The organism is Mycobacterium sp. IS-1742, assembly GCF_001500125.1.
Classification (GTDB): Bacteria; Actinomycetota; Actinomycetes; order Mycobacteriales; family Mycobacteriaceae; genus Mycobacterium.
Genome location: NZ_LQIV01000014.1, coordinates 57672 through 102277, shown reverse-complemented (window position 1 = coordinate 102277; position 44606 = coordinate 57672). Strand labels below are relative to the sequence as shown.

Sequence of the window (44606 nt, the reverse complement as noted above, 5' to 3'; positions counted from 1 at the left end):
GGGGGGCGGCGCGACCGGCCGTGCGGGCGGGGGCGGCGAGGGTGCGGCCTCCACCGGCGGCGGCGCGGCTGCTGCCTGCTGGACCACCGGCGCGGCCTCCACCGGCGGCGGGGCGACCGGCGGCGCAACCGGCGGCGCGACAGGGGGCGCAGCAACCGGCGGAGACGGCGCCGCAACGGGAGCGGGCGGCACAGCCGGCGGCGCAGCCGGAGCGGGAACCGCGACAGCGGGTACCGGTGGAACCGGGGGCAGCGCCGCCGGCGGCGCGGCCGCCATGGGCACTGCGGGCGCCGGGGGTACGGGTACCGGGGCGGCGGCGCCCGCGGATTCGACGACGACGGCCGCGAGCGCGTCCGACACCGGAGGGGCGGTGGCCGTCTCCACCGGAGGAGCCGCCATCTCCACCACCGGGGCCGCCTCGGCCACCGGCGCGGCCTGCGCGGGCGGTGCGGTCTGTTCTGCCACGGCCGTCGCTGCGCCGGCGAATGACTCCTCGAGGTCCGGCGGCGAGGCGGCCAACTGCTGCACCATCTCCAGACACGGCACCCCCGGGCTGGGCTGAGCCGTCACCGGGGCCGCGGCGACGTGGCCGGCCGACATCAGCCCGGCGACGGCCAGCACTCCGGTAGCAAAGCGATTCGCGTTCCGCGACAAGGGATCCCCGACCTCTGAGAAGTGATCTTGAGGAAGAACCTAGTGAACGCACGAATCTTCGGGAACGTAGATTCTGGGCGGTTACCGAACCGATGCGAACGAGTGGCGTTCCGGTGACCGAACCGACTGGTTCACGATCTCTCCGGCGTGGCGAACCGGCCGGCGATCCCGTCGATCAGCCGGTCGCAGACCGCGTACATCTCCTCCCGCGCCTGGTCGGCGTCCGCGGCCCGGGAGATGTACAACGCGGCCTCGTCGAGAGCGCCGAGCACCATGTGGGCGGTGGGCCGCACCGGCTGCGCGGGTATCGCGCCGTCGGCGACGGCCTCCGACAGCAGCGCCTCGATCACTCCGAGGCCGTACCGGGCGCCGATCTCCCGCCACCGTTGCCACCCGAGCACCGCCGGCGCATTGACCAGGGCGATCTGATGGATGTCGGGCGCGGCGCACCGCTCGAGAAAGAGCCGGGCGCCCGCCCGCATCGCCGCCAACTGGTCCGAGGGTTCGTGCGTCGCGATGTGGCCGGCGATCTCCGCCATCAGCTCCTGCTCGACCTCTTCGTAGACCGCCTCGAACAACGCGGACTTGTCGGCGAACTGGTGGTACAGCGCGCCTCGCGTCACACCGGCCGCCTCGACGATCGCCTGGGTGGAGACGTCGGCGAACGGCTGCTGCGAGAACAGCCGCCGGCCCGCCGCGATGAGCCGCGACCGGGTCTGCGCGGTCCGCTGCGCCTGCGTGCGGCGGGTGGGCCGGGCGTCCGAGGCTTCGCCGTTGACTTTCATACAGTCTGCACGTAACTTTCATACCAGGTGTTCGTAAATGTCACGATGAAGGGTAACCGACATGCCCACCCTCACCTTGCCGACCGCAACCATCGAGTACCGCGTCACCGGTCCGGAGGACTCCGCGTTCCCGCCGGTGGTGTTCGTCCACGGCGCACTCGTCGACCACCGGCTGTGGGATCCTGTCGCGGAGATCCTGGCGGACAAGGGTTTCCGGTGTGTGCTTCCCGATTGGCCGCTCGGATCGCACCGCATTCCCGTCGAATCCGAACTGTCGCCGGCGAGTGTGGCCGCGATGGTCCGCGACCTCGTCACCGCGCTGGGACTGCGCGATGTCACGCTGGTGGGCAACGACACCGGCGGCGCGATCTGCCAGCTGGTGGTCGATGCCTACCCGGACGTGGTCGGCCGGCTCGTGCTCACGAACTGCGATGCGTTCGACAAGTTCCCGCCGTTCCCGTTCAACGTCGTCTTCGCGGTGCTGCGCGGGCAGGTGTCGATCAAGGTGCTGACCGAACTGATGCGCGTCCGCGCGCTGCGTCATTCCCCCTTCGGCTACGGGCTGCTCAGCCGGCCGCATCCGGAACTCACCGCGTCGTGGCTGGAGCCTTGTAGGACGAACGCGGGTGTCCGGGCGAATCTCGCCACCCTGTTGAGGCACGTCGCCGCAACGGATCTGACCGAGGTGGCGGCTCGCCTGCCCCGGTTCCACAAGCCGGTGCGGCTGGTCTGGGGTATGCGCGACCGCTGCTTCACTCCCGCGCTGGGCCGACGACTGGCCGCGCAGTTCCCCGACGCGACGATGGTCGAGGCGGCCGACGCGAGGACGTTCGTGGCCCTCGACGCGCCGCATGCGGTGGCCGATGCCGTGACCGTGCTGTCGACGCGCGCGGACGCCCCGTAGCCGGACTTGCGTGACGTGGTGGCGGCCCGAGACCCGAAAACCCGCCACGGCGTTGCGCAAACGCACGAAGCGGCCCGTGTATCCGGGAGCGCGCTACCATTTGCGCGTGCAGGATCGGGGAGAGTGGCGAGGGTGACTCCGCGCAATCGCCGCTCGGACGCGTTCGCCAATGTCCACCGCATCGTCGCCGCCGCCCGCGAGGTGTTCGGCCGCGACGGTGACAACGCCACGCTGAGCCAGGTGGCCGAAGCCGCCGGCGTCGCGAATGCCACCCTCTACCGCCACTTTCCGAACCGCAGGGCCCTGGCCGCCGCGGTCTACGAGGACATCGTCGTCACCGACATCACCCCCGCGATTCTCGCGCTCGGCCGCGATGCCCCGCGGGCGGCGTTCATCGACGCACTCGCCCATCTCGAGGAGGTCATGTTCCGTCAGCGTCCGCTGCTGACCTCGATCGGCGACCTCGCGGACCTCACCGCGCAGTTGTTCACCCGCGACCGCGAGCAGTTCGACGACATGATCATGCAGGCCCAGGCGACGGGTGCGCTGCGGCCCGACCTCACCCCCGACGACGTGGCGACGTTCGTGGCGATGGTGACCACGGCCTCGGTCGCGATGAACCAGCCCCGCCCGGCGCGGCGGCGCTACCTCAGCCTGATGTTCGACGCGCTCAATCCCGCTGCCACCGAACCACTTCCACCGGTGGCCACGAAGCGCCGCGAACAGCGCCAGCCCACCCGCTGACTCAGGCGAACCGCTCGCGCAACCGGCGCAGCGTCGCCTCGATGCCCGTCGCGTTGCGCTTCGCGAAACCCGTCCGCTCGTAGTAGCCGATCCGGTCCTTGAGCGCACCCGTGTCGCGGAAGTCGAAGGTCTCGGTCACCCGCGTCCGCGTCGGCGCGATCTCCTCGAACTCGAACCGCCAGTGATGGCCGAACGGATGCCGCCACTCGACCAGCCGATCCGGATTGAGGGCGGTCACGGTGCTGGTGATCCGGTACGGCAGTCCGAACATCCGCATCTTCGTCGAGAACCGGGATCCGGCAACGAGTTTCGCGGGGCCATCGATGTTGTCGCCCACCGTGCCCGACCCGTCGAACTCGTGGTGTCGCCGAGGATCGGCGACCAACGCGAACACCTCGGCGACCGCGGCGTCGACCTCGACGGACCTGCTGACCTGACCCGGCCCGTTGTCCACCACGGAAACAGTCATGACACCGCCTTCGCGCTCAGCAGTTCGAGACTGCGGTCCCACAGCCGTTCGGCCGCCCCGGCGTCGTCGGCGATCTTGTTCGCCTTGGCCACCTTGTGCTTGTAGTAGTACTGCCCGGATTCCCAGTCCGCGCCCGGCGTCGCCGACGCCAGCCACACCAGTTCGTCGCTGCCCTGTTCGGTCCCGATCAGCGCCACGTGCCGCAGCGGGCTGCGGTAGAGCAGTCCGAACAGCGGATTGTTCACCTCGGCGCTGAAGTTCGACGCGACCGGCCCGGGATGGAATGCCGCCGTGGAGATTCCGGCCCCGTGGTACCGGCGGTGCAGTTCCTTCGTGAACAGGATGTTCGCCAGCTTCGACGAGCCGTAGGCGATCGACCCGTGCTGATCCTGCACCGCGTCGAGATCGTCGAAGTCGACCCGGGCGAACTTGTTGGCCATGCTCGAGGTGTTGAGCACCGAGGCGCGGCACTCCACGAGCCGGTCGAGCAGCAGCGTGGTGAGCAGCAGCGGGGCGAGGTGGTTGACCTGGAAGGTCTTCTCGAAGCCGTCGACGGTGGTCTCGCGGCTGTTCATCATCCCGCCGGCGTTGTTGGCCAGCACGTCGATCCGCGGGTACGCCTCGAGCAGCCGGTGCGCGAGGTCGCGTACCTGCGCGAGATCGGCGAAGTCGGCGACGTGCGAATCCACGCCCAGCGCGCCGGCCACGGCCGCGGTCTTCTGCGGGGAGCGCCCGACCACCACGACGTTCTCGCCGCTGCGGCTCAGGCGTTTCGCCGCGGCGGCGCCCACACCGTCACTGGCCCCGGTGATGACGATCGTTCTTCCGGCCACGGGCCTGCCCCTCTCGTCGACTCCACGAGGGTAACCCGCCCCGATAATCCCTTCCGAGGCCCGCTGCCGGCGCTACGGTCGTCCCATGGCCGTGAAACGCGTTCTGTGCTTCGGTGACTCGCTGACCTGGGGGTGGGTCCCGGTCGAGGACGGGGTGCCCACCGAACGCTATCCGCGCGACGTGCGCTGGACCGGTGTGCTCGCCGACGACCTGGGCGCCGACTACACCGTGATCGAGGAGGGGCTCAGCGCCCGCACCACCACGGCCGACGATCCCAGCGATCCGCGCCTCAACGGCGCGGCCTACCTGCCGGCCTGTCTGGCCAGCCACCTGCCGCTCGACCTGGTCATCCTCATGCTCGGCACCAACGACACGAAGGCCTACCTCCACCGCGAACCGCTGGACATCGCCATGGGGATGGGCATCCTGGTCAACCAGGTGCTCACGGCCGCGGGCGGCGTGGGCACCGTGTACCCCGCGCCGCGCACCCTCGTCGTCTCCCCACCACCGCTGGCGGCGATCCCGCATCCGTGGTTCGACCTGATCTTCGCGGGAGGACAGGAGAAGACCGATGCACTGGCGACCGCCTATTCGGCGCTGGCCTCGCACATGAAGGTCGACTTCTTCGACGCCGGCTCGGCCATCAGCACCGACGGGGTCGACGGCATCCACTTCACCGAGCAGAACAACCGGGACCTCGGGGTGGCGCTGGCCGCGAAGGTGCGCACGCTACTGGGGTAGCGCGCGCACCTTGTCGTCAGACGCTGCCGACCGGCTCGGGGGCCCTCGGCGGGGGCCCGGAACCCGGCGACGGCCACGGCGACGGCACCGGCGTGTTGCGCACCTGCTGCGGCCACCAGAACCACTTGCCCAGCAGCGCCGCGATCGACGGCGTCATGAAGGCGCGGATGACCAGGGTGTCGAACAGCAGGCCGAGGCCGATGGTGGTGCCCACCTGGGCGATCACCGTCAGTTCACTGACCGCCATCGAGATCATCGTGAACGCGAACACCAGACCCGCCGCGGTCACCACCGAACCACTGCCACCCATCGCCCGGATGATGCCGGTCCGCAGGCCGGCGTGGATCTCCTCTTTGAGTCGGGAGACCAGCAGCAGGTTGTAGTCCGCACCGACCGCCAGCAGGATGATGACCGACATCGCCATCACCATCCAGTGCAGTTCGATCCCGATGATGTGCTGCCAGATGAGCACCGACAGACCGAACGACGCACCCAGTGACAACACCACCGTGCCGACGATCACCGCCGACGCGACCACGCTGCGGGTGATGATCAGCATGATGATGAAAATCAGTGCGAGCGAGGCGATCGCGGCGATCAGCAGGTCGTAGGTGTTGCCGTCGTTCATATCCTTGAACATCGCGGCGCTGCCACCGAGGTAGATCGTCGACCCCTCCAGCGGGGTGCCCTTGATGGCCTCCTTGGCCGCGGTCTCGATCTTGTCGATCTTGGCGATGCCCTCGGGGGTCAGCGGGTCGCCGTCATGGCTGATGATGAAGCGCACCGACTTGCCGTCCGGCGAGATGAACTGCTCCATACCGCGTTTGAAGTCGGCGTTGTCGAAGACCTCGGGCGGCAGGTAGAACGAGTCGTCGTTCATCGACGCGTCGAACGCCTCACCCATGACGGTCGTGTCGCCCTGCATCTCGGCCGCCTGATCCTGCATTCCCTTCTGCGTGGAATACATGTTCAGCATCATGACCTTCATGGTCTTCATCGTCTGGATCATCTTCGGCATCAGCGCGACCATCTGCGGCATCAGCGCATCGAGACGTTCCATGTCGGGGATGATCGCCCGGATGTCGTCGGTCATCACGTTGATGCCGTCGAGGGTGTCGAACACCGAGCGCATCGCGAAGCAGACCGGGATGTTGTAGCAGTGCGGTTCCCAGTAGAAGTAGTTGCGGATCGGCCGGAAGAAGTCGTCGAAATTGGCGATGTGGTCGCGCAATTCGGCCACGTCGACCGTCATGTCCTTCATCTTGGCGACCATGCTGTGGGTGACGTCGGCCATCTGCACGGTGATGCCCTGCATCGTCTCCATGTTGTCGATGGTCGTCTGCATGTCCTCGGCCTGTTTGAGCATCTGGGCCGTGAGGTCCTCGTTGTACTTCTCGGTGAGCTTCTGCTGGGTGCCCTGCATACCGATCAGGAACGGGATCGACGTATTCGAGATGGGCTTGCCGTCCGGACGGGTGATGGACTGCACCCGGGAGATGCCCTCGACACCGAAGATCGCCTTGGAGATCTTGTTGATCACCAGGAAGTCCGCGGAGTTCCGCAGATCGTGGTCGCTCTCGACCATCAACAGCTCCGGGTTCATCCGGGCGTTGGAGAAGTGCCGGTCCGCCGCCGCGTAGCCCTCGTTGGCCGGCAGGTCGGCGGGCAGGTAGTTGCGGTCGTTGTAGTTCGTCCGGTAGCCCGGCAGCGTGAGCAGCCCGATCAGCGACAGCGCGATGGTGGCGATCAGGATCGGTCCGGGCCAGCGCACGGTCGCGGCGCCGATCTTGCGCCAACCGCGCACGCGCATCGCACGTTTGGGCTCGAGCAGCCCGAACTTGCTCGCGACGGTGATCACGGCGGAACCCAGCGTCAGCGACGTGAGTACCACGACGACCATACCGATCGCCAGCGGGACGCCCAGGGTCTGGAAGTACGGCAGCCGGGTGAAGCTGAGGCAGAACGTGGCGCCGGCGATCGTCAGACCCGACCCGACCACGACGTGCGCGGTGCCGTGGAACATCGTGTAGAACGCGGTCTCCTTGTCCTCGCCGAGACCGCGGGCTTCCTGGTATCGGCCGATCAGGAAGATCGCGTAGTCGGTGGCCGCCGCGATCGCCAGCGTCACAAGGAGGTTCGTGGCGAACGTCGAGAGCCCGATGATCTCGTGGTAGCCGAGGAACGACACCACCCCGCGGGCGGCCGCCAGCGACAGCACCACGGTGATGAGCATCAGGATCACCGTGACGATCGACCGGTACACGAGCAGCAGCATCACGATGATCACCGTGAACGTGACCGCCTCGATCAGGCGCATACTGCGGTCGCCTGCGATGTGCTGATCGGCGGCCAGAGCCGCGGGACCGGTCACGAAGGCCTTGACGCCCGGCGGCGGCTCGAGGCTTCCGACGATGCTCTGGACCGCTTCCACCGATTCGTTGGCCAGCGCCTCGCCCTGGTTACCGGCCAGCTTCACCTGGACGTAGGCGGCCTTGCCGTCGTTGCTCTGCGATCCCGAGGCGGTCATCGGATCGCTCCAGAAGTCCTGCACCGACTGGACGTGCTTGGTGTCGGCTTCCAGGCGGTCGATCATCTGGTCGTAGAACGCGTGCGCCTCGTCCCCGAGCGGCTCCTGGCCTTCGAGCACGATCATGACGTTGCTGTCGGAGTCGCCCTCTTCGAAGACCTCGCCGACCCGCTGCATCGAGATCATCGCCGGGGCGTCGTGCGGGCTCATCGACACCGCGCGCATCTGCCCGACCTCTTCGAGCTGGGGCACGATCACGTTGAGAACCGCGATGATCGCGATCCAGCCGAGGATGATCGGCACGGCCAGCGTGCGGATCATTCGCGGGAGCAACGGCCGGCGATGGGGCTTCGCCGGCGGGAACGCCTCGGTGGGCGCGCCGGTCGTGGGCGCGCTCATGCGGACTTCACGAAGCAGTAGGTCAGCGCGTTCACGCCGGTTGCGGTCCTCTCGTCTTTCACCTCGTCGTCGACGATGATTCGACAGGTGATGGAATCGCCGTCGCCCTGGGCGACGATGTTGGGCGCGGCGGAGGCCTCCGTCGTCTGGAGGGTCAGCGCCCACGGAATGGCTGTGCTGTCGAGCCGCTGCGGTTTGGCGTCGAGGTCGAGGTAGTTGATGTTGGCGTAGCTGCCGCTACCGGTGATCTCGTACCGGACCACCTTGGGGTCGAACGGTTCGGGATCGTCGGCGAACACCCTGGGCGTGACCGTGATGCCATCCGATCCGAAGAAGCCCCGGATGCGGTGCACGGTGAATCCCGCAATCAGCACCACGACCACGATGAGCAGTGGTATCCACGCCTTCTTGGCGACACTCAACATTGTGTTATTTCCCCGACAGTCGGTGGCTCGTCGTCACGCTCGACCGGCCACACGGAACATGGTCTCGCCACTCGGCGCGGCGGTATCCTCTCGCAGAGGAGCGACGGATGCGACACCGCGACCCGTTTCCCGTGCCCACGATGACGCGGTCGAGACCCCGTCTGTGCAGCTCATCGCCACTGTGGGCACGTTTGCTCCTCCTTGACTCCGCTAAAAACTTAGCCAGTATAAACAGGAACCTTAGTGTATTTAAATGCCTCTCGCAGCAGCCCCTCACCAGCGGAGACGGCGATCACGACGGCGCACTGAGAGTGACCTGGGTCACAGCCTGCTGTGACGCTTAGCCTGGCTAGCTGTACGATCCCGGGGCATGAAGGCATCCAGGCTCGCCGCGGCCGTCGCCGCCTCGATCACCCTGGCCGTGTCCGCGGCGGGACCCGCCCGCGCGGAGCCCGAGCCGTCACCGCCGCCCGCCCCGCCGGCACCCGCGTCGGCGATCGACAAGGACGGCACCTACAAGGTCGGCGTCGACATCATGCCGGGCACCTACACCTCGAGCGGTCCCGCCGCCGATTCGGCGTGCTACTGGAAACGGGTCGGCACCGACGGCACGCTGCTCGACAACGCGCTGACCAAGAAGTCGGCATCGGTGCGTATCGAACCGACCGACGCGAGCTTCACCACCAACGACTGCCAGAATTGGCAGCTCAGCGCGTGCGGGACCGCGTGCCCGCCGCCACCACCGGGGCCGGGTCCGCTCGAGATGCTGGGCCAGCTCGGTGGACTGTTCGGCCCGGGCCGGGCCAAGGGCCCGACGCCCTGACCCTGTCGCGACGCCGCCTCCTCAGGCGGCGAGCATGAACGACAGGAAGAACCCACCCGCCGTCGCGAACGCGTTGAGGGGCCGGCCGTGCTCGAACGCCTCCGGCATCAGCGTGTCGGCCAGCGAGGCGAGCACGGCCCCGCCCGCGAACGCCAGCGCCACCGCCAGCACGTCCTCGCTGAGCGTCCCTGCCGTGGCCCGCCCGAGCACGACGGCGACGGCCAGCAGGACCGCACACGTCAGCCACGTGAGAATCACTGTGCGACCGGACATCCCGGAATTGCGCATCGCCACCGCGCCGACGAGGGATTCGGGCAGGTTCGAGAAGAAGATGGCGGCCAGCAGGGACAGCGAAGCGCCGCCCACCAGGGACACGCCGAGCGCCACGTTCTCCGGGACACCGTCGAGTGTCACGGCGGCCAGCAGCGCGAGACCGACCCCGCGCCGTGCGCCCGATGACGCGACCTCACGCGCGTCGGGGCCCGCGTGCCCACTCACGTAGCGGTCCAAAAGCGTGTCGGCCGTGACGAAAGCCGCTGCGCCGGCGAGCAATCCGAGCCCGGCGTGCCATCCGCCCGCCATCGCGAACGCTTCTTCGAACAGTTCGAAGGTCAGAGCCGAGATCAGCGCGCCGCTGGCGAAGGCGAGCAGTACGCCGGTCACCCGCTTCGGCGGGCTCCACCGCGCCCCGGCCGCGGCGCCGAACACCAGCGCGCTCGATGCCGCCATGCCGAAGTAGACCGCGGTCAACACGGCGGCAGGGGCCTAGGTGGTGGCCGGCACGACCTGCGCCGGAGCGATCTCCTGGCGTTGGCGTTCACGCGCCTGGGCGCTGAAGCACAGGATGCTGGCTCCGAAGCTCACGATCGCGATCGCACCGGCGATCGCCGCGACCGCCAGATCCGACATACCGACACTGGCAAGGCACACCGCGAGCGCGATCACCGCGGTGAAGTTCAGGAACAACGCGGTGGTGGCAATCGCCTCGGTCGTCGCGTCGGCGGGGGCTGGCACGCGCTCGGCCATCGGGGTTCTCCTCGGTCGTACTGCGTTGAGCTGCAGATGTTGAGCTCTTTGTTACCCGCGCGGCAACGGCTCAAACGGCTTCTGCGGACCGGGAACCGACGACGGCCCGCCGCCGCGACACTCGGTCGCGATGACGGGCCGTCGGTCCGTGCGCGGGTCAGCCGGCCATGAACTGGTCGTAGGCCGACGCCAGCTCGGGCGACAGCACGGTCACGTTGCACTGACGCTGGGTGTCGCCGATCGGGGCCAGGATGCCGCGCAGCTCGTAGTACTCCTGCGGGTTGGCGGTGAAGTAACCGCGGATGTCGGCCTCCGCCTGCGGGCGGGGCTGGCTCATCGCGGCGGTCACCACCTGGTTCGCACCCGGATGGTCGGCCAGGTACTGGCGGGCCGAACCGGTCACGCTACTGACGGTGTTCGCGACCCCGCTGGCCGAGCAGTCCACCGCGGCCGATGCCGTGGGTGCCGCGATGGTTGCTGCGGCCACCCCGCCGAACAGGCAACCGGCGAACACACCGGCGATCCCCCGGCGAGCGGTATTACCACTGAATTTCATGATCACTTCCTCTTCGGATCTCCGATTACGGTGCGCTGTCGAAGCGCTTTCCCCGCCCCGAATCGAAAGTACCCGAGTGCAAAGCGGGCTATTCGGGGGCAATTCGCCGCGACGCGGCGAGTCCGCGAGCGTTACATCAAGGCGGTGTGATCTATGCCCCATTACCACGGTTATGCTGCGGTTTCCCGTCAGGAAATGCGCCATTTCCTCATCATTTGCGATATTCTCTTAAGTGATCGTGATTTCCAGGTATATCGGATTGTTATAAGCCGGGCGGCGTGGAGCGCAGCGCGACGATGACCTACGTCACATCGGGACGGAGAAGGGTTACGCGTTTCTCCCAGCGGCAACCCAACTCGTGGTGCACCCGAGCGCCGACATCGAACAAGTCAACGCACATGGGAGCGAAGAACGTGACGAATGCAGATACCACCAAGTTGCTCGCGCAACTGCGAACGATCCTGGACCTGACCAACACCGAGATCCAGGTCGCTGAGACCCGGGTCGCCCAGGCCCGCACCGAAGCGGTCCGCAGGGAGCTGGAGCAGAACGCCTCCAACGGGCGTGAGCGCGCCGAGGCGATCGAGGGCGCGATCCGCGACCTCGGGGGCTACCCCGACGTGATCGGCCCGTTCCTGGGCCGTGCGGCGGCCGCCGTGAAGGCGCTGACCGAGCAGGCGGAGCCGTTCGACGAGGCGCTGCTGGGCGACCTCGCGCTCGAGGATCAGCTCCTCGACCGGTCCCGGTACCTCAAGGCCCTGGCCGTCTCCGCCAAGGAGCAGGACGTGCAGGCCCTGGCCGACCGCCTGATCACCGCGCACTCCGCGACGGTCGACTGGCTGACCACGGTGCTGGCCGAGGACGCCCTCGGTGGCCCGGCCGCGCTGCGCCGTACCCCGCTGCAGGCGGCCGCCGGCGTGGCGGTCCGGACGGTCAACCTGCCGCTGACCTGGACCACCCGCGGTGTGGACCGCACGGTCGAGGCGCTGCGGAACACCGGACCGGCGTTCAACGAGCTGGTCAACCGTGGTGCCCGCGTCAGCGAGGTCGCAGGCAAGGCGCTGGGTGCGTCCCGCGATGCGGCGCTGGCCGCGGCGGAGAAGGTCACCCGCGACGAAGGCGCCGGCCAGGCCGCCGACGCCCTGCACAAGGTCCGCGACGGGGCCGGCGTGCTGGACGCCTCCGAGCTGCCGATCAACGGCTACGACGAGCTGACCGTCACCGAGGCCGTCGCCGAGGTGAAGGACCTCACCGATCCGTCCGACATCCGGACGATCATCGCGTGGGAGGAAGCGCACAAGAACCGCTCGCGCGTCGTGTCCGCCGCTCAGACGCGGCTCGCCGCGATCGCGCAGGAGGTCGTCGGCATCAGCTGACACCCCGCATGACGACCGAGACCCCGCAGCTCCGGCTGCGGGGTCTCGTCGTTTGTCAGGCTGCGGTGCGTTCGCGGCTCGTGGCGACGCGCGCCAGCGCGTAGAGGACGGCGCCGACGGCCAGCATGATCGCGGCGAACAGCCACACCTTGGCGGTCTGCTGGGTCATCAGCAGGACGCACGACGCCACACCCAGCACCGGCACCGCGGTCCAGACGCGGAAGTGGTCGTGCTCGACGTGGTCGCGGCGCAGCACGAGCACGGCCACGTTCGTCGAGATGAACACGATCAACAGCAGCAGCACCACGGTCTCCGCCAGAGTCGACAATTCGCCGATGAGCGTGAGGAGCATGGCCACCACGGTGGTCGCGACGATCGCCACCCACGGCGTCCGACGTTGCGGCAGCACCCGGCTCAGCGCGGACGGAAGGAGCCCGTGTTCGGCCATGCCATAGGTCAGCCGGCTGGACATGATCATCGTCAACAGGGCGCCGTTGGCCACCGCGACCAGGGCGATGGCGCTGAACAACCAGTCCGGCACGCCGACCCCGGTCGCCGAGACGACATCGAGCAGCGGCCCGGAGGATTCCGACAGCTCACCGGCGGGCAGCGCGATCGCACTGGCGATCCCGACCAGCGCGTAGACCACACCGGCGGTGACGAGCGCGCCGAACAGCGCCGTCGGATACACCTTGCTGGGGTTGCGGATCTCCTCGGCCACATTGGCCGACGTCTCGAACCCGACGAACGAGTAGTACGCCACGATCGCGCCGGCCAGGATCGCCAGGGCGGGGGCGGCGCCCTCGGGGAACTCGGCGACGCGGCCGACCTCACCGCGGCCGCCGCCGACCATCAGGGCCACGGCGACGATCACGATGAGCAGACCGCTCAATTCGATGACGGTCATCACGACGTTGCTCTTGACCGATTCGTTGATCCCGCGCGCGTTGAGCGCCGCCACGAGGGCGAGGAACACGATCGCGGCGGGGATGGCCGGCACGTCGAGGAACGTCGACAGGTAGTCGCCGGCGAAGGCCAACGACAGCCCGGCGGCACTGGTCACACCGGCCGCCAGCATGCTGAAACCGACCAGGAAAGACACCACCGGCCGTTTGAAGGCCCGCTCGGCGAAGACCGCGGCCCCGCCCGCCCTCGGATACTTGGTGACCAGCTCGGCGTAGGACCCGGCCGTCAGCAGCGCCAGCAGCAGCGCGACCAGCAGCGGCGCCCACAGCACGCCGCCGACATCCTGCGCCAGCACCCCCATCAGGGCGTAGATGCCCGCTCCCAGCACGTCGCCGAGGATGAACAGGAACAGCAGCGGCCCGGTGATCTTGCGTTTGAGCTTGTCGGTGGCCGCCGGCTCACCCCGTACCGGTTCGGTCGCTTCCGACGACATCCGTGACATCCGTACCTCCCGCAGATGCGCCGAAAGCGACTCTTCCGGCGACGGTGCGATAGCAGGTACCCGGGTCGGGGCGATGGCAAGCCTGGTCGTTCCAGGTCAGCGGCGTGCCCGTCGCACCGGTCAGTACTCGACCCGGAACCCGCCGATGAGCCGCAGGATGTTGCCGTCCGGATCGGTGAGCGCCGCCAGCCGCACACCCTTGGCCGCGTCGACGATCGGCTCGGCCTCGATGCCACGCGAGCCGACCTCGGCCACGTGCGCCTCGAGATCGTCGACGGCGAGGTTGAGCAGGCCCGATCCGGCGCGGTCGGGGTCTGCGAAGACCTGCACCCAGCTCCCGGGCCTGACCTGCCATTCCACCAGTGTCGGCATCGGATTGTTGTCGGCGTCCCGCCCGAACAGCGACGTGTACCAGCGGCGGCTCTCATCGACGTCGGACACCGGCACGACCGCCAGCAGATGATCGATGGTCATCGCGTCTCCTTTCGTGGTTCTCAGATGACGACTCCCGGACGGGCGCCGACTCATCGCCCCGCTGCCCATTCCACCGGTGGCCTACCCTTGCCGACGGGGCCGGGACATGTCCGGGGCGCGGCCGGGAAGGACTCATGACCAGCACCGAGAAGCCGGGAGGCCGCATCCGCGTGCCCGCCGACCTTGACGCGGTCACCACCATCGGCGAAGAGGACCACTCCGGCGTCGACCCTGCGGCGGTGGAGCGGATCTGGCAGGCGGCGCGGCACTGGTATTCCGCCGGGATGCACCCGGCGATCCAGGTGTGCGTGCGCCGCCAAGGGCGTGTCGTCCTCAACCGCGCGATCGGACACGGCTGGGGCAACGGACCCGACGACCCCGAGGACGCGGACAGGGTGGCGGTCACCCCGGACACCCCCTTCTGTGTGTACAGCGCCGCCAAGGCGATCACGACGACCGTCGTGCACATGCTGGCCGAGCGCGGCCACTTCTCACTCGACGACCGGGTGTGCGAGTACCTGCCGAACTACACCAGCCACGGCAAGGACCGCACGACGATCCGCCACGTCATGACCCACAGCGCGGGTGTCCCCTTCCCCACCGGTGAGCGACCCAACCTCAAGCGCATGAACGACAGCGCGTACGCCCGGGAGATGCTCGGCGACCTGCGCCCGCTGTATCGGCCCGGTCTGGTGCACATCTACCACGCGTTGACGTGGGGTCCGCTGGTGCGCGAGATCGTGTCGGCGGCGACGGGCCGCGGCATCCGCGAGATCTTGGCCGAGGACATCCTCCGACCACTCGGCTTCCGCTGGACCAACTTCGGGGTCGACGAGTCCGACGTCCCCCTCGTGGCCCCCAGCCACGCCACCGGCAAACCCCTGCCGCCGCCCATCGCCGCGGCGTTCCGCACCGCCGTCGGCGGCACGCTGCATCAGATCATCCCGTTCACCAACACCCCGCTGTTCCTCACCGGGGTGGTGCCGTCGTCGAGCACGGTGTCGACGGCGCAGGAGTTGTCGCGGTTCGCCGAACTGCTGCGCCGCGGTGGAGAACTCGACGGGGTCCGGGTGCTTGCGCCCGAGACGCTGTATGCGGCCACCCGCGAATGCAGGAGGCTGCGCCCGGACCTGGCCACCGGGCTGATGCCGCTGCGCTGGGGAACCGGATACATGCTGGGGTCGAAGCGATTCGGACCGTTCGGCCGTGACGCGCCTGCGGCGTTCGGCCACACCGGACTGGTCGACATCGCCGTCTGGGCGGACCCCGCGCGCGGACTGGCGGCCGGGGTGGTGAGCAGCGGCAAACCGGGCAGGCACCGCGAAGCCAACCGCTACCCCGCGCTGCTCGATCGGATCAACGCCGAACTGCCGCCGACGCGGGATGGAATACTCGGCTGATGTCGCGTACCGCGGGGAGGAGACGTTTCGACGAGGGCGAGACCGATCGTCAGCCGTCCCACATCGGCAGCTTCAAGTTCTTCTTCGTCGGGCAGCGCTGGGAGTGGTCCGACGAGGTGGCGCGGATGCACGGCTACGAACCGGGCACGGTCGAGCCGACCACCGACCTGCTGCTGTCGCACAAGCATCCCGACGACCGCAGGCTGGTCCAGGATCTCCTCGACCACACGCTGCACACCGGCGAGTCGTTCTCCAGCAGGCACCGGTTCCTCGACACCGGCGGAAACGAGCACGACGTGCTGGTGGTGGCCGACCGGATGTTCGACGACCGGGGTTCGGTCATCGGATCGGCCGGCTACTACGTCGACCTCACCGCGAGCCTCGACGAGGCGCGGCAGGAGGCGCTCGACGAGCAGTTGCCGGGGCTGTTCGAATCCCGGGCGGTCATCGAACAGGCCAAGGGCGCACTGATGGTGATCTACCGGATCAGCGCCGATCAGGCGTTCCGGGTGTTGCAGTGGCGCTCCCAGGAGACGAACACGAAGCTGCGCGCGCTGGCCGCCCAGCTGATTGCGGAGGTCGGGCAGCTCCCGCCCGCCCCGTCGTCCACCCAGGGCCAGTTCGACCACCTGCTGCTGACAGTTCACGAACGCATCCCCGCTCGATGATGCGCTGAACGGATGTCCGCCCCCTCGACCGGCGGTTAAAATTCCCCTGCCGGCCGGCGCACCCGGCCGGCTCATCCGTCGGCGCCGTGGGCCGCGGCACAGAGACGAAAGATGGGAATCGAGGCGGGCTGGGACGGATGCAACCGTTGGAGGTCGAACACGACGTGCGCGGGGACGCGGTCGTGGTCAGGGTCAAGGGCGACGTCGACTCGCTGTCCGTCGACGCCTTGAACACCCATCTGGCGAAGGCGCGCGGCAGCGCGGTGGGCCATCCCAGTCGACTGGTCGTCATCGATCTCGCGGGGGTCACCTACTTCGGCAGCGCCGCGCTCAACGCCGTGCTGTCGTGCCACGAGGACGGCGCCGCCGAGGGCATCTCGGTGGCCGTCGTCGCCGATCAGCCGTACGTCATGCAGCCGATCGAGATCACCGGTCTGCACCGCGTGCTCGACACCTATCCGACCATCGAGGACGCGCTGCGGCGCGGTCAGTCGGGGGACGGCGACGGGCGCACACCCCGGTAGATCCCGCGCCGCACGATCCACGGTTGCAGCACCCGCTCGACCGACCACGCCGGGAAGCGGAACACCCTGCCGTTGGGGGCGAACACCTCGAGGCCGTCCGGTTGGCCGCCGAGCACCGAACCCCACCGGCGGCCCGGGGCGCGGTAGTCGCGCAGCGGGCGCCCCGCGAAGTCCGCGCGGATGTTTCCGGCCAGGAGTCCGTCGGCACGGTTGCGGGCGCTGCTGCGCAACGGATCGGTGGCCGCCACGTCACCGATCGCGTAAACACGTTCGTGTGCAACGACTTTCAACTGTGCGGTGACGCGCACGAAGCCGTCGTCATCGAGCACCTCGCGGGGCAACCAGTCGGTGTTGGGCCGGACCCGCCCGATCGCCCACAGCACCGCGTCCGCCGTCACGGCGGGCTGGCCGGTGCTCCACTCGACCGGGTCGTCGGTGATGCGGTCGCATCCGAACCCCGCCGGGACGACGGCGCGGTGGCCCGCCCGCACCCTCACGCCGAGCTCGTCGAGCCGCCGCGCAATCCTGGCCCACACCCGCGGATGGTGCTGCGGCAGGGGTCGCGGACCCGGAAAGCACAGGTCGACGCGGGTGTCCGGCCAGGTGAGCGCCAGGTTGGCGGCGCTGCTCACCGCCGCCGCGCCCCCGCCCACGACCAGCACCGACCGCGCGGCGGCCAGCCGCTCGTGGTCGGCGCGCAGTTGTGCGGCCACCTCGTCACCCGACCGGTAGCCGGGCCTGCGCCAGAAGCCGTTGCTCACCCCGGTGGCGACCACCAGCGCGTCGAAACGTTCCACCACTGCCGAGCCGTCGGTGCGCTGTCCCAAGACTTTTCGGGCCGCGAGGTCGACGCCCGTCAGCGTCGCGTGTTCGATGCGGACCCGGTCGAGGGCACGGAACCGGTCGAATGAGATCCAGTAGTCGCGCGCCCAGTCGTCGGGGCGGGCCAACCGCACGCCGAGTTCCTGCCCGCTGACCAGACCCGGTTTCGCCGAGACGCCGACCACGTCGAAGTGCCGGGCCAACCGCATCGCGGTCAACACACCGCTGTCGCCGAGACCGGCGACGACGACGCGCGGGCGGCTCACACGCGCGCCTTGCGGGGCGGTCGAGGCACGAACCGCGACACCCGGTCGACGACGTCCTGGTAGCCCGGCCGGCGTTGCAGACTGCGCGCCTCCATCATCGGGATGCTGGCCCCGAGGAACATCGCGAGCATCGCCACCGCGCCGGCGAACAGCCACCAGGCGTCGCCAGGCGAGGCGGCGACCCCGAACAGTGCCAGCCCGATCCAGAATCCGCACTCGCCGAAGTAGTTCGGGTGCCGCGACCAGGCCCACAGACCGCGGTCCATCACCTCACCCGGTCCGCGGCCGGCGACGAAGCGGTGCATCTGCACGTCGGCGACCAGTTCCAGCGTCACCGCTGCGACGGCGATCACGAAAGCGACTGCCGCCAGCCACCTCCAGCCCTCCCCCGGTGTCGTCACCGCCACGTAGACCGGCAGCATGGCCAGGAACACCTGCAGGGTGGGGATCAGGTGGATGGCGACCAGGTCGACGACGAACTCCCACCGGCCGGCCCGTTCCCGGAACATCGGATAGCGCCAATCCTCGTGGTGCAGACCGGGAAACGCGTACAGCCAGTTACCGGTCAGCCGCACCGCCCAGTACCCGACCGCCACGGCGACGAGTGTGACCCGCAGCGCATCGGCGTCGGGACTGTCACTCCACCAGTAGGCCAGCAACAGGGGCGGTACGACGCTCCAGTAGGCGTCATAGAAGCTCGAGTTGCGGTAGGCCCGGCTGAACGCGAACACCACCACGGTGCCCACCACGTCGGCGAACAGGGTGTCGAGCCACAACCGTCCGGTGTCCGGCCCCCACACCAGCCATGCGGCGGCGGCCGCGAGCGCGAGCGCATAGGCCACGGCGACGACCGCCAACGATGCGGCTTTGCTCCGGTGTGCGGTCACAGGGCAGCTCCCTCGACGCTGAGTGACGTGGGACACAGCAGGTCGGACTGTAACACGTTGCAGTCTTCTCGCCGGGTGCCGTCTTCACCGGCCGTGACGGTGCCTATCGTGTCTGGTATGAGCACCGCCGCTGATGCCGATCGCGTCGCCGACCTCGCCAAACGTGTCGTGGCCGAACACGATCCCAAGATCGTGCCGATCCCCGACTTCCTCGGCGCCTGCTACGACGCCGGCCTGTCCTGGGTGCACTTCCCGCAGGGGTTGGGCGGGCTGGGGGTCTCGCGCGGTCTGCAGGCGGTCGCCGACGGCATCCTGCAGGGCGCGGGCGGTCCGGTCCCGTTGGGGCTCAACCCCATGGGCTACGGCATGGCCGCGCCGACCATCCGCGAGCACGCCCAGGACGACGAGGTCAAACGGTCCTGGCTGCGACCGCTGGCGACGACGGAGCACATCTGGTGCCAGTTGTTCTCCGAACCCGGCGCCGGCTCCGACCTGGCGGGCCTGGCGACCTCGGCCGTGCCCGACGGTGACGACTGGGTGGTCAACGGGCAGAAGGTGTGGACCAGCCTGGCGCACCGCGCCCGGTGGGGACTGCTGCTGGCGCGCACCAACCCGGATGTGCCCAAGCACAAGGGCCTCACGTATTTCGTCATCGACATGCACGCACCGGGTGTCGAGACCCGGCCGTTGCGCCAGATGACCGGCCACGCCGAGTTCAACGAGGTCTACTTCAGCGACGCCCGCATCCCCGACGCGCACCGCCTCGGGGGTGTCGGCGACGGCTGGCGGGTCGCGATGACGACCTTGATGAACGAGCGCAGCGCGCTCGGCGCGAGCGGAAGCCGGCGCGGTGCCGGCACGATCGCCGACGCAGTGGCGCTGTGGGCGTCGCGCCCCGAACGCCACACACCGGTGCTGCGGGACCGGTTGTCCGAACTGTGGTTGCGCGCCGAGGCGCAACGGCTGACCTCGGAGCGGTCCCGTGCGTCGGCGACCGTCGGTGGGCCCGGCCCGGAGGGGTCGATCGGCAAGCTGGTCGGCGCCGAGCTCAATCAGCGGATCTACCAGTGGTGCATGGATTTTCTCGGTCCGGAGGGGACGCTGTACCACAGCTACGCCATGGACAGCGGGGACACCAGCGACTGGCGCGGGCCGATCCAGCAGCGGTTCCTGCGCAGCCGCGCCAACACCATCGAAGGCGGCACGTCGGACGTGATGCGCAACATCCTCGGTGAGCGGGTGCTCGGCCTGCCGGGTGATCTGCGCGCGGACGCCGGCATGCCGTGGAAGGAGATCCCGCGTGGCTGAGTTCACGTTCACCGACGAGCAGCGGCAGCTGCGCGACGCGGTGCGGCGGTTCTGCGCCGACCACTTCGACGAGTCCGCGGTGCGCCGGATCATGGAGTCCGATCCGGCGTTCGACCCTGCGCTGTGGGCGCGGCTCGGCTCCGAGCTCGGCGTGCTGGGCCTGTCGGTGCCCGAAGCCGACGGCGGTGTCGGCGGCGACCTGGTGGACCAGGCCGTCGCGGTCGAGGAGTTCGGCGCATCCCTGGTGTGCGGACCGCTGTTCGGGACCGTCTACCTCGCGGTGCCGGCACTGGTCGCCGCCCCGGCGGGACCGGCGCGCGACGACCTGCTCGGCGCCCTCGTCGAGGGCACCCGCACCGCGGCGTTCGCCGTCGGTGACCGGGCGGGCGCGTTCGTCCCGGACGCCGTCGGACTGACGGTCGAGGGTGATGCGGTGACGGGCACGCTCACACAGGTCGTCGACGGTGCGGTCGCCGACGTCGTGCTGGTCGCCGCGAAGGGTTCCGACGGGGTCGGCCTCTACGCGGTCGACGCGGACGCCGACGGGGTGGAACGCACACCGCTGGTCACCCTCGACCTCACCCGCAGCCAGGCGGGTCTCACCCTGCAGGCCGCGCCCGCCACGCTGATCGCCGGGCCGGACGAAGCGGCCCGGGTCATCCAGCATGCGCTGCACGTGGGTTCGGCGCTGCTGGCCGTCGAACAGGTCGGCGCCGCTCAGCACCTGCTCGACATCGCCGTCGAGTACGCGAAGTCGCGGCTGCAGTTCGGCCGTCCGATCGGCTCGTTCCAGGCGGTCAAACACCGGTTGGCCGACATGCTGGTCGACGCCGAACACGCGCGCTCGACGGCCTACCACGCGGTGTGGGCACTGACCGACGGGTCCGACGACGCCGCGCTGGCGACGGCGATCGCCCAGGCCGTCTGTTCGGCCGCGCTCAGCCGGATCGCCGCCGACACCATCCAGGTGCTGGGCGGTATCGGGTTCACCTGGGAGCACCAGGCGCACCTGTACTTCAAGCGGGCCGCCACCGACGCGACGCTGCTCGGCACAGCCGAGGAGCACCGCGCCCGCGTCGCCGACCTGGTGCTCGACACCGCGACCCCCGAGCGGGTGCCCCGGGTCGCGGCGGGCTGAGCGGACACCGGGCGCAGACGTCCCGAAGTCGCTAAGCTGGCGCCTTCCCCCGCAGACGGAGGTGTGACCATGTCGGCTGGAAGCGGCCACATCCGGTTGACGTCGCACAGCGGCGCCGTGGGCACCCCGACGATCCGCTGGGGTGCGCCGACCGCGGCCGAACGGGGACCGGTGATCGGGACGACCGTCAACCGCTCGCACCGCAACGTGATCGGCACGCACAGCGGGTCGTACAGCGTCTACCGGGCACTGGCCGTCGCCGCGGGCGCGCTCAAACGTGAGCACCGAGCCGATCTCACCGACACCTCACCCACCGACGCCGTCGGTCCGTACCCGCAGTGGAGCGAACCCGCCACGATCGTCAGCATGGACCCGTGGGGCGCCAGTGTGGCCGACGTCTTCACCGCGGAACTCGCTGCGGGCCTTGACATTCGGCCGACCATCGCGATCACCAAGGCGCATGTGATCCTGCCCGAGATCACCGACGCGATCGCGAAGGGCCGGCTGGTCCCGGACGGGCGCATCCTGCTCGCCAGTGGCGCGGCGCTGGTCACCAAGGCGGCCGTCGAACCCGTGTGGTGGCTGCCGGGGGTGGCGCAGCGGTTCGGGTGCAGCGAGACCGATCTGCGCCGGGTGCTGTTCGAGGAGACCGGCGGTATGTACCCGGAGCTCGTGACGCGGTCGGACCTCGAGGTGTTCCTCCCGCCCATCGGCGGGCAGACCGTCTACATCTTCGGCAGCGCAACTGATCTCGCCGATCCGACGGTCGAGCTGACCGCCCGCGTGCACGACGAGTGCAACGGTTCGGACGTCTTCGGCTCGGACATCTGCACGTGCCGGCCGTATCTGACCCATGCGATCGAGGAGTGCATCCGCGGCGCCCAGAACGGCGGGGTGGGCCTGGTGGCGTATTCCCGCAAGGAAGGCCGCGCGCTCGGTGAGGTGACGAAGTTCCTGGTCTACAACGCCCGTAAGCGCCAGGTCGGCGGCGACACCGCCGATCAGTACTTCGCCCGCACCGAATGCGTGGCCGGCGTGCAGGACATGCGGTTCCAGGAACTCATGCCCGACGTACTGCACTGGTTCGGGATCCGCAAGATCCACCGCCTGGTGTCGATGAGCAACATGAAGTACGACGCCATCACCGGTTCGGGAATCGAGGTGGGCGAACGGATCAACATCCCCGACGAGCTCGTCCCGCCCGATGCGCGGGTGGAGATCGACGCGAAGATGGCGGCCGGCTACTTCACCCCGGGCCCGGTGCCCGACGCCGAACAACTCAAGAAGGTCAAGGGTCGCGGGTTGACCCCATGACGCCGGAGGATGCCGCCGCCGCGCTGCGCACCACCGACGCCGTCCGCGACCGCGCAGGCCACCTGCTGCACCGCGCCAGGGCCGGCGACTCGGCGTGGTTCACCGTGGTTGACGACGCCCTCGACTCCGCAGCGCGGATCGTGGCCGAGCTGACCCGCGCGCGGTATCCGGACCTCACGATCCCGTTCCACAGCCGGTGGCGGCACTTCGAAGCGGGTGGTGTCCACCGCGCCGAGGGTCTCGCGGGGAACCCGCGCGCGATGATCGACCTCGCGGTGGTCAGCGTGCTGCTCGACGCCGGCGCGGGCGCGGACTGGACGTTCTCAGAAGATGCTTCAGGTCAACGGTTCTCGCGCTCCGAGGGTTTGGCTGTCGCGAGTTGGCACGCATTCGCCGACGGGGTGTTCTCGTCGGATCCGGACGATCCGCTGCGCGTGGACGCCGCCGGGCTGCAGGCGCTGACCACCGAGCGGCTGGGTGCGGCCTTCCAGGTCCGCGCGGACAACCCGCTGGTGGGGCTCGACGGCCGGGTGGCGCTGCTGCACCGTCTCGGATCGGCCTTGGCGGATTCGGACGTCTTCGCCGGCCGACCCGGCGGGCTGTTCGACGCCCTCGCCACGCCAGGGCGGACGGTGCGTGCCCACGACATCCTCACGGTGCTGCTCACCGAGCTGTCGTCGATCTGGTTGAGCGGCAACAGTATCGGTGATCAACCGCTGGGCGACTGCTGGCGGCACCCGGCGGCCGGCGGCGAGGGCCTCACCCGCGGCTGGGTGCCGTTCCACAAGCTGTCGCAGTGGCTGACCTACTCGTTGCTCGAACCGTTCACGTGGGCGGGGGTGCCGGTGGCGGGTGTCGACGCGCTCACCGGGCTGCCTGAGTACCGCAACGGCGGCCTGCTGCTGGATACCGGTGTGCTGACACTGCGTGAATCCGGGTGTGCCGGGCGCACCTGGCAGGTCGGGGATGAGCTGATCGTCGAGTGGCGAGCCCTCACCGTCGCGCTTCTCGACGAGCTCGCACCTGTGGTGTGCGCGCGACTCGGCGTCGACATGCCGCTGGCCTGCGTCCTCGAGGGCGGAACCTGGGCCGCCGGACGCCGTCTGGCGCAGGAGCTCCGGGGTGGGGCGCCGCCCCTGACCACCGACAGCGACGGCACCGTCTTCTGAGACAGACAGGAACAGACATGGGCGAAGTCCACCTCGTCGACCATCCGCTGGTGGCGCACAAGCTGACGCTGCTGCGGCGCAAGGACGCCTCGACGCACAGCTTCCGTCAACTGCTGCACGAGATCTCCGCGCTGATGGCCTACGAGGTGCTGCGGGACATCCCCACCCAGGACTTCGAGGTGGAGACCCCGATGGAGACGACGGTCGGCAAGGTGATCGACGGCAAGAAGCTGGTGTTCGTGTCGATCCTGCGTGCGGGCACGGGCATCCTCGACGGCATGCTGGCCGTGGTGCCCGGCGCGCGGGTCGGCCACATCGGGCTCTATCGCGATCCCAAGACGCTGGTCGCCATCGAGTATTACTTCAAGATGCCGGCCGAGATGGGCGAGCGCGACGTCGTCGTCGTCGACCCGATGCTGGCCACCGGCCACTCGGCGGTGGCCGCGGTGGACCGGATCAAGGAGTGCGGCCCGAAGTCCATCAAGTTCGTCTGTCTGCTGACCTGCCCCGAGGGCATCGCCGCGATGCAGGAGGCCCATCCCGACGTCCCGATCTTCACCGCGGCCGTCGACCGCCGGCTCGACGAGCACGGCTACATCGTCCCGGGGCTCGGCGACGCGGGTGACCGCATCTTCGGCACGAAGTAGCCGCCTGGTTTGATCAACCCCCCGTCCGGGAATCGGTCGACCTAATGACACACGAATGGGAATGCGTCGTCGTCGGTGGTGGCGCCGCCGGGCTGAGCGCCACATTGGTCCTGGGACGGGCGCGACGGCGCACCCTGCTCGTCGACGCGGGCGAACCGAGCAACCGGTTCTCCACCGGCATCGGCGGGCTCCTCGGTTACGACCAGCGTCCGCCCGAGGAACTGTATTCGGCGGGTCGCCGCGAGCTCGCGGCCTATCCGACGGTCGAGTACCGGGCGGGCACCGTGGTGCACGGCGCCCCGCAGGACGACGGTTTCGTCCTCTCCCTCGACGACGGGGACCAGGTCACCACCCGCCGGGTGGTGCTGGCCACCGGTATGCAGTACTGCCCTCCGGATCTTCCCGGCCTGGAACCGCTCTGGGGGAAGTCGGTGTTCCAGTGCCCGTTCTGCCACGGGTGGGAGATGCGCGACAAGCGGCTGGCCTCGCTGGCGGCCGGCGAGGAGGCGATCCACGCGTCGCTGATGCTGCGCGGGTGGAGCGACGACGTCGTGCTGCTGACCGACGGGCACCCACAACTCGACGGCGTCGACTACGACCAGTTGAAGGCCGCGGGCGTCACCCTCGACGACCGCCGGATCACCGAACTGATCGGAACCGACGGACAGCTCGAGGCCATCGCCTTCAACGACGGCAGCCGGCTCGAACGCGACGGGCTGCTGGTGGAGGCGCCGCTGCGGCAGCGCTCGAAACTCGCCGAGCAACTCGGCGCCTCCTGCACGCCGGGCCCGCTGGCCGTGGACACGATCGGTATCGACGCGCTGCACCGCACGTCGGCGCAGACGGTGTTCGCCGCGGGCGACGTGTGCACCGAACACCCGTATGTGGCGGGGTCGATCGCGGGCGGCGCGCAGGCGGCGATGATCGTCGCGCAGAGCCTGCTGGCCGAACAGTTCGGGATGCCGTATCCGCCGGACGGGGACTAGGCCGTCACCGCGTCGATCGCACGGTAGATCCGCTGCTCGCTGACCGGCCGGGGCGTGCCGAGCTGCTGTGCCCACAGGCTGACCCGCAGCTCCTCGATCATCCGGCCGATGTCGCGGACATCCTCGGCGGCTGCCCGTGACGGCGAAAGCGATTGCCTGAGTTCGTCGTACGCTGCCTGCACCCCATGCACCCGGTCCATCCGCTCGCGGTCGGCGCCGACAGCGTGCGGTAGCCGCTCGAGCCGGCGACCGATCGCGGTCAGGTACCGGGTGAGGTTGGCCAGGTGCGCCACCCCGGTCAGGGTGACGAAACCCTTCGGCAACAGCGCGGCCAGCTGGGCGCGGACGTCGGCGATCGCCTCGGCCTGCGCCGCAGGCGGATTGGCGGGCAGCGCCACCTGCGCCTGCTGCGCGGCGGTCAACACCTTCTCCACCCGGCTCACGATGTCCAGCGTCGTCGGCACCAACGCCTTGGCCACCCGCTTTGTCGCCGTCTCGAAATCCGCTCGCACCCAGACATGCTCGCGGGCCAACGCGTCCACCGCCGCGTCCGCGCAGTCGTCGATCAACGCGGCCAGCGACCCGTCGGGATTGGCGCCGAGCACCAGGCGCTGACGCATCTCCAGCGCGCGTTCCACGTTCTTCACCGGCGACGGCGCCGACAGCCGCAGCAACCGCCGGATACCCGGTCCCATGGCCGCCCGCTGCTCGGCGGGCGTCGCGAACACCCGCACGTCCACCGCGGAGCCCGTGTCGACGAACGCCGGGTACCCCCGCACCCGATGGCCGCCGCTGACGTTCTCGACCGTGCGCGGCAACTCATCGAGTTCGTCGGGCCACGAACGCAATCCGGTACGTTCCAGCCCGCCGGCGACCGCGCGGGCGACGGCGTCGCGCACCGGTGCGGCCAACTGCTCCTGCAATGTGTCGAGGTCCTTGCCGCGCGCCACCTCGGCGCCGTCCTCCTCGACCGCGAACGTCACCCGCAGATGCGCCGGGATCTTCTCGAGGTCGAACGCGTCGAGCGGCACCGTCACACCGCTGCGCCGCCACAGCTCGTGTTGGAGGGACTCGAGCAGCGGGCCGCTGCCCGGGTTCATCGTGCGCAACACGTCCCGTGCGGTGTCCGGCACCGGGACGAAGTTGCGCCGCAGATCCTTCGGCAGCGACTTGATCAGCGCGGTGACCAGCTCCTCCCGCAAAGCCGGGACGTGCCAGGCGAACTCGTCACCGCCGAGACGGGCCAGCACCTCGACCGGGACGTGCACCGTGATGCCGTCGTCGGCCGCGCCCGGTTCGAAGCGGTAGCTCAGCGGCAGCGCCAGATCCCCGGCGTGCCACTGGTCGGGCAGTTCGTCGGCGCCCTCCTGGCGGAGCAGGTCGTCGCGCGTCATCGTCAGCAGATCCGGCGTCCTGTGCCGCTGCTTGCGCCACCACGCGTCGAAATGCCGTGCCGAGACTATGCTTTCGGGGATCCGGGAGTCGTAGTACGCGAACACCTCGTCGTCGCCGACGAGCAGGTCGCGCCGGCGGGCCCGCTCCTCGACCTCCTCGAGTTCCTCCCGAAGCCGCGCATTGTCGCGGAAGAAGTGGTGTTTGGTGCGCCAGTCCCCTTCGACGAGTGCGTGGCGGATGAACAGTTCGCGGGCCAGTTCGGGGTCGATCTGCGCGTAGTCGACGCGGCGGCGTGCGACCAGCGGCAGGCCGTAGAGCGTCACCCGTTCGAACCCCATCACCGCGCCGCGCTCGGCCTCCCAGTGCGGTTCGCTGTGGGTGCGCTGGACGAGGTCGCCTGCGATCCGCTCGACGATGCCGGGGTCGATGCGGGCACCGACGCGGCCGAACAGCCGACTGGTCTCCACCAAATCGGCCACGACGATCCAGCGCGGCGGACGCTTCGTCAGCACCGATCCGGGCGCCAGCACGAACCGCGAGTTGCGGGCGCCCTGATAGTCGCGGGTATCGCCGTCGCGCAACCCGACGTGCGACAGCAGCCCGGCCACCAGCGCGGCGTGCACACTGGCCGGTTCCGCGGGTTCGTCGGACTCCCGGATGCCGAGGTCGCGGGCGATGGTGCGCAACTGGCCGACCAGATCCTGCCATTCCCGGATCCGCAGATAGTGCAGGAACTCCTCGCGGCACATCCGGCGGAACGAACTGCCGGAGCGCTCTTTTCGCTGCTCGCCGAGATAGCGCCACAGGTTGAGGTACGAGATGAAGTCGGAGTGCTCGTCGGCGAAGCGGGCGTGTTTCTGCCGGGCGGCGTCCTCGCGGTCGACAGGCCGCTCCCGCGGATCGGGGATCGACAGCGCGGCGGCCAGCACCAGCACCTCACGCACGCAGCCCTCCGCGTCCGCCTGCAGGATCATCCGGCCGATGCGCGGGTCGAGTGGGATGCGCGCGAGCCGTCGCCCCGTCTCGGTGAGCTGCCCTTCCCGGTCGAACGCGCCGAGTTCCTGCAACAGGGCAACGCCGTCGCGGATGCTGCGCCGCTCCGGCGGATCCAGGAACGGGAACTCCTCGACGTCGCCGAGTCCGAGCGCGGCCATCTGCAGGATCACCGCGGCGAGGTTGGTGCGCAGGATCTCCGGATCGGTGTAGCGGGGCCGGGCCTCGAAGTCCTCCTCGGAGTACAGCCGGATGCACACACCGGGTGCCGTGCGCCCGGACCGGCCGGCGCGCTGGGCGGCCGATGCCTGCGAGATCGGTTCGATCGGCAGCCGCTGCACCTTGGTGCGCCGGCTGTAGCGCGAGATGCGCGCGGTGCCGGGGTCGACGACGTAGCGGATGCCCGGCACCGTCAGCGACGTCTCCGCGACGTTGGTGGCCAGCACGACCCGCCTGCCGGTGTGCGGTGCGAAGACCTTCTGCTGTTCGGCGGTGGGCAGCCGCGCGTAGAGCGGCAGCACCTCGGTGTTGTGGAGTTCGCCGCGCAGGACTTCGGCGGTGTCGCGGATCTCGCGTTCGCCGGACAGGAACACCAGCACGTCGCCGGGCGGTTCGGCCTCGAGCTCGCGGACCGCGTCGACGATCGCGTCGGTCGGATCGCGCAGTTCGGTCCGGACGATCTCGTGGTCGGGATCGTCGGGGTCGTCGGTGTCCGGGTCGACGACGGGCACCTCGAGCGGCCGGTACCGGATCTCGACCGGATAGGTGCGCCCGGACACCTCGACGATCGGGGCCGGCGCGTGGACGGTGCCGAAATGCTGAGCGAAGCGCTCCGGCTCGATGGTCGCCGAGGTCACGATCACCTTGAGATCGGGCCGGCGCGGCAGCAGTTCGCGCAGATAGCCGAGCAGGAAGTCGATGTTGAGGCTGCGCTCGTGGGCCTCGTCGAGGATGAGGGTGTCGTAGCGCAGCAGCCGGCGGTCGCGCTGGATCTCGGCGAGCAGGATGCCGTCGGTCATGAGCTTGACCAGGGTGCGGTCGGAGGCCTGATCGGTGAAGCGGACCGTGTAGCCGACCGCGTCACCGAGTGGCGTGCCGAGTTCGTCGGCGATCCGCTGGGCGACGGTGCGGGCAGCCAGGCGGCGCGGCTGGGTGTGGCCGATGGTGCCGCGGATGCCGCGGCCGAGCTCCAGGCAGATCTTGGGCAGCTGGGTGGTCTTGCCGGATCCGGTCTCCCCGGCCACGACGACGACCTGGTTCTCGGCGATGGCCTTCGCGATCTCGCCGCGCCGGTCACTGACGGGGAGGTCGGGGTAGGTGATCGCCGGGAGGGCCGCGGTGCGGGTGGCGATCAGCCCCTCGGCGGCCACGATCTGCTCGGCGAGCTGCCCGAGCCTGTCCGGCTTGGCCTGCCGGAGTCGGCGGCCGAGGCGAGCGGCGTCGCGGTGGGTCAGGCCGTCCAGACGCTTGCGGAGTTCCCGCACGGACGGTTCGGACACTCGCGCCAGGATATAGGTGGGTGGGCGTCGAGTCTGCGGTGGCGGTCACGCCCACTCGCACTTTTGCGCCCTAAGCGCAGGATCAACGCGTAGGCGACCAGAAGTCGAGCATCTCGGCGAACGTCTCGAACGCCGGCGTCGACACCCCGTAGGTCGCCTCGAAGTGGATGCTCAGCGGGAAGCCCAGCTCACCCACCCCGTCGATCACCCGCTTGTACAGATCGAGCAGCATGCGCCGCTTGTCGACCGGCTCACTGGCCGCCAGCGCCTTGACGAACTCCTGCTCGGCGGCGACCGCGGGATTGCCCGGGTCCTGGATCAACCAGTGGATGAGCCCGACACGGCTCTCCATCTTCGGCACGAAGCCGAACGACAGCAGGATCTCCGGCCGGTACTCGTTGGCCGTCGCGAACTCCTTCAGGAATTCGACGATCGCGTCCGAGTAGAGCAGCTGCGTCATCCCGTACGTCGCGCCCTGCTTGCACTTGAACGTGAACCGGCCCTGCTCACCGTCGCGCGTGGGGATCAGGATCGCGCCCCGGTTGTGGACGAGCCCGTCATAGAGCGACAGCGCATCGGTGGGGGCGACGCCGCTGCCCTCGCCGTCGTTCATCGTGCGCGGTACCCCGACGAAGGCGATGCCGTCGAAGCCTGCGGAGCTCAGCTCGGTCAGCCGCTGCCGCAACGCGGGCTCGTCGAGGAACGCGGTCACCTGGGTGCACAGCCCGCGGACACCCGGCAACTCGGGCTCGATTATCCGCCAGAAGTCCAGCACGTCCATCTTGGGCTTCATCTCGATGGGACGACCGCTGTCCTCCTCGATCATCCCGGGGATCATGACGTGGCGGATCCGGCCCTCGATCCCGGCCTCGGCGGAGCAGCGCAGCACCTTCTGGGCATCCTCGAGCGCGTGCTCGCGGCCGCGGTCGACATTGGGCGGCACGAGTTCGAGCGCGACGGTGTTCAGGGGCAACGGTTGCTCCTTTGACGGCATGACGAAAGAGGCGGCGTGTCGGCCGCACTTCCCCCCGGATTGCGCCACGATACCGCCGAAGCCTGTTTCCAGCCTGGTCGGCCTACCCTCGAAGCAGGTGAGGAGGCTCCGATGGCCCGTCGAACGCCATGGCTACGCGGACTGCTTCTCGTCATCCTCCCGGTCTTCGCCGCATCCGCTGCACCCACACTCATCGACGGCCCACGCCATGTCACCGTCGCCTACGAGGTGACCGGCGCCGCCGGGCGCGTCGAGATCCGCTACGAGGCCGCCGACGGCGCGCTGCTCGCGACCAACCCCGTCACCCTCCCCTGGCGGCGGCAGTTCACGGTTGACGCGGACTCCCGGTTCCTCTCGCTCAGCGCCGGCCGCACGGACTCGTCGCCCGGCGACGTCACCTGCCGCATCACCGCCGACGGCGCACTGATCGCGCTCGAGGGTCTGAGCGGCGGATACACCCAGTGCACGGGCGTGCTCACCGGCTGATCAACCGCCGTACCGACGCCGGGACCGGCAGCGCCGAATCCGACACCGGCTGCCCGTACCGCAACTCGACGGGCACCACCCCCGTCCAGGCCACACCCTCGGCCGCCGGGCCGGTGCGCGCCTTGGCCACCCACGCCCCGTCGACGATCGGTACCGAGAGCAGCAGCGTGGCCGCGACCTCCTTCGCGGAATGCGGCGGGCACTCGGCGGTCCGGCCGGCGATCAGCGCCTCGGTGAACCGGTCGAGCAGCGGCGGGGCCTCCTCGCGGGGCACCACCCGGCACACGCCGCGGACCACCGCCGAGCGGTAGTTCGCCGAGTGGTCGAACTGGCGCTCGGCGATCACGAGCCCGTCGAGCAGGAAGGCGCTGACACACACCTTCGCGCCGTCCGCGATGTGGCGCAGCGCCCCGGCACCGGTCGATCCGTGCAGCAACAGCCGGTCCCCGTCGCGGGCCACCAGCATCGGGACGGCCCAGGGCTCGTCGCCCAGCACCGTCGAGACGGTCGCCACGGCGGCCGTGTCGAACACCTCGTGCAGCAGGTCGAGATCGCTCGCGCGTTCCGGTTTGCGGGTCAGCCGCCCCAGCGGTGATGTCGTCACAGACGCCATTCATCCAGGCCGACACACCCGCGGCAACCGATATGTTGAGTCCATGGACGCTGACGTCATCGTGGTCGGCGCCGGCCTCGCCGGGCTGGTCGCCACCCACGAGCTGACCCGCCGCGGCAAACGCGTCGCGCTCGTCGACCAGGAGAACGCCGCCAACCTGGGCGGTCAGGCGTACTGGTCGTTCGGCGGGATCTTCCTGGTGGACAGCCCCGAACAGCGCCGCATGCGGATCAAGGACTCCTTCGACCTGGCGTGGAGCGACTGGCAGGGCAGCGCCGCGTTCGACCGCCTGGACGACGAGGACGTGTGGGCGGCCAAGTGGGCCCGCGCCTACGTCGAGTGGGCGGCGGGCGAGAAACGCGACTACCTCACCGGCCACGGCATCTCGTTCCTGCCGACCGTCGGCTGGGCGGAGCGCGGCGACCTGCGCGCCACCGGGCACGGCAATTCCGTGCCCCGCTTCCACGTCGCCTGGGGCACCGGCACCGGCATCGTGGGTCCGTTCACCGACTCGGCGCTGTCGGCCGCGCACCGCGGGCTGGTGCGTTTCCACCACCGCCACCGCGTCGACGGGCTGGTGTTCACCGACGGCGCGGTGACCGGGGTGCGCGGCACGGTCCTGGCCCCTGACGACGCGAAGCGCGGGGCGCCGTCGAACCGCGACGCGGTCGGTGAGTTCACACTGTCCGCGCAGGCGGTGGTCGTCACGTCGGGCGGCATCGGCGCCAACCACGAGATCGTCCGCCGCTTCTGGCCCGCCCGGCTGGGCACCGCGCCGAAGTCGATGATCACCGGCGTGCCCGCCCACGTTGACGGCCGGATGCTCGACGTCGCGGCGGAATCCGGTGTCCGGCTGGTCAACCGGGACCGCATGTGGCACTACACCGAAGGCATCGTCAACTGGAACCCGATCTGGCCTGACCACGCCATCCGGATCCTGCCCGGACCGTCGTCGATGTGGTTCGACGCGCTGGGCCGCCGGTTGCCCGCGCCGTACCTGCCCGGGTACGACACCCTCGGCACGCTGCGCCACCTGCGCACCACGCCCGACATCGCCGACCACGACCACTCGTGGTTCATCCTGACCCAGCGCATCATCGAGAAGGAGTTCGCGCTGTCCGGGTCCGAGCAGAACCCCGACATCACCGCCAAGGACCGCCGGGGGTTCCTCAGGGAGCGGCTGTTCAGCAAGGGAGCGCCGGGGCCGGTCGAGGCGTTCAAGCGCAACGGGGTGGACTTCGTCGTCGCCGACGATCTCGACGAACTCGTCCGAAAGATGAACGCGCTCACCGACGAACCGCTGCTCGACGCGACGATGATCCGCCGCCAGATCGAGGCCCGCGATCTGCAGGTGACCAATCCGTTCAGCAAGGACGCGCAGATCCAGGGCATCCACAATTCACGCCGCGCGCTGGCCGACCGCATCGGCCGCACGACGGCCCCGCACCGCATCCTCGACCCGGCTGCGGGACCGCTGATCGGCATCAAGCTGCACATCCTCACGCGAAAGACGTTGGGCGGCATCCAAACCGATCTCGCCTCCCGCGCCATCGGCCTGGACGGACAGCCGATCGACGGCCTCTACGCCGCCGGTGAGGTGGCGGGTTTCGGCGGTGGCGGTGTGCACGGTTACAACGCGCTCGAGGGCACCTTCCTCGGCGGGTGCATCTTCTCCGGCCGCGCCGCCGGACGCGCGCTGGCCGACCTGGTGTGATCACCCGGCGAACGTGAGCTCGTGCGCGAGAATCGGGCTGAATCTCGGTCACGAGCTCACGTTCGGCGTCAACGCGCGCACGAACCGGGCGATGTCCTCGGCGACCGGGCCGGACTGCAGCCGGAACGACTGCAGCGGACCGATCAGCGGCTCCTCGTAACCGGCGAACCACAGGCCGGGCACCGCGGCGGGCAGGTTGTTGACCACGGGCGCGCCGTCGTCGTCGAGCACGTCCAGGTGTCCGACGAGCGGTTCGAGCCCGTGCCGGTATCCGGTGGCGCCGATGACCACGTCGGGGCGGATGGTCTCCCCGTCGGCGAGCACCACGGCGTCCGCCTCGAAGGATTCGACCGCGGCGACCACCTCGATACGGCCCGCCTTGATCTGCGGCACCAGGTCGTCGCCCAGGGTGGGGATGCTGCCGTCGTCGAGCAGGGCGCGGTAGATGCCGCGGCGCGGGGCGGGCAGACCGGCCGAGGTGAGGTCCCCGAACCAGAGTCGGCTCGCCAGCGCGGCGGCGTGGTCGATCACCGGTACCGGCAGCCGGCGCAACGCCACACTGAACGCGTCGACCGGGATGCCGCCTGCGGACCGCGGCACCAGGTGCGGGGGTTCGCGCACCGCGAGCCGGACCCGGGCGGCCACCCCGTCGCTGAGCTGCAGCGCGATGTCGGTGGCGGAGTTCCCCGATCCGACGACCAGCACGTCACGGCCGGCGAACGGCCAGGGATTGCGGTAGTCCGCCGAATGCAGCACCTCGCGGGTGTAGCCGTCCATCCCGGGCCACGCGGGCAGCGCCGGGGTGTGATAGTTCCCGGTCGCCACGACGACCGCGTCGGCGGTGTACGCGTCGCCGTCGGTGGTGATCAGCCACCGGTCCTCGTCGCGGTCGATGCGGGTGACCGTGACGCCGAGTGCCAGCGGGATCCGTTGGCGCCGTACGTAACTGTCGAAGTAGTCGACCATGTCGTCACGTCTGGGCCAGCGGCCGTACCGGCGCGGGATCGGTTGGCCGGGCAGATGCGACCAGTAGCCGCAGGTGTTGAGCCGGAAGCCCTCGTAGCGGTCACGCCACGTGGACGCGGGCGCGGACGCACGGTCGAGCACGAGCGGTTCGACGCTCTGTTCGTGCTGGAGTTGACGGGCGATCGCCAGCCCGCACGGACCCGCGCCCACGACGACGACCCGGTGATGGTGCTGCGCAGAGGTGGACATCGGAGTCTGTGTTCCCACCGGGCGGATCGTCCAAGCCGGTTTCCCGTGTGACGTGCCGGGTAGTTCTGGGGTCTACCCCGACCCTCGAGGAGGATTCGATGAGCTCACCGGAACCGACGCCAGACGACGCCCAGCAGGCGGGGATCGCCGAAGGGCAGGTGCCGAGCGCCAGTCCCGGGTACTCGACGCCCCCGCCGGAGGGCATCCGGGATGCCGAGGATCAGGGCGACGCGGCTCCCGAATAGACCCACGCGATTTCTACCCGGACAAGACGTAACCGGCCGCTCCGTAATCTGGATGAGGTGAGTGCTTCACCTGTGACGAACCTCAGCCTGGACGACCGCTTCGCGCGGGAACTGCCGGAGATGGCGGTCCGCTGGAAGGCCGAGGAGGCGCCGGATCCGCGGCTGCTCGTCCTCAACGAGCGGTTGGCGGCCGGCCTCGGTCTCGACGCCGACTGGTTGCGCACGCCCGACGGGGTGCGGCTGCTGGTCGGCAACTCGGTCCCCGGCGGCGCCACCCCGGTGGCCCAGGCCTACTCGGGTCATCAGTTCGGCGGGTTCGCCCCGCGGCTGGGCGACGGCCGGGCGCTGCTGCTCGGTGAGGTCGTCGACGCCGACGGCCGCGTCCGCGATCTGCACCTCAAGGGATCCGGACACACCCCGTTCGCCCGCGCCGGTGACGGGCTGGCCGCTGTCGGGCCGATGCTGCGTGAGTACGTCGTCAGCGAGGCCATGCACGCCCTCGGCATCCCGACGACCCGCTCGCTGGCCGTCGTGGCGACCGGACGTCCGGTGCAGCGCGAGACCGTGCTCGACGGCGCCGTGCTGACCCGGGTCGCGAGCAGCCATCTGCGTGTCGGCAGCTTCCAGTACGCGGCCGCAACCGGGAACACGGACCTGGTGCGCCGGCTGGCCGAACACGCCATCGCCCGGCACCACCCGCACGCCGCGGAGGCGGAGAACCCGTACCTGGCGTTGTTCGAGGCGGTGGTCTCGGCCCAGGCGCGGTTGATCGCCCGCTGGATGCTCGTGGGTTTCGTGCACGGGGTGATGAACACCGACAACATGACGATCTCGGGCGAGACGATCGACTACGGGCCGTGTGCGTTCATGGACGTCTACGACCAGGAGACGGTGTTCAGTTCCATCGACATGTGGGGCCGCTACGCCTACGGCAACCAGCCCGCGATCGCGGCGTGGAACCTGGCCCGCTTCGCCGAGACGCTGCTGCCGTTCTTCGACGACGACCTCGACCGGGCGGTCTCGGTGGCCGAGACCGCGCTCGGCGCGTTCGGCCGGCAGTACGAGACCGCGCTGTCGGCCGGTATGCGGGACAAACTCGGTGTCTCCGGCGCCGACGACACGGCGGTCGCCCCGCTCCTCGAGGAGTTGCCGAAACTTCTGCAGGACAACCACATCGACTTCACGTCGTTCTTCACCGCGCTCGGTCGCGCCGCGCGCGGTGACACCGAACCCGTGCGCGGGCTGTTCGTCGACCTCGCCGGCTTCGACGCATGGCTCACCGGCTGGCGTGCGCTGGGTCCGGACGGCGACGCGATGGACCGGGTGAACCCGGTGTACATCCCGCGCAACCACCTCGTGGAGGAGGCGCTGACCGCGGCCACCGCGGGCGACCTGACGCCGTTCGGCCGGTTGTTGGACGCGGTGACCGGGCCGTTCGTCGAACGGCCCGGTCTCGAGCGCTATGCGGAACCGGCTCCCGAGGCTTTCGGGAGGTACCGGACCTTCTGCGGTACCTGAGCGCTACGGGGTGGCGGCGCAGCCGACACCCGGGATGCAGCCTGCGGCACCGCCGGGACCCGCCACACCGGACGGACCACCCGGGATCGCACCCGCGGCGCCCTGCGGACCGGCAACCCCACCCGGGCCACCCGGGATCGCACCCGCAGCCCCCTGCGGACCGGCAACCCCACCGGGACCACCGGGGATCGCACCCGCAGCGCCCTGCGGACCGGCAACCCCACCCGGACCACCCGGGACCGCACCCGCGACGCCGGGCGGCGGCGGGACGAACACGCCTGGCGCCGGCGGCGGCGGTGGCGGTACGGCGCCGCAGCCGGTGCCGTAGGGATCGACGCAGCCCGGCGGACCGCCGGCCGTGAAGGTGACGGTGGAGCTGCCCACCGGGGCAGCGGCGGCGATGATCGCGAACGCGGAGGCGCCGGCGAAGACCGCCGGCAGGACTTTTCTGGGTTCGAGCAACATGCCGGCGGCTACCACGATCACGCGTGACCTAAACGTGACCTGCACGTAATTTTTTTCCGGCGGCCGATTCAGTAGTGGTCCGGCGGCCGATTCAGTAGTGGTAGGTGTCCGACGGCGCGGGCATGTGGACGGGCTCGTCCTCGAACTCGGTGGCCTCGATGCCGTAGGCACGGGCCAGGTCGAGGATCTTGTTGGCCCGCGCGATCCGCGGCAGGTCGGACCCGTTGCGGATCTCGCCGCCGTCGCGTTCGAACTCCGCGAAGAACTCCTTCGCCCACGCGATCTCGTCGTGGGAGGGCGAGAGCCCCTCATTGACCACGGAGCACTGTTCGGGGCTCAGGCAGATCTTGCCGGTCATCCCGAACTCCGCGGACACCGCCGTCGCCTCGATGAGCCGCAGCGCGCTCGAGCCGATCGTGGGTCCGTCGATCGCGCTGGGAAGGTGGGCGGCCTTGGCAGCGATGGTGAACCGGGAGCGGGCGTAGGCCAGGGTGGCCGGGTTGTCGCCGAAGCCGGTGTCGCGGCGGAAGTCGCCGATCCCGAACGCCAGCCTGAAGGTGCCCTTCGCGGCGGCGATCTCGGTGATGCGCTCCAGCCCGCGGGCGGTCTCCACCAGCGCGACGATCGGCACGCCGGCCAGGCGCTTGGCGGTTTCGGTCACGTGATCGACCGATTCGGCCATCGCCAGCATCACCCCGCCGACGGAGGTGCCCGCCAGCGCGTCCAGATCGTCGGCCCACCACGGCGTGCCGAAACCGTTGACCCGGACCCAGTCCGCGTTGCCTGCGCCCAGCCAGCGCACGACGTTGTCGCGGGCGGTCACCTTGTCCTTGGGCGCCACGGCGTCCTCGATGTCGAGCACGACGATGTCGGCGCGGGAGCGGGCCGCCGCGTCGAACCGGTCGCCGTGCGCGCCGTTGACCAGCAGCCAGCTGCGCGCGAGCACCGGGTCGATGCGTGTTCCGATCTCGTCGGAGTCGTGGGAGTCGAAGGACACCTCGTCATACACGCCCTTCATGGTCGCCCAGCCGGTCCGTGGGCGGTGCACCAGGGGCGTGGAAGCCCGGGTCAGACGGTGCCGGCCATCGGGGCCGGGGGCGGAGGCGGTGGGGGTGCCACGGGCAGGCACAGCCCGGTGTTGGTGTCGAGCGCGCGGCCGGGAAGGCAGAACGGTGCGCACCCGTTGGTGACGCCGGTTTCGCCTGGCAGGCAGGCCGAGCCGACGGCGGGTGAGACGAGGGTGGTGACGGCGACCGGCGCCGCGGTGAACGCGGCCACCGACAGCGCCGCGACGAGCAGCCGTCGCATGGAATGCGTCATGTCTCGACTGTAGGCGCGTACCGGCCGGGCCGCGGCGGCTTCGCGGAGACGACGGTCAGACGGTCTCGGGCAGGCGCGCGCCGGTGGCGAGCTCGGCGTACTGCCGCATCAACCGCAGCGACGTCTCCCGGCTCATCTCCGGGTCGCGGGCGACGATGCGGTAGCCGAGGTAGTCCTCCATCGCCATCAACGTCATCGCGACGTCCCGGGCCGCAGAGCCGAGCCGGAACACCCCGGCGCGCTCACCGTCGGTGAGGATGCGGGCGTACAGACCGACCTGGCGGTGGTAGATCTCCTGCACGTCGCGGCGCTGGTCGAGTTCGAACCCGGCGGCCAGCACCGCCCGCCAGATCGACCGCCATTCCGCGTCCTCGGGACCCGTCGGCAGACCCGCGGCGATGGTCCGGGCCAGCTGCTCGGCCGCGTCCGGTGTGCGTTCGACCACCGCGAGCCGGTCGTCGTAGAACCGGGCGTCCGACCGCAGGGCCAGCTCGGCGAGCAGCTGATCCATCTCCTTGAAGTAGTACCGGACCGCGTTCGCGGTCAGTCCCAGCTCCGCGGCCACATCCGCGATCCGCAACGTCGCGAGGTCGTGCCGCTCGATCAGCGCGATCGCGGCGTCGAGGATCTCCTCGCGCCGTTCCGCCTGCCTGTTGGGCCGTGGCACGTGCGGTTCTCCTCTGACGCCGAAAGTACGGTTGCTGACGCCGCTACCCGGGCGATGCGTGCAACAACCGTACTCTCGGCCGGTTTCCCCCCTTGCGCATCGACCGTCCCGGCCTCATTATTTTCCAATCAGGAAAAAAACTCCGGGAGGCTCCATGCGCACGCGAGACCTCGGCGTCGTGATCGGTGAACACCCCATCGGTCCGCACAACGCCATCACCGACGTGCCGGGTGTGCGGGTCGGGCACTGCACGCTCGACCAGGCGGGCCCGCCCGCGGTGCACACCGGGGTGACCGTGGTCGTACCCCACGACGACATCTGGACCGAACCGGTGTTCGCCGGCGCGCACCGGCTCAACGGCAGCGGCGAGATGACCGGCCTGGAGTGGATCCGCGAATCGGGCGAGCTGACCTCCGCGATCGGCCTGACGAACACCCACAGCGTCGGCGTGGTCCGCGATGCCTTGGTCGACGCCCAGGTCGGCGCCCGCGGCGACGGCCTCTACTGGTCGCTGCCCGTGGTGGGCGAGACCTACGACGGTGTCCTCAACGACATCAACGGCCACCACGTGAACGCCGAACACGTCCACGCCGCCCTGACCGGCGCCGCCGGCGGCCCGGTCGGCGAAGGCAACGTGGGCGGCGGTACGGGCATGATCTGCCACGGTTTCAAGGGCGGCATCGGCACCTCGTCGCGCGTCGCCGACACCGCCGCGGGCCGCTACACCGTCGGCGTGCTGGTCCAGGCCAACCACGGCCGCCGCGAACGCTTCCGCGTCAACGGCGTGCCCGTCGGCGAGATCGTCGGGCCCGACGCCGTACCCCTGCCGGACATGCCGGCCGCGTACGAGCCGGGCTCCGGGTCGATCATCGTCGTCGTCGCGACCGACGCCCCGCTGCTGCCCCACCAGTGCACCCGGCTCGCGCAGCGGTCAGCCCTGGCGGTCAGCCGGATCGGCGGCAGCGGCGAACAGTACAGCGGCGACCTCATGCTCGCCTTCTCGACCGGCAACCGCGGCATTCCGCCGTACTCCTGGGACGAGGACACCGCCACCGACCGGCCGGAGATCGGCGTCCGGATGGTCGCGCCCCAGTTGATGACCCTGCTGTTCGACCTCACCATCGAGGCCACCGAAGAGGCGATCGTGAACGCCGTCGTCGCCGCCACCACCGTCACCGGGCGTGCCGGACGCACCGCGCACGCGCTCGACCACACCCTGTTCCGCCAGGCGCTGAGCCACACCCGGGAGGTCCGATGAGCACCGACGTCACACCCACCGCCGAGACCGAACGGCTCAGAGGACGGCTCGGCACGGTCGCGGTCGTGTTCATGGTCGTCGCGGCCGCCGCGCCGCTGACCGTGATCGGCGGCAACATGCCGCTGGCGATCGGCCTGGGCAACGGCGCGGGCGCGCCGGTCGGCTTCGTCATCGCCGCGCTGGTGCTGCTGATGTTCAGCGTCGGCTTCGTGGCGATGACGCCGTTCGTCCCCGAGGCGGGCGCATTCTTCTCCTACGTCACGCTCGGCCTCGGACGACGGCCCGGCACCGGCATCGCCGCGGTCGCGCTGATCGCCTACACCGCCATCCAGGTGGGCATCTACGGCTACATCGGATGGGCCATCGGCGACACCGTGCGGTTCTACGGCGGCCCCGAGATCCCGTGGCCGGTCTACGCGTTCGCCACGCTGGCGATCGTCGCGGTGCTCGGATACCGCCACATCGATCTGAGCGCAAAGGTTCTCGGCGTCGCGCTCGCCCTCGAGATCGGCATCGTGGTCGTGCTCGATCTGGTCATCGTCGCCGATCCCGGCCCGGCCGGGCTGACCGTCGCCTCGTTCACCCCCGACACGTTCACCAACGGCGCGATCGGCATCGCGGTGCTGTTCGCGCTGACCGGGTTCATCGGGTTCGAGGCCACCGCGGTGTTCCGCGACGAGGCCCGCGATCCGGAGCGCACCATCCCGCGCGCGACCTACGCCGCGGTCCTCATCATCGGCGGGTTCTACGCGCTGACCTGCTGGGCGTTCGTGGTGGCGATCGGACCGGATCAGGTCACCGAGGTGGCGCAGCGCACGCTGGACGGTGAGGGCAACATGCTGCTCGACACCACCGACGACAAGCTCGGACGCATCGGCCGCGACATCGTCAACGTGCTGCTGCTGACCAGCCTGTTCGCCTGCGTGCTGTCCTTTCACAACGTCATCGCCCGGTACCAGTTCGCACTCGCGGGTAAAGGCCTGATGCCACGGCGCCTCGCCGGGGTGCACGCCCGGCACCGGTCACCCGCATTCTCCTCGATCGTGCAGACGGTCACCGCAGCGGTGATCGTCGGCGTGCTCGCGGCGCTGGGCGTCGACCCGTTGGTCGGCGTCTTCGGGTCCATGGCCGGGGTGGCCACCGTCGGGATGGTGCTGTTGATGCTCACCACGTCGGTCGCCGTGGTGGTCTACTTCGCCAGGCATCGCGCCGACGCGGGTGGCCGGCTGTGGCAGACCCGCATCGCACCGGCCCTCGCCTGCGCCGGGCTGGTGGCCAGCATGTGGCTGGTGCTCAGCAACTTCACCCTGGTGACCGGTGGCAGCGCGACGTTGAGCGCGGTGCTGGCGGCGATCCCGTTCGCCGGTCTGCTGCTCGGGGCCCTTCTCGCACCGCGCAAGCGCTGATCAGCCGGGGTCGCGGCGCGCGCACCCGCGCCAGACCATGTCCAGCAGGTGGGCCAGCGCGTCCTCGTCGAGCGGCGGCATACCGAACACCAGGCGGTAGTAGGCCGGGGAGAACAGCGCGTCGACGGTGACCTCGACGTCGAGGTCCGGGCGCAGTTCGCCCGCGGCGACACCGTCGAGCAGCACGGCGGTGACCGCCGCGCGGCGCGGCAGCAGCCACTGGTCGAGCAGCGCGGTGGCGACCTCGCCGTTCGACCCTCCCGCCGCGATGACCCGCCGGAACAGCGGGCCGGTCGTCGGGTCGGCGAGGATGCCGTTGAGTGCGCGCACCTGGTGGTCGAGCGCACCCCTGGTGCCGCTGCCGGTCGGCGGGACGATGGACCCCCGCATCGACGCCAACAGACCGTCGAGCACGATGGCCGCGGCCGACGGCCACCACTTGTAGATCGTGGTGCGGCTCACGGCCGCGCGTTTGGCGATCGCGTCGATGCTGACCGCCCCGGTCCCCCCGGCGAGTGCGAGATCCGTGGCCGCTTGCAAGACCGCGGCGCGCAGTTCGACATTGCGCGGCCGCCCCCGGCGCGGGGGCTCCGCTGCGATGTTTGCGAGCTCCGTCGGAACCCGTGTACTGTCTTTTGTGGACACTCTGTTCACTATATTCTCAGGTTTTGAAATTGATTGGGGCTTCGGCAGATATCCATGCGCAGCATGTTCACCAACTCGTCGGTCTTCGCGAACAGGCCGGTTTTCGCCGGAACGACCATCGGCGCGGCGGTGCTCGCCATCGGACTCAGCGGCTGCACGCCCACCGGTGCGCCCCCGGCCCCGTCGGCGCCGGGCCTGCCCACCTCCGCATCGAGTACGTCGAGCGCGCCGACGTCGGCGCCGAAGCAGAACAGCTCGGCCGTCGTCGACTACTCGCGCCTGCTCATCGAGCCGACCGACATCAACACTGAGTTCGGCACGTTCGTCACCCGGTCGACGGTCCCCAACCGCCGCGGCGGCAAGGGCGTCTCGGCCCTGTTCGTCAACGAGTCCGACACCAGGGCGATCGGCGTGACGATCACCGTCCTGCCCGACGAGGCCGCCGCGCGGGCCGCGCTCGACGCGAGCCTGCAGGCAATCGGCGCCACCGTCACCGGCGGGGAACCGGCGCCCGCGCCGGTCGGCACCGGCGGCACGGTGGTCGCCGGCACCTCGCCCGACGGCGCCAAGGACGTCACCACCCTGCTCTTCACCGAGGGTCCCGCGGTGGCACGGCTGGAATTCCAGAGCGCGCCCGGAGACCCCACCCCGCCCGACGTCGTCACCGACATCGGCATCAAGCAGGACATCGCCCTGCGGGCCGGACTGCCCAGCGTCACAGGTTGATCGCCGCACGCCCCGGTGACAACCCCGGGCATGTGGGTAGAGGACACCGGTGAGCGATTTTCGTCGTGACCTCCTCCAGGAACTCCTGAGCACCTACGGACCGTGCGGCCAGGAGGCCGCGGTGCGCGGCGTGTGCCGTCGCGAACTCGAACCCCTCGTCGACGAACTGTGGGTCGACGAGGCGGGCAACCTGGTCGGGGTCGTCCGCGGCGACACCGGCGACGGCGCAGGCACCCGCGTCATGGCACACCTCGACGAGCTGTCGATGCTCGTCAAACGGGTCGATCCGGACGGCAGCCTGCACCTGACCCCGCTCGGCACCATGTATCCGGGCAACTTCGGGCTCGGCCCGGTCGCGCTGCTCGGCGACCGCGAGATGCTCACCGGGGTGCTCACCCTGGGCTCCGAGCACACCACCAGCGAGAGCCGGCGGATCTGGGAGACCAAACCCGACCAGGGCGACAAGGCGCTGGACTGGCTGCACGTCTACGTGTTCACCGGACGCACCCCCGAGGAGTTGACGGCCGCGGGGATCGGGCCCGGCACCCGCGTCTGCGTCGACCGCAGCAAGCGCACCCTGTTCGAGTTCGGCGACTATCTCGGCTGCTATTTCCTCGATGACCGGGCGGCGTGCACCGCACTGCTCGACGCCGCCGCACGGTTGCGCGCATCGGGCCGGAAGCCCGCAGGCGACGTGTACTTCGTCTTCACCACCAACGAGGAGATCGGCGGGGTCGGCGGGTCGTACGCCAGCCGCACGCTGCCCGGTGAGTTGACCCTGGCGCTGGAGGTCGGTCCCACCGAAGCCGAGTACGGCACGACCTGCGGCGGCGGCCCGATCGTCGGCTACAGCGACGCGCTGTGCGTCTACGACAAGGACGTGGCCGACCGGCTGATGGCGATCGCCTCGGAACGGGGGATGTCACCGCAGGCGGCCGTGCTCGGGGCGTTCGAGTCCGACGCGTCGCACGCGAAGGCCAACGGGCTCACCCCGCGGGCGGGTCTGTTGTGTTTGCCGACGCTGAGCACCCACGGGTATGAGGTGATCTCCCGGGCGGCCATTCCGGCGATGGCGGAGTTGCTGGTCGAGTTCCTGGTGCACCCCGCGGCGTAGCGACGGGACGCCGCATCCGGGCACGATTTGCCCGGTCATGGACAATCGGGGGGTGACGTCGCGCAGGGACTCGGTGCGGCGGTGGTGGATGTTGCCGGACCACTTCGACTGGGTGACCGGCTATCTGCGCAGCCGCGGAATGATGGTTGCTGCGCGAACCCTCCTGTCCGTGATGGTCGGGTCGCTCGCCCTGGTTCCGATCTTGTTGGTGTTCAGCGATTTCGGGCCGACCTCGACGCTCGGTGTGGCGGTGTCGTGGCTGGCGGGCATCGCCGGGTGGTCGACGATGGTGCCGTACGTCCAGCGGTGGCCGACCCGGGTGCAGTCGCTGGTGGTGTCCTACATCGCCACCGCGTGCGTCGCCGCGATCAGCCTGGTCCAGTCCGACCCCACCATCGCGCTCGTGGGCTGCTTCGGCTTCGTGACGCCTGCCGCGTACGTGGCCTTCCTGCACACGTCTCGCTACACCGCCTATGTGTTCGCGACGGCGGTGGTGGTGGCCGGGATCGCGGCGTTCCGACTGGCCGCGAGCGGTCAACCGGTCGGTGCGCTCGCCCTGTTCTGGTTCGTCGTCGTGCTCAACGCGGTGATCCCGTTCGGGGTGCAGACGATCGTGCACGCCCTCGGGGTCGACGTGGTCCGCTCGGAGTGGGATCCGCTGACGGGGCTGCTGACCCGGCGGGCTTTCTACCAGCGGCTGCGCAGCCTGGTGGCGGACAATCAGCCCGCGGACCGCAACCTGCTGGTCGCGGTGATCGACCTGGACCGGTTCAAGAACCTCAACGACACCCATGGCCACGCCGCAGGAGACCGGGCGCTGATCGCGGTCGGCCGTGCGCTGTCGCGCAGTTCCGGCGACGGCGCGCTGGTCGGTCGCACCGGCGGTGAGGAGTTCGTCGTCGCCACGGTGTCCGCCTCGGCCAGTCCGGCCCAGCTGGCGATGCGGCTGCTCGCCGCCATCGAGAGGGCGGCGCCGCTGACCGCGAGCGTCGGCACCGCGAGCGTGCCGCTGATGCGACTGCGGGTGACGGGGTGGCGCGCCGGCATCGACGAGGCGAT

44 protein-coding genes and 1 pseudogene (1 of these 45 only partly in view) are annotated in these 44606 nt (G+C 69.9%); 23 read left to right on the top strand and 22 right to left on the bottom strand.

Translation table 11 applies throughout. The features are described from left to right. Both AU196_RS25115 and AU196_RS11260 read right to left on the bottom strand, forming a co-directional pair. Window positions 1-621: pseudogene (locus tag AU196_RS25115) on the bottom strand (hypothetical protein); the annotation flags it as partial. Between the two features lie 164 nt (window positions 622-785). Further along, window positions 786-1439: a TetR/AcrR family transcriptional regulator gene (locus tag AU196_RS11260; RefSeq protein ID WP_059095149.1), complete on the bottom strand. Its 654-nt coding sequence runs from the start codon at window positions 1437-1439 to the stop codon at window positions 786-788. 61 nt (window positions 1440-1500) lie between these two features. Here AU196_RS11260 and AU196_RS11255 point away from each other — a divergent pair, with 61 nt between their 5' ends. After that, window positions 1501-2343, top strand: a complete 843-nt coding sequence (locus AU196_RS11255) for an alpha/beta fold hydrolase (protein WP_059095148.1) — start codon at window positions 1501-1503, stop codon at window positions 2341-2343. Window positions 2344-2475: 132 nt separating this feature from the next. Next, window positions 2476-3087 (top strand): TetR/AcrR family transcriptional regulator, encoded by a 612-nt coding sequence (locus AU196_RS11250; protein WP_059095147.1) that lies wholly within the window; start codon window positions 2476-2478, stop codon window positions 3085-3087. A gap of 1 nt (window position 3088) precedes the next feature. On the opposite strand, the gene AU196_RS11245 is transcribed toward AU196_RS11250, so the two are convergent. Together AU196_RS11245 and AU196_RS11240 are read right to left on the bottom strand one after the other, a co-directional pair. After that, window positions 3089-3556: an SRPBCC family protein gene (locus AU196_RS11245; RefSeq protein WP_059095146.1), complete on the bottom strand. Its 468-nt coding sequence runs from the start codon at window positions 3554-3556 to the stop codon at window positions 3089-3091. Further along, on the bottom strand, window positions 3553-4389 hold the full coding sequence (locus AU196_RS11240; RefSeq protein ID WP_059095145.1) for an SDR family NAD(P)-dependent oxidoreductase: 837 nt from the start codon (window positions 4387-4389) through the stop codon (window positions 3553-3555). Before AU196_RS11240 ends, AU196_RS11245 begins: the two co-directional genes overlap by 4 nt. An 85-nt stretch (window positions 4390-4474) precedes the next feature. Between AU196_RS11240 and AU196_RS11235 the strand changes: the two genes are divergently transcribed. Beyond that, window positions 4475-5131, top strand: coding sequence for an SGNH/GDSL hydrolase family protein (locus AU196_RS11235; RefSeq protein ID WP_059095144.1), 657 nt, complete (start codon window positions 4475-4477; stop codon window positions 5129-5131). Between the two features lie 16 nt (window positions 5132-5147). On the opposite strand, the gene AU196_RS11230 is transcribed toward AU196_RS11235, so the two are convergent. Both AU196_RS11230 and AU196_RS11225 read right to left on the bottom strand, forming a co-directional pair. Beyond that, window positions 5148-8057: an MMPL/RND family transporter gene (locus AU196_RS11230; protein WP_059095143.1), complete on the bottom strand. Its 2910-nt coding sequence runs from the start codon at window positions 8055-8057 to the stop codon at window positions 5148-5150. Continuing rightward, window positions 8054-8482, bottom strand: a complete 429-nt coding sequence (locus AU196_RS11225) for an MmpS family transport accessory protein (RefSeq protein WP_059095142.1) — start codon at window positions 8480-8482, stop codon at window positions 8054-8056. Before AU196_RS11225 ends, AU196_RS11230 begins: the two co-directional genes overlap by 4 nt. Before the next feature lie 370 nt (window positions 8483-8852). Between AU196_RS11225 and AU196_RS11220 the strand changes: the two genes are divergently transcribed. Beyond that, window positions 8853-9305 carry an Rv1352/Rv1906c domain-containing protein gene (locus AU196_RS11220; RefSeq protein WP_059095141.1) on the top strand — a complete coding sequence of 151 codons (453 nt, stop codon included), beginning with the start codon at window positions 8853-8855 and terminating at the stop codon, window positions 9303-9305. A 21-nt stretch (window positions 9306-9326) separates the two neighbouring features. On the opposite strand, the gene AU196_RS11215 is transcribed toward AU196_RS11220, so the two are convergent. The 3 genes from AU196_RS11215 to AU196_RS11205 form a co-directional block, all read right to left on the bottom strand. Continuing rightward, a complete protein-coding gene (locus AU196_RS11215; protein ID WP_059095140.1) occupies window positions 9327-10058 on the bottom strand; it encodes a ZIP family metal transporter in 732 nt (243 codons plus the stop codon). 12 nt (window positions 10059-10070) lie between these two features. After that, window positions 10071-10331, bottom strand: a complete 261-nt coding sequence (locus AU196_RS11210) for a hypothetical protein (protein WP_059095139.1) — start codon at window positions 10329-10331, stop codon at window positions 10071-10073. A gap of 157 nt (window positions 10332-10488) precedes the next feature. Next, entirely contained in the window at window positions 10489-10887 is a 399-nt protein-coding gene (locus AU196_RS11205) for a heme-binding protein (RefSeq protein ID WP_059095161.1), read from the bottom strand. Between the two features lie 413 nt (window positions 10888-11300). Here AU196_RS11205 and AU196_RS11200 point away from each other — a divergent pair, with 413 nt between their 5' ends. Continuing rightward, a complete protein-coding gene (locus AU196_RS11200) occupies window positions 11301-12263 on the top strand; it encodes a ferritin-like domain-containing protein (protein WP_157546245.1) in 963 nt (320 codons plus the stop codon). 55 nt (window positions 12264-12318) lie between these two features. Here AU196_RS11200 and AU196_RS11195 read toward each other — a convergent pair whose 3' ends face one another. Together AU196_RS11195 and AU196_RS11190 are read right to left on the bottom strand one after the other, a co-directional pair. Beyond that, window positions 12319-13662 carry an APC family permease gene (locus AU196_RS11195; RefSeq protein WP_157546242.1) on the bottom strand — a complete coding sequence of 448 codons (1344 nt, stop codon included), beginning with the start codon at window positions 13660-13662 and terminating at the stop codon, window positions 12319-12321. A 129-nt stretch (window positions 13663-13791) separates the two neighbouring features. Further along, window positions 13792-14145, bottom strand: a complete 354-nt coding sequence (locus AU196_RS11190; RefSeq protein ID WP_059095136.1) for a VOC family protein — start codon at window positions 14143-14145, stop codon at window positions 13792-13794. 134 nt (window positions 14146-14279) lie between these two features. Between AU196_RS11190 and lipE the strand changes: the two genes are divergently transcribed. From lipE to AU196_RS11175, 3 genes are all read left to right on the top strand, one after another. Beyond that, the gene (lipE, locus tag AU196_RS11185) at window positions 14280-15545 is read left to right on the top strand and encodes a lipase LipE (RefSeq protein ID WP_059095135.1); all 1266 of its coding nucleotides are present in this window, start codon (window positions 14280-14282) and stop codon (window positions 15543-15545) included. Next, entirely contained in the window at window positions 15545-16213 is a 669-nt protein-coding gene (locus AU196_RS11180) for a PAS and ANTAR domain-containing protein (protein WP_059095134.1), read from the top strand. The genes lipE and AU196_RS11180 overlap by 1 nt, the downstream gene beginning before the upstream one ends. Before the next feature lie 137 nt (window positions 16214-16350). Beyond that, entirely contained in the window at window positions 16351-16737 is a 387-nt protein-coding gene (locus AU196_RS11175) for an STAS domain-containing protein (protein ID WP_059095133.1), read from the top strand. On the opposite strand, the gene AU196_RS11170 is transcribed toward AU196_RS11175, so the two are convergent. Together AU196_RS11170 and AU196_RS11165 are read right to left on the bottom strand one after the other, a co-directional pair. Beyond that, window positions 16701-17825 carry an FAD-dependent oxidoreductase gene (locus tag AU196_RS11170; protein WP_059095132.1) on the bottom strand — a complete coding sequence of 375 codons (1125 nt, stop codon included), beginning with the start codon at window positions 17823-17825 and terminating at the stop codon, window positions 16701-16703. The two genes, AU196_RS11175 and AU196_RS11170, sit on opposite strands and share 37 nt — an antisense overlap. Then, window positions 17822-18712, bottom strand: coding sequence for a DUF1295 domain-containing protein (locus tag AU196_RS11165; protein ID WP_197415758.1), 891 nt, complete (start codon window positions 18710-18712; stop codon window positions 17822-17824). The genes AU196_RS11170 and AU196_RS11165 overlap by 4 nt, the downstream gene beginning before the upstream one ends. Window positions 18713-18829: 117 nt before the next feature. Here AU196_RS11165 and AU196_RS11160 point away from each other — a divergent pair, with 117 nt between their 5' ends. From AU196_RS11160 to AU196_RS11135, 6 genes are all read left to right on the top strand, one after another. Then, window positions 18830-20020, top strand: coding sequence for an acyl-CoA dehydrogenase family protein (locus AU196_RS11160; RefSeq protein ID WP_059095131.1), 1191 nt, complete (start codon window positions 18830-18832; stop codon window positions 20018-20020). After that, entirely contained in the window at window positions 20013-21158 is a 1146-nt protein-coding gene (locus tag AU196_RS11155) for an acyl-CoA dehydrogenase family protein (RefSeq protein WP_059095130.1), read from the top strand. The genes AU196_RS11160 and AU196_RS11155 overlap by 8 nt, the downstream gene beginning before the upstream one ends. A 69-nt stretch (window positions 21159-21227) precedes the next feature. Beyond that, window positions 21228-22472, top strand: coding sequence for a GTP cyclohydrolase II (locus AU196_RS11150; RefSeq protein ID WP_059095129.1), 1245 nt, complete (start codon window positions 21228-21230; stop codon window positions 22470-22472). After that, window positions 22469-23641, top strand: a complete 1173-nt coding sequence (locus AU196_RS11145) for a URC4/urg3 family protein (protein ID WP_059095128.1) — start codon at window positions 22469-22471, stop codon at window positions 23639-23641. Before AU196_RS11150 ends, AU196_RS11145 begins: the two co-directional genes overlap by 4 nt. A 17-nt stretch (window positions 23642-23658) precedes the next feature. Next, window positions 23659-24288 (top strand): uracil phosphoribosyltransferase, encoded by a 630-nt coding sequence (gene upp / locus AU196_RS11140; protein ID WP_059095127.1) that lies wholly within the window; start codon window positions 23659-23661, stop codon window positions 24286-24288. Window positions 24289-24332: 44 nt separating this feature from the next. After that, window positions 24333-25274 carry an NAD(P)/FAD-dependent oxidoreductase gene (locus tag AU196_RS11135; RefSeq protein ID WP_059095126.1) on the top strand — a complete coding sequence of 314 codons (942 nt, stop codon included), beginning with the start codon at window positions 24333-24335 and terminating at the stop codon, window positions 25272-25274. Here AU196_RS11135 and hrpA read toward each other — a convergent pair. Next, window positions 25271-29161, bottom strand: a complete 3891-nt coding sequence (hrpA, locus tag AU196_RS11130; protein WP_059095125.1) for an ATP-dependent RNA helicase HrpA — start codon at window positions 29159-29161, stop codon at window positions 25271-25273. The genes AU196_RS11135 and hrpA overlap by 4 nt on opposite strands. Before the next feature lie 82 nt (window positions 29162-29243). Then, entirely contained in the window at window positions 29244-30134 is an 891-nt protein-coding gene (locus AU196_RS11125; protein ID WP_059095159.1) for a mycobacterial-type methylenetetrahydrofolate reductase, read from the bottom strand. Window positions 30135-30266: 132 nt separating this feature from the next. Between AU196_RS11125 and AU196_RS11120 the strand changes: the two genes are divergently transcribed. Further along, on the top strand, window positions 30267-30641 hold the full coding sequence (locus AU196_RS11120) for an MmpS family transport accessory protein (protein WP_059095124.1): 375 nt from the start codon (window positions 30267-30269) through the stop codon (window positions 30639-30641). On the opposite strand, the gene AU196_RS11115 is transcribed toward AU196_RS11120, so the two are convergent. Then, window positions 30631-31254 carry a pyridoxamine 5'-phosphate oxidase family protein gene (locus tag AU196_RS11115; protein WP_059095123.1) on the bottom strand — a complete coding sequence of 208 codons (624 nt, stop codon included), beginning with the start codon at window positions 31252-31254 and terminating at the stop codon, window positions 30631-30633. The two genes, AU196_RS11120 and AU196_RS11115, sit on opposite strands and share 11 nt — an antisense overlap. Window positions 31255-31297: 43 nt before the next feature. Here AU196_RS11115 and AU196_RS11110 point away from each other — a divergent pair, with 43 nt between their 5' ends. Then, entirely contained in the window at window positions 31298-32968 is a 1671-nt protein-coding gene (locus AU196_RS11110; protein ID WP_059095122.1) for an FAD-binding dehydrogenase, read from the top strand. Between the two features lie 48 nt (window positions 32969-33016). Here the strand turns inward: AU196_RS11110 and AU196_RS11105 are convergent, their stop codons facing one another. Further along, window positions 33017-34183 (bottom strand): flavin-containing monooxygenase, encoded by a 1167-nt coding sequence (locus AU196_RS11105; protein WP_059095121.1) that lies wholly within the window; start codon window positions 34181-34183, stop codon window positions 33017-33019. Between the two features lie 98 nt (window positions 34184-34281). Between AU196_RS11105 and AU196_RS11100 the strand changes: the two genes are divergently transcribed. Further along, window positions 34282-34428 (top strand): hypothetical protein, encoded by a 147-nt coding sequence (locus AU196_RS11100; RefSeq protein ID WP_157531097.1) that lies wholly within the window; start codon window positions 34282-34284, stop codon window positions 34426-34428. 72 nt (window positions 34429-34500) lie between these two features. After that, complete coding sequence (locus AU196_RS11095) at window positions 34501-35946, top strand: protein adenylyltransferase SelO (RefSeq protein WP_197415761.1); 1446 nt, start codon at window positions 34501-34503, stop codon at window positions 35944-35946. A gap of 3 nt (window positions 35947-35949) precedes the next feature. Here the strand turns inward: AU196_RS11095 and AU196_RS11090 are convergent, their stop codons facing one another. The 4 genes from AU196_RS11090 to AU196_RS11075 all read right to left on the bottom strand — a co-directional run bounded on the left by AU196_RS11090 (window position 35950) and on the right by AU196_RS11075 (window position 38398). Then, window positions 35950-36432, bottom strand: coding sequence for a hypothetical protein (locus AU196_RS11090; RefSeq protein WP_502687255.1), 483 nt, complete (start codon window positions 36430-36432; stop codon window positions 35950-35952). 70 nt (window positions 36433-36502) lie between these two features. Then, window positions 36503-37429 (bottom strand): HpcH/HpaI aldolase/citrate lyase family protein, encoded by a 927-nt coding sequence (locus AU196_RS11085; RefSeq protein WP_157546239.1) that lies wholly within the window; start codon window positions 37427-37429, stop codon window positions 36503-36505. A gap of 50 nt (window positions 37430-37479) precedes the next feature. After that, window positions 37480-37731, bottom strand: a complete 252-nt coding sequence (locus tag AU196_RS11080) for a hypothetical protein (protein ID WP_059095118.1) — start codon at window positions 37729-37731, stop codon at window positions 37480-37482. Between the two features lie 55 nt (window positions 37732-37786). Further along, the gene (locus tag AU196_RS11075) at window positions 37787-38398 is read right to left on the bottom strand and encodes a TetR/AcrR family transcriptional regulator (RefSeq protein ID WP_059095117.1); all 612 of its coding nucleotides are present in this window, start codon (window positions 38396-38398) and stop codon (window positions 37787-37789) included. Window positions 38399-38552: 154 nt separating this feature from the next. On the opposite strand from AU196_RS11075, the gene AU196_RS11070 reads away from it, so the two are divergent. After that, window positions 38553-39656, top strand: a complete 1104-nt coding sequence (locus tag AU196_RS11070) for a P1 family peptidase (RefSeq protein ID WP_059095116.1) — start codon at window positions 38553-38555, stop codon at window positions 39654-39656. Continuing rightward, window positions 39653-41062, top strand: a complete 1410-nt coding sequence (locus AU196_RS11065; protein WP_059095115.1) for an APC family permease — start codon at window positions 39653-39655, stop codon at window positions 41060-41062. Before AU196_RS11070 ends, AU196_RS11065 begins: the two co-directional genes overlap by 4 nt. Here AU196_RS11065 and AU196_RS11060 read toward each other — a convergent pair whose 3' ends face one another. After that, on the bottom strand, window positions 41063-41716 hold the full coding sequence (locus AU196_RS11060; protein WP_059095114.1) for a TetR/AcrR family transcriptional regulator: 654 nt from the start codon (window positions 41714-41716) through the stop codon (window positions 41063-41065). 45 nt (window positions 41717-41761) lie between these two features. Here AU196_RS11060 and AU196_RS11055 point away from each other — a divergent pair, with 45 nt between their 5' ends. The 3 genes in view from AU196_RS11055 to AU196_RS11045 are tightly spaced (at most 52 nt apart) and all read left to right on the top strand, a layout consistent with a single transcriptional unit that may run on beyond the window. Then, window positions 41762-42433 carry a hypothetical protein gene (locus AU196_RS11055; protein WP_231737529.1) on the top strand — a complete coding sequence of 224 codons (672 nt, stop codon included), beginning with the start codon at window positions 41762-41764 and terminating at the stop codon, window positions 42431-42433. A gap of 49 nt (window positions 42434-42482) precedes the next feature. Beyond that, window positions 42483-43547 (top strand): M42 family metallopeptidase, encoded by a 1065-nt coding sequence (locus tag AU196_RS11050; RefSeq protein ID WP_059095113.1) that lies wholly within the window; start codon window positions 42483-42485, stop codon window positions 43545-43547. Between the two features lie 52 nt (window positions 43548-43599). After that, a protein-coding gene (locus AU196_RS11045; protein WP_231737528.1) for a GGDEF domain-containing protein crosses the window boundary here: on the top strand, window positions 43600-44606 show its 5' portion. Its footprint extends 97 nt past the window's final position; 1007 of the gene's 1104 nt are visible here — the first part of the coding sequence; its start codon is at window positions 43600-43602; the stop codon falls past the right edge of the window.

Bases quoted from the DNA above. Each gene is read 5' to 3' on its own strand.
- AU196_RS11260 (WP_059095149.1), bottom strand. From the start codon at position 1,439: ATGAAAGTCAACGGCGAAGCCTCGGACGCCCGGCCCACCCGCCGCACG.
- AU196_RS11255 (WP_059095148.1), top strand. From the start codon at position 1,501: ATGCCCACCCTCACCTTGCCGACCGCAACCATCGAGTACCGCGTCACC.
- AU196_RS11245 (WP_059095146.1), bottom strand. From the start codon at position 3,556: ATGACTGTTTCCGTGGTGGACAACGGGCCGGGTCAGGTCAGCAGGTCC.
- AU196_RS11235 (WP_059095144.1), top strand. From the start codon at position 4,475: ATGGCCGTGAAACGCGTTCTGTGCTTCGGTGACTCGCTGACCTGGGGG.
- AU196_RS11230 (WP_059095143.1), bottom strand. From the start codon at position 8,057: ATGAGCGCGCCCACGACCGGCGCGCCCACCGAGGCGTTCCCGCCGGCG.
- AU196_RS11225 (WP_059095142.1), bottom strand. From the start codon at position 8,482: ATGTTGAGTGTCGCCAAGAAGGCGTGGATACCACTGCTCATCGTGGTC.
- AU196_RS11220 (WP_059095141.1), top strand. From the start codon at position 8,853: ATGAAGGCATCCAGGCTCGCCGCGGCCGTCGCCGCCTCGATCACCCTG.
- AU196_RS11210 (WP_059095139.1), bottom strand. From the start codon at position 10,331: ATGGCCGAGCGCGTGCCAGCCCCCGCCGACGCGACGACCGAGGCGATT.
- AU196_RS11205 (WP_059095161.1), bottom strand. From the start codon at position 10,887: ATGAAATTCAGTGGTAATACCGCTCGCCGGGGGATCGCCGGTGTGTTC.
- AU196_RS11195 (WP_157546242.1), bottom strand. From the start codon at position 13,662: ATGTCGTCGGAAGCGACCGAACCGGTACGGGGTGAGCCGGCGGCCACC.
- AU196_RS11190 (WP_059095136.1), bottom strand. From the start codon at position 14,145: ATGACCATCGATCATCTGCTGGCGGTCGTGCCGGTGTCCGACGTCGAT.
- lipE (WP_059095135.1), top strand. From the start codon at position 14,280: ATGACCAGCACCGAGAAGCCGGGAGGCCGCATCCGCGTGCCCGCCGAC.
- AU196_RS11180 (WP_059095134.1), top strand. From the start codon at position 15,545: ATGTCGCGTACCGCGGGGAGGAGACGTTTCGACGAGGGCGAGACCGAT.
- AU196_RS11175 (WP_059095133.1), top strand. From the start codon at position 16,351: ATGCAACCGTTGGAGGTCGAACACGACGTGCGCGGGGACGCGGTCGTG.
- AU196_RS11160 (WP_059095131.1), top strand. From the start codon at position 18,830: ATGAGCACCGCCGCTGATGCCGATCGCGTCGCCGACCTCGCCAAACGT.
- AU196_RS11150 (WP_059095129.1), top strand. From the start codon at position 21,228: ATGTCGGCTGGAAGCGGCCACATCCGGTTGACGTCGCACAGCGGCGCC.
- AU196_RS11145 (WP_059095128.1), top strand. From the start codon at position 22,469: ATGACGCCGGAGGATGCCGCCGCCGCGCTGCGCACCACCGACGCCGTC.
- upp (WP_059095127.1), top strand. From the start codon at position 23,659: ATGGGCGAAGTCCACCTCGTCGACCATCCGCTGGTGGCGCACAAGCTG.
- AU196_RS11135 (WP_059095126.1), top strand. From the start codon at position 24,333: ATGACACACGAATGGGAATGCGTCGTCGTCGGTGGTGGCGCCGCCGGG.
- AU196_RS11120 (WP_059095124.1), top strand. From the start codon at position 30,267: ATGGCCCGTCGAACGCCATGGCTACGCGGACTGCTTCTCGTCATCCTC.
- AU196_RS11115 (WP_059095123.1), bottom strand. From the start codon at position 31,254: ATGGCGTCTGTGACGACATCACCGCTGGGGCGGCTGACCCGCAAACCG.
- AU196_RS11110 (WP_059095122.1), top strand. From the start codon at position 31,298: ATGGACGCTGACGTCATCGTGGTCGGCGCCGGCCTCGCCGGGCTGGTC.
- AU196_RS11105 (WP_059095121.1), bottom strand. From the start codon at position 34,183: ATGTCCACCTCTGCGCAGCACCATCACCGGGTCGTCGTCGTGGGCGCG.
- AU196_RS11100 (WP_157531097.1), top strand. From the start codon at position 34,282: ATGAGCTCACCGGAACCGACGCCAGACGACGCCCAGCAGGCGGGGATC.
- AU196_RS11085 (WP_157546239.1), bottom strand. From the start codon at position 37,429: ATGAAGGGCGTGTATGACGAGGTGTCCTTCGACTCCCACGACTCCGAC.
- AU196_RS11080 (WP_059095118.1), bottom strand. From the start codon at position 37,731: ATGACGCATTCCATGCGACGGCTGCTCGTCGCGGCGCTGTCGGTGGCC.
- AU196_RS11070 (WP_059095116.1), top strand. From the start codon at position 38,553: ATGCGCACGCGAGACCTCGGCGTCGTGATCGGTGAACACCCCATCGGT.
- AU196_RS11065 (WP_059095115.1), top strand. From the start codon at position 39,653: ATGAGCACCGACGTCACACCCACCGCCGAGACCGAACGGCTCAGAGGA.
- AU196_RS11055 (WP_231737529.1), top strand. From the start codon at position 41,762: ATGCGCAGCATGTTCACCAACTCGTCGGTCTTCGCGAACAGGCCGGTT.